A 54,470-nucleotide genomic window follows, 5' to 3' on the forward strand; every position below is an offset into this window, starting at 1 on the left:
AGCCGCTGCGAAAAGCTGGTGCCAAAGACCGACATGTGGATATGCGCGGGCCGCCAGTTGTTGACCCAGTTCCGCCAAGGGTATGCGCCGGGCTTCACCGTGCGGAAGAAGTAATAGCCATTCTCGTCCGTCAGGGTCCGGCCACAGCCGCCGAAATTCGGATCGATCGGCGCCAGATAGGTGTCCTTCTTGTGCCGATAACGGCCGCCTGCGTTGGCCTGCCACGCCTCGACCAGCGTGTTGGGCACCGGGCGGCCGTTTTCGTCCAGCACCCGGCCATGCACGATGATCCGCTCGCCGATGGGGCTTTCGCCCGGCTTGGCGTAGTTGTGGATCAGATCGTTATCGATCGGGTCGATATCGTTGTGGCCGAAAACCGGCCCGGTGACTTCCGACACCGATTGCTGCAACGAGATCAGCGCCTTGCTGGGCGAGCGCGCGACCGAGGTCTTGTAGTCGCGGGTATAGGCCGGCGGGTGCCTTTCCCTGTCGCGCTGGTAATATTCCGCAGGTCCGCTCATACTTGGGTCTCCTCCAGTTCCGCAAAGGTGGCCTTGGCAAGCTTGATCGCATGGTTGGCCTTGGGCACGCCGGCATAGACCGCGACATGCATGAAGGCCTGCATGATATCCTGCTTACTGGCCCCGGTGTTGAGGCTCGCGCGTATATGCATCGGGATTTCCTCGAAATTCCCGGTCGCCGCCAAAAGCGCGAGCGTCAGCATCGAGCGTTCTCGGCGGGAAATCGTGTCATCGGCCCACAGGGTGCCCCAGGCCGTTTCGGTGATCATCTGCTGAAAGGGCTGGTCGAAATCGGTCATCGCCCCGTTGGCCCGGTTCACATGGGCGTCGCCCAGAACCTGGCGGCGCACCTGCATGCCGGTGTCATATCGATCAGTCATCTTGCAATTCCTTCCCGGGTCCGGGCCGACCCGTCAATAGGGCAAACCCACATAGTTTTCGGCCATCGCCTGTTGCGCCGCGCTGTTGTCGCGCAGGAATTCCAGCTCGGCGATCTGCATCTTCAGGTCGAATGCCGTCTGTTCGGGATACCGATGCAGCAGTGACGAGAACCACCACGAGAACCGCTCGGCCTTCCAGATGCGTTTCAATGCCTTTTCGGAATAGCTGTCGATCCCCTGCGCGGAGCCGTCCTCGTAGAATGCCCGCAACCCGTTATACAGGTAATGGATGTCCGACGCCGCGGTGTTCAGCCCCTTGGCTCCGGTGGGCGGCACGATATGCGCGGCGTCCCCGCACAGGAACAACCGGCCCCAGCGCATCGGCTCGGTCACAAAGGACCGCAGCGGCGCGATGGATTTTTCGATCGACGGGCCGGTGACCAGCTTGTCGGCCATATCGGCGGGGATGCGGCGTTTCAACTCGGCCCAGAAATCATCGTCGCTCCAATCGCCGGGCGCGTCGGTCAGCGGGCACTGGATGTAATAGCGGCTGAGGTTTTCGTTGCGCATCGAACACAGCGCGAAGCCGCGCGGCGAATTGGCATAGATCAGCTCGTGATGCACCGGCGGGGTTTCCGACAGCACACCCAGCCAACCAAAGGGATAGACCTTTTCGTATTCGCGGCGCACGGTCTCGGGGATGGTCTTGCGGCTGACTCCGTGAAACCCGTCGCAGCCCGCCACGAAATCGCATTCGATCCGCCGCGCCGCGCCGTCCACGGTATAGCTCACCGCCGGGGCATCGGTATCGGCGCCGTGGATCGTGACATCCTCGACCTGATATTCGATCTTGCCACCGGCCTTTTCGCGCGCGGCATACAGGTCGCGGGTCAGTTCGGTCTGGCCATAGACGATGACCGGCGTTCCGGTCAGCCCGGCGAAATCGACACGAAACATCGTGTCGCCAAAGGACACCATGGTGCCGTCATGCACGTGACCCTCGGCATGCATCCGGTCGGCGCAGCCGGCTTCCTCCATCAGCGCGACCAGACCACGTTCCAGCACGCCCGCGCGGATCCGGCCCAGGACATAGTCCTTTGTCTTGCGCTCCAGCACGACGCTGTCGATCCCGCGCCGGTGCAGAAGCTGCGACAGCAAAAGCCCGGACGGCCCTGCACCGATGATGGCAACCTGCGTTTTCATCGAACCCCTCCCGATCGTTTGACAAGACCATGAATAATCAATTATGGAAAGTAAAATGACTTCTGATTGGATTTGATTTCCAATATGGCAACAAACAAGGCCAAACAGATCAAGATGCGGCACCTGTCGGCCTTCGTGGAATCCACGCGCGCCGGGTCGCTGAAGCTGGCCGCCGAACGTCTGTTCCTGACCCAACCGGCGATTTCCAAGACCCTGAAGGACCTTGAGGAGATCCTGGGCGTCAGCCTGATGGACCGGGGCCGCGGCGGGCTGAGCCTGACGCGCGAGGGCGAGGTTCTGCTGCCCTTCGCCGAACAAAGCCTGGCCGCGCTGGAACACGGGCTGTCCAGCCTGGAAGCGATCAATGCGGGCGATGCCAGCCCGCTGCGCGTGGGGGCGTTGCCGTCGGTCGCGGCGGACCTGCTGCCGGTCGCGGTGGATGTCTTTGCCCGGCTGTCGCCTGCAACCCCCGTCACCGTGGAAGAGGGGCGCATCAGCTCGATGCTGGAACATCTGCGGATGGGCTATCTGGAATTCGTGATCGGCCGCCTGGGCAAGCCCGAGACCATGATCGGCCTGAGCTTTACCCAGCTTTATGCGGAAAACGTCGTCTTTGCGGTGGCGGCGGATCACCCGCTGGCGCAGGGATGCGAGCTTGAGGATATCGCCAACTGGCTGGTGCTGTACCCGCCCGCGACCGCCGCGATCCGGTCCTTTGTCGACCGGTTCATGATCACCAAGGGGATCGGGCGGCTGCCCGACCGGCTGGACACCGTTTCCGGCGCCTTCGGGCGGTCGATGACCCTGGGTCCGCGCAAGGCGATCTGGATCATCTCCGAAGGCGTGGTGTCGCGCGATATCGCGGCCGGGCGCATGGTGGCGCTGCCGCTCGACACCTCGGCGATGGCCGGGCCGATCGGGATCATGGCCCGCTCCGAGGAAGACCCGACGCCGCCCATGCGCCTGTTCCGACAGGCATTGCTGGCCGCCCGCGATCAGACGCGAGGGCTGGCCGAACCCTCAACCGAAACCCCGTAACCACAGGCTGACCTTAATGTCCCAGACCCCCTGCATCATCTGCGTGGCGATCACCGGATCGCTGCCGCAGAAATCCGACAACCCCGCCGTGCCGATCACGGTCGGCGAACAGGTCGAAAGCACGCATGAAGCGTTCGAGGCTGGCGCCGCCATCGTTCACGCCCATGTCCGCAACGACGATGGCACGCCCAGTTCCGACCCCGAGAAATTCGCCCGCCTGAAAGAGGGGCTGGAAAAGCACTGCCCGGGGATGATCATCCAGTTTTCAACCGGCGGGCGCTCTGGCGCGGGACAGACCCGTGGCGGGATGCTGCCGCTGCAACCGGACATGGCCTCGCTTTCCGTAGGGTCGAACAATTTCCCGACCCGCGTCTACGAGAACCCGCCGGATCTGGTGCAATGGCTGGCCAGCGAGATGGTCGAACACGGCGTAAAGCCCGAGATCGAGGCCTTTGACCTGAGCCATATCCTGCAGGCAAAGGCAATGTGGGAACGCGGCGAGATTGCGGAACGCCCCTATGTGCAATTCGTGATGGGGGTCAAGAACGCCATGACCGTCGATCGCGATGTATTCGAATACTATATCCACACGGTCAAGCGGCTGTTCGGCGCGGATGTGCCCTGGTGCGCCGCCGGGATCGGGCGCGAGCAGATCACACTGAACGACTGGGCCGTCAGCAACGGTGGCCATGCCCGCACCGGGCTTGAGGACAACGTGCGCCTGAACAAGACGACGCTGGCGCCGTCGAATGCCGCGCTGGTGCGCCGCGTGGCCGAGATTTGCGACAAATACGAACGCCCCGTGGCCAGCTGGCAGCAGGCGCGTCAGATCCTGGGCCTTTCGCCCGCGGCTTAATCGCCCGCCCTGGCGTCGCCGGGATCGACCAGCGGCGCCCGGCTCAGGTGGTTGCCCGCATCGGCGGCCTTGGTCGCCAGCCGCAGGAATTCCTGCTGCTCCTGCGGGTCCAACCCGCCCAGGATGTCCTGTTGCAGATCCTGTACCAGCGGCATCACCCGGGCCAACAGCGCGCGGCCCGGCTCGGTCAGGGTCGCAACCCGCGCGCGGCGGTCACGCGCGCTGACCTTGCGCGCGACATAGCCCTTTGATTCCAGCCGATCGACCACCCCGCCGATCGTGGCCCGGTCATAGGCGATCAGCCCCGCCAGGCTGGCCTGATCGATCCCGGGATTGACCCGAATCGCGTTCAGCGCCGCAAATTGCACCGGAGTCAGATCGATTCCGTTGGATTTCATCCGGTCCTGAAAGATCGATACCGAGATCTGGTTGAGCCGCCGGATCAGGTGGCCCGCCATATTGTAGATTTCCAGTTTCATAACTTCACTTTACCAGATTTCATCTGAGCGACACCAATCACGGGTGACACGTGACCGGGAATGAGCAAGCTTAGTATGTTGACTCATGTCAATGCTAAGCATACTTACGATATGCGTACATACTAATTGCGTACGGGAGGAAACGCGATGACTTTCAAATCAGCCCTTTTGGGGACCCTGGCCAGCTGCGCCCTTTTCGCCGGATCGGCCAAGGCCGAGGATGTCACGCTGCTGATGCACCATTTCCTGTCGCCGGCCGCCAATGCGCACAAGCTGATGCTGCAAGGCTGGGCCGATGACGTGACCGAGGCCAGCGATGGCCGCATCAAGGTCGAAATCTTCCCCGCCATGTCGATGGGCGGCAAACCGGGCGAGCTGTACAGCCAGGTGCGCGACGGCACCGCCGATATCGTCTGGACGCTGCTGGGCTATACCCCCGGCGTCTTCCCCCGGACCGAGGTTTTCGAGCTGCCGACCGTGCATCGCGGCTCGGCCGCGGCCACGACCCAGGCGCTGAACGCATCGTTCGACCTGCTGGCTGACGATTTCAAGGACATCAAGGTCCTGTTCCTGCACACCCATGACGGCAACCTGATCCATTCGGCCACCAAGCCGGTCGAAACGCTTGATGACGTTGCGGGCATGAAGCTGCGCACGCCGGGCCGCACCGGCGCCTGGGTGATCGAGGGCATGGGCGCCGAACCCGTGGCCATGCCGGTGCCCGCCCTGCCCGAGGCGATGTCCAAAGGCGTCGTCGATGGCGCGCTGACCACATACGAGATCGTGCCCGCGCTGAAGCTGCAGGAGCTGGACAAATACGTGACCGAGCTGCCCGATGGCGACCGGTTCGGTACCGCCGTCTTCATGCTGGCGATGAACAAAGACACCTATGCCGGGCTTGATGACGAGCTGAAGGCGGTGATCGACGCCCATGCGCTGACCAATGTCTCGGCCGAGATCGGCCAGATGTGGGAAGGGTTCGAACAAAGCGGCCTGGACGCGCTGGCCGGCAAGGGGATCACCCCCACCGTTGTCAGTGCCGAGGAAGGCGCCAAGTTCGAGGCCATGAACCAGGCGGTCGTCGACCGCTGGATCGAGGATGTCACCGCACAGGGCATCGACGGCGCCGCGCTGGTCGACGCCGCCCGTGCAGCCGTGAACGCCGCGCAGTAAGCGCCATCGCCGGGGGGGGGGCGAATGTCCCCCGCATCCGAAACTTCTGCCTGAAAGGGCCCCGCATGACCCGCCTGCTGGAGCGGACCGCCGATCTTTTCGCGCTGATCGGTGGCGCCGTTGTCATCTTTATCGTGCTTGTCACGACGCTTAACGCCGGGGCGTTGATCCTGGACCGGATCGCCGGGCTGTTCGGCTCCGATGTCTCGGCCCTGCCCGGGTACGAGGAACTGGTGCGGCTGTCGATTTCCGTCGCGGCGCTGATGTTCTTTCCCTATTGCCAGATGAAACGCGGGCATGTGGCCGTTGACCTGTTCGTGGCGCGCCTGCCGCAGGTGATCAAGACCGCGCTGGAACGGGTCTGGCTGCTGCTGACCGCCGGGATCGCGCTGTTCCTGGCCTGGTGGATGGTGCACGGGCTGTTCGAAAAGCGCGACGACGGCGTGATCACCGGTGTGCTGGGCCTGCCGGAATGGCCGTTCTATGCCCCGGGTATTGCCGCGCTTATCCTGTGGGCCGCCATCGCCCTGACCCAGATCCCGGGGGCGCGCCATCATGCTTGATCCCGAAATCATCGGCCTGATCGGCCTGGCCGTTCTGTTCGGCCTGCTGGCGCTGCGGATGCCGGTTGGGCTGGCGATGATCTTTGTCGGCATCGGCGGCACCTGGGCGCTGAGCCTTGCGGTGTCTCATGTGCGCTTCGTGCCCTACCTGCGGCAATTCAAGTCGCTGCTGTGGGAAAACGTCGCCAGTTACGAGCTGTCGGTGCTGCCGCTGTTCATCCTGATGGGCTTCATCGCCAGCGAGGCACGGTTGAGCCAGGACCTGTTCAAGGGGCTCGAGGCGCTGTTGGCCAGGCGCCGGGGCGGTGTGGCCATGGCCGCCGTCACCGCCTGTGGCGGTTTCGGTGCCGTCTGCGGCTCCAGCCTGGCGACGGCGGCCACCATGGGGCGCGTCGCGCTGCCGGAACTGCTGCGGCTGGGCTATGCGCCGTCGCTTGCCTCGGGCGCGCTGGCGGCTGGCGGCACGCTGGGCATCCTGATCCCGCCCTCGGTCGCGCTGGTGATCTATGCGGTGATCGTCGAAGGCTCGATCCTGCAGATGTTCCAGGCCGCGCTGATCCCCGGGCTGATGGCGGTGGCAACATTTACCATCGTGATCGCGGTCATGGTCCGCGCGCGCCCCGATCTGGCGCCCGAACCCGGCCCGATGCCCGCCGATGAACGCCGCGCCGCGATCCGGCGGCTGGTGCCGGTGATCGTGATCTTCGGCGCGATCATCCTTGGCCTGGGGCTGGGCCTGTTCACCCCCACCCCCGCCGCCAGCATCGGTGTCTTCCTGATCATGGTCTACGGCTTTGCGCTGAAGTGGATCACCGGCGAGGGGTTGAGCTTTGCCGGGCTGATCGACGCGATCCGCCAGACCGCCGTGACCGCCGGCATGATCTATCTGATCCTGTTCGGGGCCGAGGTGCTGAAGGGCTTCTTCACCCGCTCGGGCCTGCCCGCGACCCTGTCGGACTGGGCCATGGCCAGCGGCTTCGATCCCTTCGTGGTGCTGATCATCATGCTGGCGATCTTCATGCTGCTGGGCTGTTTCATGGAAAGCCTGGCGATGATCCTGGTGGTGGTGCCGTTCTTCTGGCCGACCCTCGTGGCGCTGAACGGGGGCGACTATGTCACCGCCGAAACCGCCGCCTATGGCATGGACAACGAAAGCCTGAAGATCTGGTTCGGGATATTGGCCCTGATCGTGGTCGAACTGGGCCTGATCACCCCGCCCGTGGGGCTGAATGTCTTCATCATCTCGTCGCTCAACCGGGACATCGGCATGGGCACCGTATTCAAGGGCGTCACACCGTTTCTGGGCGCCGAACTCGTCCGTGTGGGCATCCTGTTGGCTTTGCCCGCACTTACACTGACCTTGCCGCGATTGCTTGGCGGCTGAGTATCAAAAGGTAGGGACATGACAACTGAACCCATCATAATCGCCGGTGGTGGCATCGGCGGACTGGCTGCGGCTTGCGGTCTGGCCAGGAAAGGACAGCGCAGCATCGTCGTCGAACAGGCGCCGAAACTGGGCGAGATCGGCGCGGGTATCCAGATCGGGCCGAACGCATTTCACTGTTTCGACTATCTGGGCGTCGGCGATCAGGCACGCGCCGTCGCGGTCTATATCGACAAGCTGCGGCTGATGGATGCCCAGACGGGCGAGGATATCACCGCGATCCCGCTGGACGAGCCCTTTCGCGAACGGTTCAAGAACCCCTATGCGGTGGTCCACCGGGCCGATCTGCATGGCGTTCTGCTGGATTACTGCCAGAAATCGGACCTGATCGACCTGCGCACCGATCACAAGGTCACCGGCTATGAACAGGATGGCAGCTCGGTCACCCTGCTGCTGGACGGGCGCGATCCGATCAAGGGCCGCGCGCTGATCGGGGCCGAGGGGCTGCGTTCGCCCATCCGGGCGCAGATGATCGGCGATGGCGAACCGCGGATTTCGGGCCACACCACCTATCGCTCGGTCATTCCGACCGAACAGATGCCCGAGGATTTGCGCTGGAACGCCGCGACGCTTTGGGCCGGGCCGAAATGCCACATCGTGCATTACCCGCTGAAGGGCTGGAAGGTGTTCAACCTGGTCGTCACCTATCACCGCGACGTGCAGGAGGCGATCGCCGGCAAGCCCGTCCCGGTCGAGGAGGTCGCACAAGGGTTCGAACATATCGCCCCCCGCGCGCGCCAGATCATCGAACATGGCGACAACTGGAAACTGTGGGTGCTGTGCGACCGCGAGCCGATTTCCAACTGGGTCGACGGGCGCGTGGCGCTTCTGGGCGATGCGGCGCATCCGATGCTGCAATATTTCGCCCAAGGCGCCTGCATGGCGATGGAGGATGCGGTCTGCCTGGCCCATATCTTCGAGAATTGCGACGACGTGGAACAGGGGCTTCAGGCCTATCAGTCGCAGCGCCGCGTGCGCACCGCGCGGGTGCAGATGAACAGCCGCCTGATCGGCGAATACATCTATCACCCCGATGACGCCAAGGCCGCCGTCCGAAATCACGTGATGCAGGGGATGACCCCTGACGATTGGTACAACCAGCTGTCCTGGCTTTACGGCAGCAATGGATTGGAGAACTGAAGATGAGCTATGTATTCCCCCCCGCCCCCCAGGCCTCGGTCGCCGTTGCCGGGTCCGAGGACCGCTTCCCGGTGCGCCGGATCTTCTGCGTCGGGCGCAACTATGCCGCCCACGCGCGCGAAATGGGCAAGGACCCGACCCGCGACGCGCCGTTCTTTTTCACCAAGCCCGCCGATGCGGTGGTGATGGATGGCGAAACCGTCGCCTATCCGCCCGAGACCGAGAACCTGCATTACGAGGCCGAACTGGTGCTGGCCATCGGCACCGGCGGCGCGAACATCGCCGAGGGTGACAGCCTGTCGCATATCTGGGGCTATGCCATCGGCAATGACCTGACCCGGCGCGACCTGCAACTGGACGCGCGCGAGAAAGGCCGCCCCTGGGACTGGGGCAAGGCGTTCGACCGGTCGGCGGTGATCGGGCCGGTGCATCCGGTGGCGCAGGTCGGCCATATCGACAAGGGCCAGATCAAGCTGACCGTCAACGGCGAAACCAAACAGGACAGCGATGTGATCAAGCTGATCTGGTCGGTGCCCGAGATCGTGTCGATCCTGTCGCATTCCATCACGCTGGCACCGGGCGACCTGATCATGACCGGCACGCCCGAAGGCGTGGGTCCGCTGGTGCCGGGCGATGTCTGCGTCGTGTCCATCGACGGTCTGGGCGCGGTCACCACCACCATCGGCGAACGCGCGTCATGACCCTGACGCTGCACAACTTCTTTCGCTCGTCGACCTCGACCCGGCTGCGGGCGGCGTTGAACCTCAAGGGGCTGTCTTATGACCAGGTCTCTTACGCGTTGCGCAAAAAGGAACATCAGGCGCCGGCCTATCTGGCCAAGAACCCCGCGGGGCTTGTCCCCGCGCTGGAACTGGATGACAGCACGGTTCTGACCCAGTCGCTGGCGATCATGGAGTGGCTGGAGGAAACCTACCCCGACCCGGCCTTGCTGCCGTCCGCTCCGCTGGCGCGGGCCCGGGTGCGGGCGCTGGCCTATATGATCGCGTGCGAGATCCACCCGCTGAACAACCTGCGGGTTCTGGGGCGGCTGGGCGAGCAATTCGGCGCCGATGAAGCGGCGCAGAAAGCCTGGTTCACCCATTGGGTCACCACCACGTTCGACGCGCTGGAAACCACGCTGGCGCGCGATGCCGCAACGGGCGATTTCTGCCACGGCGACACGCCCGGTTTCGCCGATTGCTGCCTGTACGCCCAGGTCTGGAACAACCGCCGCTTCGGCATCCCGCTGGACGGCTGGCCCACCATCGCGGCGATCTTCGACCGGCTGGACGCGCTGCCCGCCTTCCAGGACGCCGCCCCGCCAAACCAACCGGACGCCATCTGACACCGCATCGGAGGAAGACCAAATGATGAACGACATGGATCACGAAACGGTCGAACACGGCATGCAGCCCGAGGACACGCCCGCGCTGCGCGAGCTGTACAAGGGGTTCGAGGCCGCGAACCTGCTGCCGCTCTGGACCCAACTGGGCGATCTGATGCCCATGACGCCCGCGCCCAAGGCGGTGCCGCATGTCTGGAAATGGTCGACCCTGCTGCCGCTGGCCGAAAAATCGGGCGAGCTGGTGCCGGTGGGCCGGGGCGGCGAGCGCCGCGCCATCGGTCTGGCCAATCCCGGGCTGGGCGGCAATGCCTATGTCAGCCCGACGCTCTGGTGCGCGATCCAGTACCTGTGCCCGGGCGAAAACGCCCCCGAACACCGCCATTCACAGAACGCCTTCCGCTTCGTGGTCGAGGGCGAGGGCGTCTGGACTGTCGTCAATGGCGACCCGGTACGGATGAGCCGGGGCGATCTGTTGCTGACGCCGGGCTGGAATTTCCACGGCCACCACAATGTGGCGACCGAACCCATGGCCTGGATCGATGGGCTGGACATCCCGTTCAGCCAGCAGATGGATGTGGGCTTCTTCGAATTCGGCTCGGAACGGGTGACCGACAACGCCACGCCGAACTATTCCCAGGGTGAGCGGCTGTGGTGCCACCCGGGCCTGCGCCCGCTGTCACAGCTGAACGACACCGTCAGCTCGCCCATCGGTGCCTATCGCTGGGAATTCACCGACCGCGCCCTGACCGAACAGCTGCTGCTGGAGGATGAGGGCCAGCCCGCCACCGTCGAACAGGGCCATGCCGCGATCCGCTATGTTAACCCCACCACCGGCGGCGACGTGATGCCCACGATCCGCGCCGAATTCCACCGCCTGCGCGCGGGCGTCGAAACGCCCACACGGCGCGAGGTCGGCTCGACCGTCTTCCAGGTGTTCGAAGGCACGGGTGCTGTGGTGCTGGACGGCAAGACGACCAAGCTGGAAAAGGGCGACATGTTCGTCGTGCCAAGCTGGGTGCCATGGTCGCTACAGGCCGAAACGCAGTTCGACCTGTTCCGCTTCTCGGACGCGCCGATCATGGAACGGCTGCATTTCATGCGCACACAGGTCGAAAGCGCGGACCGATGATCACCATAGACGACGCAGCGCGCGCCGACCTGCGCGCGCGTCAGGGCGCGGGCGCGCGATATGACGCGCCGGGTGCCCCAGCGGCGCAACTGGCCTGGGCGCGGCGGGGCACGGCCTATTTCGCGCGGCTGCTGAATGACCTGTCGCCCGCCGATCTGGACAGGCCAAGCCGGATGCCCGGCTGGTCGCGGCGGCATCTGGTGGCGCATGTCGCCTATAACGGGCGGGCCTTCGCCAATATGGCGGGTGCTGTCCGTGCCGGGGACCCCGCCCCGCTTTACCCGTCGGTTGACATGCGCACGGCGGAAATCACCCGGGGGGCCACCCTGCCCGACCGCGCCTTGCGCCACCTGTTCCAACATGCCGAGGTGCATTTGAACGTCGAATGGCGCGACCTGACGGATGGTGACTGGCAAAAATCCGGCACCGGGCTGGACGGGGCGCCGCTGCCCATCGCTGACACCCCCCTGCTGCGCGCCCGTGAATTGTGGCTGCATGCGCTGGACCTGGATGCCGGGGCGCGGGCGCGCGACGTCCCCCGCGACCTGCTGGCGGCGCTGGCCGCTGATGCGGACACAACGCCCGATGCCTATCTGGCGACGCACGCCATGGGCCGCCGCCCGCTGGGCCAGCCCAGCCCGTCCGACATGCCCGAAGACTGGCCGTTCTGACCCCCTGAAAATAACAAACCCCCGGGCAGGGCCACGGGGGATCGTCATCGGCCGAAACGGCCGGTCATATGTCAGGGATGCTTAGAGCATACCCTCGCGCTGCGCTTTCTTGCGCGCCAGCTTGCGAGCCCGGCGAATCGCCTCGGCCTTTTCGCGTGCTTTTTTCTCAGACGGCTTCTCGAAGTGTTGACGGAGTTTCATCTCACGGAAAACACCCTCACGCTGAAGCTTTTTCTTCAGAGCACGAAGGGCCTGATCGACATTGTTGTCGCGAACGCTAACCTGCATGTGGTTTTCACCACCTTTCTAGTCTGGAGTTTCGGTCAATCGCAGGAAGTGGCCGTATAGCAAAGCGCGGCTAAGTTGTCTAGCATGCGCCCAAGCGAATGGAGCAGCCCATGACCGACCCGACTTCAGAGCCAAAATCCGCGCTGCTGGATGCGGCGCTGACCCATGTGCCCTTTGATGGCTGGACCGAGGCCAGCTTTCGCGCCGCCATCGACGATACCGGGCTGGCCCCGGATCTGGCGCGCAGCCTGTGCCCGCGCGGGGCGCTGGACCTGGCGATCGCCTATCACCAGCGCGGCGATCAGGCGATGGTGGACCGGCTGGCTGAAACCGACCTGTCGGCGCTGCGCTTTCGCGACCGGGTGGCCGCCGCTGTGCGGTACCGGCTGGAAGCGGTCGGCGACAAGGAGCTGGTGCGGCGCGGCGTCACTCTGTTCTCGTTGCCGCAAAACAGCGCCGAAGGCGCGCGCATGATCTGGGGCACCGCCGACCGGATCTGGACCGCCCTGGGCGACACGTCGCAGGACATCAACTGGTATTCGAAACGCGCGACCCTGTCGGGGGTCTATTCGTCGACGGTGCTGTACTGGCTGGGCGATGACAGCCCGGATCACGAACGCAGCTGGGCCTTTCTGGATCGCCGGATCGACAATGTGATGCAGTTCGAAAAGCTGAAATCCCAGGTGCGCGGCAACCCGCTGCTGAAGCCCTTCGTGGCCGGGGCGGATCGCGTGCTGTCCGGGATCCGTGCGCCGGGCGCCCGGCGTGACGACCTGCCCGGCCATTTCGCAGACCCCCAACAGGAGTAACCATGTCCCTGCCCACCACCATGCGCGCCGTCGAGATTTCGGAACCCGGCGGACCCGAGGTCCTGCGCCTGTGCGAACGGCCCGTGCCGACGCCCCAGGCGGGCGAGATTGTGATCCGCGTGGCCTATGCCGGGGTGAACCGGCCCGACGCGCTGCAACGCGCGGGGTCCTATGCCCCGCCCAAGGGCGCCAGCGACCTGCCCGGGCTGGAAGCCGCGGGAGAGGTCGTGGCGGCGGGCCCGGGCGCGGGCTGGTCGGTGGGCGATCAGGTCTGCGCGCTGCTGCCCGGCGGGGGCTATGCCGAATATGTGGCCACGCCCGGCGCCCATGCGCTGCCCATCCCCGATGGCATGGACCTGAAACAGGCTGCCTGCCTGCCGGAAACCTTCTTCACCGTCTGGTCCAACGTCTTCATGCGCGGCGGGTTGCAGGCGGGCGAGCGGTTTTTGGTCCATGGCGGCTCGTCCGGCATCGGCACCACGGCGATCCAGCTGGCCCATGCGTTCGGCGCGCGGGTCTTTGCCACCGCCGGTTCGGATGACAAATGCGCCGCCTGCACCCGGCTGGGGGCGGAACGGGCGATCAATTACCGCGACGAGGATTTCGTCGATATACTGCGCGCCGAGGGCGGCGCGAACCTGATCCTGGACATGGTGGGCGGCGATTACCTGCCGCGCAACGTCAAGGCGCTGGGCGATGACGGGCGGCTGGTGCAGATCGCCTTTCTGCAGGGGCCGAAGGTCGCGCTGAACTTCGCCCATGTGATGATGCGGCGGCTGACGATCACCGGATCGACCCTGCGCCCGCAATCCGACCAGGCCAAGGCCGCGATTACCGAGGCGCTGCGCGACCGCGTCTGGCCGCTGCTGTCGGCGGGACGGATTGCACCGGTGATGGATTCCGAATTCCCGCTGGAAAACGCGGCTGATGCCCATGCGCGCATGGAAAGCTCGGCCCATATCGGCAAGATCGTTCTGGCGGTCTGATCGCCACATGGAGCGAAACAATCCGGCATAACTCAGGTCACTGATTCCCCTGCAAAATCAATCTTGATGGGCGCGCTGTTTTTCGCTGGCGCCCGCCATGTTTTCGCCTTATTCCCCGTCGCAAGAGACACCGTTTACAAGTGGAAGTTTGAACGATGAAGATCTTGCAAAGCGCCGTGCTGGCCGTGGTTGCGGCATGTGTGACCGGGGCGGCTTCGGCAGCAACCGTGTTGCAGACCCAAGGCAAAACCGCCTTTGGCCACCCCAACTGGTCCAGCACCGTCAGCTATAGCCTGTCCGGCGAAACCATGAAGACCCGCGCGGGCCTGATCCGCCTGCAGGACACCGATGGCGCCGCGTTTCTGGCCTGGGCCATCGACCCGTTCCATGCCGTCAATACCAGCGACGACTACAAGGCCACCGATACGCTCAGCACGGCGGCCAAGGCCAATATCGACCGCCTGTACAGCAGCGCCTTTGCGTCGGTGTCGAACGCGACCGACGCAGCCGGGTTCCAGCTGGCCCTGTGGGAAATCGTGACCGACAGCGACACCGGTCTGGACCTGCAAAGCGGCGATTTCAGCATCCGTGGCAAAGCCGCCAAATACCAGAAGGCCGCGACCTATCTGGACGGTCTGGCCGACGCAGAAACCGGACGCTGGAACATCAGCTATTTCAGCGCCAACAGCAGCGGCGCGAACCTGGTCAGCGCCACACCGGTACCGGTGCCCGCAGCGCTGGGGATGCTGGGTCTGGCCCTGGCGGGGCTTTACGGCGCCAGCCGCCGCAAAAGCTAAACCCCTGCGGTAAATGTGAAAATCCGGGCGCGGCATATGGGCCGCCCCCGGGACGTTCAGCGGATATGCTGCAACAGCGCGTCCGGCATCCGGCAATCCCGCACGGTATCCGCGCCACAGATCCGCGGCTCCAGATCCTTGGTCAGGCACAGGCGGACCTCTTGTATCCGACCGGCCTTGCAGGTGACGGTCAGCATATCGGGCTCCAGCCCCGGATTTTCCTTCAAAAACGCCTCTTCCACCACCTTGGCGGGCAGCTTCACGGGCTTTGACAGCTTTCGGAACACATCGGGCCGCACGACCGCGTCAAAGGCCCGGCGCGCGGTGTCGTAATAGTCCTGCGCGCTCAGCCCGGTACAGCGCCCGTGCTTCTTCCACTGATACCAGGCCAGGCCGGAGCTGCCCATGATATCGGCCATCGCGCGGGTCTGTCCGCGTGACGGATCGCGCGCCGGGGTACGGCAGAAGCTGGGCCAGCCGTCCTCGTATTGCGGCCAAAGCCCGTGCAGCACCCAGCCGAAATCGGCATCGGCATCGCATTGCGGCGAGCCCCGGTCGTCACCTTCCAGCGCGCACCAGGTCGGCGACCAGCTGAGCGCCAGAAGGTAATAATCGAAATCGCCCGCACGCTCGCCCTCGGCCCGGGCCAGCCCGACACTCAGCAACAGAACAACAATCCAGCGCATTTCCTCTTTCCTCTGCTTCGCCGGGCGACTATATACCCTGCAATCCCTTCCTGAAATCGACATATCGGCCAGCTGGGCCAGCCGATTTCCCGGCACGGGGAAGATGTATTCGAAGGAGAAATCCAATGGCCAAACCGATCATGGCAAAGGCGACCGCCGTCTGGCTGGTGGACAACACGACGCTGAGCTTCAAGCAGATCGCCGATTTCTGCGAACTGCACGAGCTGGAGGTGCAGGGCATTGCCGATGGCGACGTCGCCGCCGGCGTGAAAGGCTTCGATCCGATTGCCAACAATCAGCTGACCCAGGACGAGATCGACAAGGCCGAGGCCGATCCCCTGCACAAGCTGAAGCTGAAATTCAACGCCGCCGCCGTGGGCGAGGAAAAGCGCCGTGGCCCGCGTTACACCCCGCTGTCCAAACGCCAGGACCGCCCGAATTCGATCCTGTGGCTGGTCAAGTTCCACCCCGAACTGACCGACGGCCAGATCGCCAAGCTGGTGGGCACCACCAAGCCGACGATCCAGTCGATCCGCGAGCGCACGCATTGGAACATCGCCAACATGCAGCCCATCGACCCCGTCGCCCTGGGCCTGTGCAAACAGTCCGAACTGGACGCCGCCGTGCAGAAGGCTGCCTCGAAAAAGGCGGCCGACGGCGTGGTGATGAGCGATGACGAACGCCGCAAGCTGGTCAGCACCGAACAATCGCTGACCATGGAAACCGAGCCGAAGATCCCGACCGCGATTTCGGGGCTTGAAACCTTCTCGCTCAGCGAGCCCGACGAGGACCCGCGCGACAAGGAAGAAGAGATCGACGCCGACAGCTTCTTCAACCTGCCCGGCGACAGCGGCGACGACGAAGACGAACAGCCCTGATCCAGAAAAACCCGGCCCCGCGCCGGGTTTTTTCTTGGCCTGCGGTCAATAGATCTTGGGCACGTACAGCTCATCCGGCAGCACCTGCCGTTCATAATCGGGGTTATAGACCCGTTCCGGCAGCACGACCTTTTCGCTTTCGATCTCGTGATAGGGGATCTTCGACAGGATGTGCTCGATGCAGTTCAGCCGCTCGCGCTTCTTGTCATTGCCCTCGACGATGTACCACGGCGCCTCGGGGATGTTGGTGCGTTTGAACATCGCCTCCTTGGCCTTGGTGTACTGTTCCCACCGAACGCGCGATTCCAGATCCATCGGCGATAGTTTCCACTGTTTCATCGGGTCGTGAATGCGCATCAGGAACCGCATCTGCTGTTCCTCGTCGGTGATCGAAAACCAGTATTTCAACAAGATGATGCCCGACCGCACCAGCATCCGTTCGAATTCCGGAACGTCCTGCATGAACTGTTCGACCTGATCCTCGGTCGCAAAGCCCATCACCCGTTCGACGCCCGCGCGGTTGTACCAGGACCGGTCGAACAACACGATTTCGCCCCCTGCGGGCAGGTGCGGCACGTAGCGCTGGAAATACCACTGGCTTTGTTCCCGCCGGTTCGGCGCGGGCAGCGCCACCACCCGCGCCACACGCGGGTTCAGCCGCTGGGTGATCCGCTTGATCACCCCCCCCTTGCCCGCGCTGTCGCGGCCTTCGAACAGGATACAGACCTTGGCGCCGGTTTCCTGCACCCAGTCCTGTACCTTGATCAGCTCGGCCTGCAGGCGCAGCAGGTTTCGGAAATAGACCCGCCGATCCAGCATGTCGGGATGTTTCTGGCGATAGATCTTGCGGATCTCCATCGACAGGACCGGATCGCTGATTTCCAGCTCGAAATCCTCGTCCAGCGTGTCCTGCAATTCGGCTTCGAGCCAGTCGAGTTTGTCGTCATCGTCAGACATGCAGGGTCCCTTTCGCCTTGATCCGGATGTGCTTAGCAGGCCGGGTTGAAGGATTTATGTCACCCGCCCCGCGCCTAGAGCGGGATCGCCGTGGTCTTGAACACCGTGCGCAGCGCAAAGGACGATTGCATCTGCGCCACCCCGGGCAGCCGCGCCAGAAAGCGGCGGTGGATGCGGGCGAAATCGTCGCCATCCTGCGCCACCACCTTCAACAGGTAATCCGACTTGCCCGCCATCAGGTGGCATTCCAGCACATCGGGGATCAGCGCGACCTGACGTTCGAACGCATCCAGAACCTCGTCCGCCTGCGCCGACAGGGTGATTTCCACGAAAACGGTCGTGGGGCGGCCCATCTTGCGCGGATCGACCAGCGCGACATAATCCCGGATATACCCTTCGGATTCCAGCCGGTGCACCCGCCGGTGACAGGCCGAGGCCGAAAGGTTCACCCGTTCTGAAAGCTCGGCGTTCGAGATGCGGCCGGTTTTCTGCAAGACCGTCAGGATTCGGCGGTCTGTCTCGTCAAGTTGCATGATCACACACGTTTCTTCGAAGTTGGCGCGGGATCGCGCAAGGTTCTTCCGCAACCTGCCCGAATATCCCCGCAGATTCAAAAGCAATTTCAGCCGGTTCTGTCAAAGCTGGGAAAAACAGGAAGGAAACACGCCATGATCATCGGCTGCCCCAAGGAAATCAAACCACAGGAATACCGCGTGGGCCTGACGCCCAATGCCGCGCCCGAGGCGGTGGCCCATGGCCATCAGGTGCTGGTCGAGGCCGGCGCCGGGCTGGGCGCGGGCTTCACGGATGCCGATTACGTTGCCGCCGGGGCGACGCTGGCCGACACCGCCGATGCGGTCTTTGCCGAAGCCGACATGATCGTGAAGGTCAAAGAGCCGCAGGCCGTGGAACTCAAGAAGCTGCGCGACGGGCAGCTTCTGTTCACCTATCTGCATCTGGCGCCCGATCCCGATCAGACCCGCGATCTGCTGGACAGCGGCTGCACCGCCATCGCCTATGAGACCGTGACCGATGCCCAAGGCGGCCTGCCCCTTCTGGCGCCCATGTCCGAGGTCGCGGGACGGCTAGCCCCGCAGGTCGGCGCCTGGACCTTGCAAAAGGCCAATGGCGGGCGCGGTGTCCTGATGGGCGGCGTGCCCGGCGTGGGCCCGGCCAAGGTGGTGGTGATCGGCGGCGGTGTCGTCGGCACCAATGCCGCGCGGGTCGCGGCGGGGATGGGTGCGGATGTGACCGTGCTGGACCGGTCGCTGCCGCGTCTGCGTTACCTGGACGACGTGTTCGGGCAGCAATTCCGCAACCGCTATTCCTCGGCCGGGGCGATGGCCGAGCTGCTGGCCGAGGCCGACATGGTCGTCGGCGCCGTGCTGATCCCGGGGGCCGAGGCGCCCAAGCTGGTCAGCCGCGCCGATCTGGCGCTGATGAAGCCCGGCGCGGCGATCGTCGATGTGGCCATCGACCAGGGCGGGTGTTTCGAAACCTCGCGCGCGACCACGCATCAGGACCCGATTTATGAGGTCGACGGCATCATGCATTACTGCGTGGCCAACATGCCGGGCGCCGTGGCCCGCACATCGACCATCGCGCTTGGCAATGCGACCATGCCGTTCCTGCTGGCGCTGGCGAACAAGGGATGGCAGCGCGCCTGTCAGGACGATCCGCATCTGTTGAACGGGCTGAACGTCAATGCCGGGCAATTGACCAACGCCGCCGTGGGTGCGGCGCTGGGTCTGGACGCGATCACCCCTCAAAGCGCTGTCGGCTCTGCCTGAGCGGCGCCCATGAACAGCGGCCGCAGCCCGCGCAGCCGGTCCACCGTGAAATCGACAAAGGCCCGGATGCGCGGCACATGCCGCAGGTCGGGATGGGTCAGCACCCAGACCGGCACATAGGGAAAATCCGGCAGGCCCGGCACCCGTTGCAGGGCCGGGTCGGTCTCGCCCAGGAAACAGGCCATGCGCGTGGCCCCGATCCCAGCGCGCGCCGCGCCGATGGCGGCCAGCATGTCATCGACCGACAGCCGCACATTCAGGTTGGGGCGGATCGCCTTGATCTCGGCCGGGGGTCCGGGCCAATGGGCGAACCGGATCCAGTCCAGCGGCGCGGCCCCACCGGGATCGCGCGCGATCAGCCCGGGCGTGGCATAGACGGCGGCGCGCTGTTCCAACACCCGCCGCCCGACCAGCGTCGGCGCCGGGCTGTTCGACAGGCGGATGGCCACGTCGGCCTCGCGCCGGGACAGGTTCAGGATGTCATTCGTGGCGGCGATCTTCAGGTCGATATCGGGATGCGCGGCGGTGAAATCGCGCAGCACCGGCGCCAGGATGCGTTCGATCATCAATTGCGGCACGGTCACGGTCAACGGCCCCTTCAGCCCTGCGTCGCGCGCCCCGATCCGGCGGTCCAGCTGCTGCTGGGCGCGCTCGACCTCTTCGGCGGTGCGCACCGCGTCCTGCCCGGCCTCGGTCGGGATGTACCCCGTCGCCAGCCGGTCGAACAGCCGCGCGCCCAACGCGGCTTCGGCGGCGGTGATGCGCCGCGCCACCGTGGCATGGTTCACGCCCAGCGCCCGGGCCGCGCCGCTGATCCCGCCCTGGCGCGCGGTCTCAAGGATAAATCTCAGATCGTTCCAATCCAGCATGTCCCGATTATTATTGCACAAGCAATGCGAGACAATGCGCAATTTTGATCGGGCGCCGTGCGTGCATAGTACGGGCATCCCAATCACGAAGGACAGATCATGACCGCCTATGCCATCGTTACCCTGACCGTCGACGACGCCGAGGGCTTCGCCGAATATCGCGCCAAAGCCGGCCCCGCCATGGCCAAGCACAAGGTCGAACCGGTGCAAGTGTCGAATGCCCCCACCCTGTTGGAGGGCACCGGCACCACGCCCCAGGTCGCCGTCCTGCTCAGCTTTCCCGACCGCGACGCGGCGCTGGCCTGGTACAACGACCCCGAAATCGCCGAGGTCCACGCCAAGCGACGCGACAGCACAAACTCGCAGATCGTGCTGTTCTAAGGTTTCATCGGACGGGCCGGACGGATGTTCCCCCATGACACGGGCCGACCCGGACAAAAGAAATGCCGCCAACCCGTCAGGTTGGCGGCACCCTTAGACGATTGGCTGATCCGTCGGCGCAAAGCGCCCCGATCAGGCCTTTTTCAGCAGATCGCGGATCTCGACCAGAAGCTCTTCCTGGCTCGGGCCCGCGGGTGCCTCTTCGGCGACTTCTTCCTGCTTCACGGCGGCGTCTTTGACCCGGTTCACCATCTTGACCAGGATAAAGACAACCCACGCGATGATCAGGAAGTTGATCAGCGCCATGATGAAGTTGCCATAGGCGAACACGGCGGCTTCTTCGCCCTCGCCCAGCTTGAAGCCCATCCCGGAAAAATCGATCCCGCCCATGAACAGGCTGATGATCGGGTTGATCAGATCGTCAACCAACGAGGTCACGATCGCGGTGAATGCGGCGCCGATAATGATACCGACAGCCATGTCCATCACATTGCCCTTGGCAATGAAGTCTTTGAATTCGTTCAGCATTTGCCCCTCATACTTTTGGATGCGCTCTGTTCAACTGCGCATATGTGCACATGGTTTAACACGTTTAGCATGTGGCGAAGATGTATATTTTCGTGAATTATTCCCCCCAAATCCGCCAACAGGAGCCTTCATGCCAACCCTCACCGACTTTTCGATCGCGTCCCGATGGGCGCCGCGCGACCCGCAGGCGATCCAGCTTTACTCCTTTCCGACCCCGAACGGCGTCAAGGCGTCGATCATGCTCGAGGAAACCGGCCTGCCCTATGACGCGCACAAGATCTCGATCCTGGACGACGACCAGTTCACGCCCGAGTTCCTGCAGATCAGCCCCAACAACAAGATCCCCGCGATCATCGACCCGGACGGCCCCGGCGGCCAGGCCATCCCGATTTTCGAAAGCGGTGCGATCCTGATCTACCTGGCCGAAAAGACGGGCCAGCTCCTGCCCGCTGATCCCGCGAAACGGATGGAAGTGCTGCAATGGCTGATGTTCCAGATGGGCAGCGTCGGCCCGATGTTCGGCCAGCTCGGCTTTTTCTATAAATTCGCCGGCGCCCAGATCGAGGACCCTCGACCGCGCGACCGCTATATCGCCGAGGCCAAGCGCATCCTGGGCGTCATCGACAAGCAGCTCGATGGCCGCGACTGGATCACCGGCGAATACAGCATCGCCGATATCGCGATCTGGCCGTGGATCCGCACCCTGCGCGATTTCTACGAGGCGGGCGCCGTCACCGATTTCGACAGTTTCGCCAATGTGGGCGCCGCGCTGGATCGGTTCCTGGACCGCCCTGCCGTACAACGCGGGCTCTTGCAGCCGCCGCGCGACTAAGGCCACTCATGGCGCGGGAAAACCTCCCGCGCCAGCCATCGTCGGACCGCGGCACTTGCCCCGCCGCATCACGCGGCGTCGGGCAACAGCCCTCGCCCCTTCAACAGCGCGGCCACCCCCGGCATCCGCCCCCGGAACGCGGTATACAACTCCTCTGCCTCGGCCGAACCGCCGGTGGACAGGATGTGACGTTCCAGCTTTGCCGCCATCTCGGGGTCGAATGCCCCGCCGGCCTCCTCGAACGCGGCGAAGGCGTCGGCATCCATCACTTCGGACCACATATAGCTGTAATAACCGCTGGAATAGCCGTCCCCGGCAAAGACATGGGCGAAATGCGGGGTGGCGTGGCGCATGGTGATCGCCTGCGGCATCCCGATCGCGGCCAGAACCTCGGCCTGTTTCGCCATCGGATCGGCAGGCGCGGTGCCCTGATGGAATTCCAGATCCACAATGGCCGAGGCCACGTATTCCACCGTCTGGAATCCCATGTCATAGGTCGCCGCCGCCAGCAATCGGTCCAGCATGTCGCGCGGCATCGGCGCGCCGGTCTCGGCATGGGTGGCGAATTCGGCCAGCACCTCGGGGACCTCCAGCCAATGCTCGTAAAGCTGGCTGGGCAGTTCGACGAAATCACGTGCCACGCTGGTGCCGGAAATCGAACCATAGGTCACATCGCTGAGCATCTGGTGCAGCGCATGGCCGAATTCGTGAAACAGTGTCCGCGCATCGTCATACGAGAGCAGCGCCGGTTCCCCGGCGGGCGGCTTGGCGAAGTTGCAGACATTGTGAACGACGGGCCGCACATCGCCGCCCAGCTTACGCTGCGACCGGCTGGCCGAACACCACGCGCCCGACCGTTTCGAGCCGCGCGCGAAGTAATCCCCGATGAACACCGCCACGTGTTGGCCATCGCGAGTGACTTCCCACGCGCGGGCATCCGGGTGGTAAAGCGGCGCGTCCAGCGGCGCGAATTGCAGGCCAAAGAGCCGCCCGGCACAGGTAAACGCCGCCTCGATCATCCGGTCGAGCTGCAGGTAGGGTTTCAGCTCGGCCTCGTCCAGGTCATGCTCGGCCTTGCGGCGCTTCTCGGAATAATAGCGCCAGTCCCACGGCTCAAGCTGGCCGTTGATCCCGTCCGCATGCATCATCTCTTCCAGAACCTGCGCATCAGCCTCGGCTGCGGATTTGGCCGGGCTCCAGACCTGCATCAGCAGATCGCGCACATTGGCCGGGGTGCCTGCCATCTCCGTCTCCAGCTTGTAACTGGCGAAATCCTTGTACCCCAGAAGCTGCGCCCGTTCTTCGCGCAGCGCCAGGATCTCGGCCGCGATGGCGCGGTTGTCGGTCGCACCGCCGTTCGCACCGCGCGCGACCCAGGCGTTGAACGCCTTTTCACGCAGATCACGGCGGGACGAGAATTGCAGGAACGGCACGATCAGCGACCGCGACAGCGTGACCACCGGACCGCCTGCCCCCTTTTCCGCCCCTGCCGCGCGCGCCGCATCGACGACGAACCCGGGCAGGCCCTCCAGATCGCCCTCGGCCAGTTCCATGAACCAGTCGCGCTCGTCGGCCAGCAGGTTCTGGGTGAATTCCGTGCCAAGCACGGCCAAGCGCGATTTCACCTGCGTCAGCCGGTCACGCGCATCGCCTTCCAGCTGCGCGCCCGACCGGACAAAGGACCGGCGCGTCAGCATCAGCACCCGTGCCTGTTCATCGGTCAGCCCCAACGTCTCGCGCGCCTGCCACAATGCCTCGATGCGCTGAAACAGCGCGGCGTTCAGGGTGATTTCCGAAGAATAGGCCGACAGTTTCGGCGCAAACTCCCGCTGCAACGCGTCGCGTGCGTCGTTGCTTTCGGTTCCGGCCAGCGAATAGAACACGCCTAGAACCCGGTCGAGCACCGTATCGGCCAGCTCCAGCGCCTCGATCGTGTTGGCGAAAGTGGGCGGCTCGGGATTGTCGGCAATCGCCGCAATCCGCGCCCGCGCCTGGTCCATCGCCGCATCGAACGCAGGCGCGAAATCGTCATCGGCAATCGCGGCATAGGGCGGCAATTCAAACGGCGTGTCCCAGTCGGACAGAAGCGGGTTGGTCATGGGCGATCTCCTTTGCGATCAAAGAGTATCTCGGTTTGAGCAGAGGTCCAGATGCCTCTTCTTCTTGGTACAAATACTCACTGGCGCAACCTTCCCAGCCGCGCGCCGGATGGCAAGTGCGGGACGCCTCCGGCGGGAGTATTTTTGCCCAGAAGAAGGCTCAGGTGTGCTTTGCGCAAACCGGGCAATCATCCCGGCGTTTCAGGGCAACCACCCGGTTTTCAGCGTAAAGCGCATCGTAAAGCAGCATCCGCCCGCGCAGGGATTGCCCCGCGCCCGTGATGTGCTTGATCGCCTCCATCGCCATCATTGCGCCCACCACGCCGGGCAGCGCGCCGACGACGCCCGCCTCGGCACAGCTGGGGGCCAGTTCGGGCGCAGGGGCTTCGGGAAAGATGCATTGATAGCAGGGGCCGCCATTGGCCGGGTCATACAGGCTGATCTGGCCTTCCCATTGGGTGATGGCTGCCGCAATCAGCGGGGTTTTCGTGGCGACCGCGGCCTGGTTGACCAGAAACCGCGTGTCGAAATTGTCGGTGCCGTCCAGCACCAGATCATACTCCGCAAACAGCTCCACCGCCGCGGCCGCATCCAGCCGCCGTTGATAGGGGCGTACGGTCACATGCGGGTTCTGGGCGCGCATGGCTTCCTCGGCCGAGAACACCTTGGGCATGCCCAGCCTTGCGTCGGTATGGATGACCTGGCGTTGCAGGTTCGACAGATCGACCACGTCGTCATCCACAACCCCGATCGTGCCAACCCCGGCCGCCGCCAGATAGAGAAGCGCGGGCGAGCCCAGCCCACCGGCGCCGATCACCAGCACGCTTGCATCCTTGAGCCTCTTCTGGCCCGGGCCGCCGACCTCTCGCAAGACGATGTGGCGGGCGTAACGCTCCAGCTCAACGGGCGCGAAGGCGCCGGTCTGGACCGCCGTTTGCGGCGCGTTGGCTTGCGCCCGCGCGCGCAGCCAGCGCAGCCCGCGGCGATAAGCCACGAAGACCACCGCGGCGATGCCCACCAGCACCCATTCGGGGCGCGAGCCGCCGGTCGCCAGGCGCAGCGGGTTATCGGCGGGCAGCAGGAACTGCACCAGCAGCACCGCCAGATAGAGCACCCCGATCATCGTCCAGCGGACCCGGCGCGGGGCCTGCATCATCGCGCCGATGCCCCAAAGCGCGCCCGCCATGACCAGAAACAGGATCATCAGCGCCGCCCGGTCGAGCCGAACCCGCCGTGACCGCGTGCGGTGTCGGACAGGGTTTCGACCACCTCGAAACCCGCCTGAAGGACGGGGGCGATGATCATCTGGGCGATGCGGTCACCGTGATGGAACAGGAAATCATCCGCGCCATAGTTGATCAGCAGAACACCCAGCGGCCCGCGATAATCGCTGTCGATCGTGCCGGGCGTGTTGGGCAGGCTGATCCCGTGTTTCAGCGCCAGACCAGATCGCGGCCTGATCTGCATCTCGAACCCGTGCGGGATCTCGACCCGCAGCCCGGTGGGCACGATGCGCCGTTCCATCCGGCGCAGCAGGAAGCCGCCTTCGCGGATCTCGGGCGGCAGGTTGGCGCGGATATCGGCACCCGCCGCGCCGTGGGTTTCGTAAGCGGGCAAGGGGATGTCGCGGTCGGCCCAATCCTCCCACAGGACGCGGATGACGGGGCTCATGCCAGCGCCTCGGCGATCAGCTGAGCGATCCGGTTGGCGACCTGGTCCTTGCCCATGCGCGGCCAGCTGTCGGCGCCCGCGTCCGAGATCAGGGTTACCGCGTTTTCCGACCCGCCCATGATGCCGGTTTCGGGCGATACATCATTGGCCACGATCCAGTCGCAGCCCTTGCGGTCACGCTTGGCCGTGGCATGGGCGATCACGTCGTCGGTTTCGGCCGCAAAGCCCACCACCAGCCCCGGACGGCCGGTTTCCATCTGGCTGACCGTGGCCAGGATGTCGGGGTTTTCGGCGAATTCCAGCACCGGCAGGCCGGTTTTGGTCTTCTTCATCTTGCTGTCGGCGGCGTTGGCGACACGCCAATCGGCCACGGCGGCGGCGAAAACGGCGGCATCTGCGGGCAGCGCGCCCTGCACGGCCTCCAGCATCTGCCGGGCGGTCTGCACGCGCACGACCTTTACCCCGGCGGGGGGCGGCATATCGGCGGGACCGGTCACAAAGGTCACATGCGCGCCCAGCCCGGCCAGCGCCCGCGCCAGCGCGGTGCCCTGCGCGCCCGACGAGCGGTTGGCGATATAGCGCACCGGGTCGATCGGTTCATGCGTGGGGCCGGATGTGACGATCACATGCCGCCCCTTCAGCGGGCCATCGGCCAGCGCGGCACCCACGGCATCGATGATTTGCGGCACCTCGGCCATGCGACCGGGGCCGAATTCGCCGCAGGCCATCGCGCCCTCGTCCGGGCCGACGACCAGCACGCCGTCCCCGGTCAGCGTGGCCAGATTGCGCTGTGTCGCGGGATGCTCCCACATGCGCACATTCATCGACGGCGCGATCAGCACGCGCTTGTCGGTCGCCATCAACAGGGTCGAGGCCAGGTCGTTGGCATGCCCGCCCGCCATCTTGGCCATCAGATCGGCGGTCGCCGGGGCCACCACCACCAGATCGGCGGCGCGGGACAGTTCGATATGGCCCATCTCGGCCTCGTCCGTCAGGTCGAACAGATCGCGATAAACCTTCTCCGCCGCCAGTGCCGATACCGATAAAGGGGTCACGAATTCCTCGGCCGCCTTAGTCAGAACGGGCGTCACCGTCGCGCCCTGATCGCGCAGCCGCCGGATCAGGTCCAGCGACTTGAAAGCGGCAATCCCGCCGCCGATGATCAACAAGATACGTTTGCCTGCCAGCATGAGCCTGTTTCCCGAACCCGTCGGAACAGTCCTAAGCGCCCTGAGCCTCTGCCGCAAGCGATGCGGCGACCGGGGCGCCACAGAACGGGTCCAGCGCCAGGCTGTAGCGCGTCCATTGACGGGCCAGGAGCCGCGCGCGGCGGACACAGGCGGGTTGTCCGGGATGCAGGTCGATCAGGACATCGCTGGTTTGCAGCACCCGGTCGCCATCGTCGACCGTCACGACGGCGATGCGGTGATTCCAGTCATATCCCGGTTTGTGGACCACATATCTGGCGTTCGCGCGGACGTAATCGACCGAAACGATCATATCGAACCGCACCAGCGCGACCAGCGCCACAACGGACAGCACGATCAGGGTTTTCCATCGGTGCCGGAAACGCGGCGAAACAAACGGGTTAATATCACTGGAACCATACATGCCGCGCAGTCTAGGCGCGGTTTTCGGCCAAATCAGGGCCGCGGCGCGGCAGGGATGGGTCAGTTCGCGCGGAAGGCGGCGCAGGGATCGTCGCGCGGCGTGGGCGCGGTCAGGATCCACAGATCATAGGGCGGCGTCGCTTCGGGCGCGGCTTCCAATTGACCGATGCTGAGCACCGACAAGTCAGGTGCCGCCACCGAAAGAACCGCCGGGATACCCCAATCATGGCGCGCATGGCCGTTTCCGGTAATCACCGCGACCGGCCCGCCGGTTTCGGCCCAGGCCCTTGTGATGGCGCGGGCCAGACCGGCATCGCGCAGCCGCTGGGCATCGACCATGCCGGGCAGCATTTCCTCGGGCAGGGCGTTGCAATGCGCCTCTTGCTGCATCGACTGGCGGGTGGCCTGCTGATCGTCGGGCAAGGGCGCGTCGAGGCCAAAGGCCGCCGCATCGGCGCCAAAGGCCACAGCCGCGCCATCGCCGATGGCCGCACGCACCTGATCGCGCGGCAGCGCGCCGCCATAGACCGGGGCATCGGTTGCGGTGAAAATGGGATGATAAAGCGCGAAATCGGGCCAGCCGGAATCGGCCCAGCCCAGCGCCTGTGCCAAGGCATCCGCATCGCTGCGCAGCGCGGGTGTGACACGCGCGGCCTGATCGGGGTCCAGCATTTCGAACACCAGCGCCGCCGGTGACAACGCCGAAACCGCAGCCGCCTGATGGGCATGATGGGTGGGGTTGTCATGCACCTCGCCCAAAATCACCACATCGGCGGGGGGCAGGGCGTCAAGCGCGGTCGCGTCGATCTGGGCCGCATGGGCGGCAGCCGCGCCGAGGAGCAGAAAGGTCAGACAGGTTCTCATCACACGAAGAACTGTTGAACCTCGTCGCTTTCGTTTTCAAGGCTTTTCCGCATCTTGACGAAAGCCGCCGCCTCGAGCTGGCGCACGCGTTCCTTCGACAGGCCCAGTTCCTGACCCAGGCTTTCCAGCGTGCGTGGCGCTTCGCGCAGTTTGCGTTCCTGCACGATGAACCGCTCGCGGTCGTTCAGCTTCGACATTGCATCGACCAGCCAGTCCCGCAGCCGCGCGGTGTCGTGCCGGCGGCTGACATGTTCCTCGGCCTGGGTGCTGTCATCTTCCAGCGCGTCGATCCACTCGCGCCCCTCATCCTCGGTCGACTGGGTCGCGTTGAGTGAGAAATCCGAGCCCGAAAGCCGACCCTCCATCATCTCGACATCATGCAGGGGGACACCGATTTCCGACGCGATCTGCTGGCGCAGCTGATAACCGTCCAGCTCTTCGCCGCGCCCGCGCGCCTCGCGCTCCAGCTGGGCCTGAACCCGGCGCATGTTGAAGAACAGCGATTTCTGGGAAGAGGTCGAACCGGTGCGCACCATCGACCAGTTGCGCATCACGTAATCCTGGATGCTGGCCTTGATCCACCACACGGCATAGGTCGAAAAGCGCACGCCGCGATCCGGGTCGAACTTGTCCGCGGCCTTCATCAGGCCCAGGCTCGCCTCCTGGATCAGGTCGTTCATCGGCGCGCCATAGCGTTTGTATTTCGCCGCCATCGAGATCGCCAATCGCATATACGCGGTGATCAGGCGGTGCAGGGCGGCCTCGTCCCGGTTATCGCGCCAGGCATAAGCCAGCGTGCGTTCGGTTTCGGCATCCAACAGCTCGGCGCGCATGGCCTGCCGGGACAGTCGTTTATCGGCCAAGTCGTCAAGCGGCATGTCTGCTCCCTTACTCTTTTGCCAGAAAATACAAGTCCAACTTGTGTGTTCTATAACGTCTACGAAAGGGGTGCGGTTCCGGATCACGAAAACGTGCATAATTGCGCTGACCGGATTGCGCCGGAAAACCACAAGATCGGCCCGCGCATACCCGATCTGGTGGGCACGGGCGTGGGCGCCACCAGTCCTGTAAATGCCGGATCTATCAGCAAAGCGAATAGCTGCGCTCAAAATTCGGAATTATGCAGTTTCGCGCACGGTCCGTAAGCTGCGGCCATGACCTATGATCTCTTTATCGGTGACAAAACCTTTTCCAGCTGGTCGCTGCGCGGCTGGCTGATGTTCGAGAAATTCGGCCTTCCGGTGAACACCACGCTGGTGGGCCTGTATGCTGGCACGATGGCCCAGGATCTGGCCGCGCTGGCACCGGCGCGGTTCGTGCCGGTGATGCGCACGCCCGATGGGATCGTGGTGGGCGACACGCTGGCCATGGCCGAAACCCTGGCCGAACGCCACCCCGATGCCGGTCTGTGGCCCGCCGACCCGGCGGCGCGGGCGCTGGCGCGATGGCTGGTGGCGGAAATGCATTCGGGCTTTGGCGCGCTGCGCGGCGAATGCCCGATGCAGCTGTTGCATCAATACGTGGATTTCCCGGTCAGCGACGCGGTGCAGGCCGATCTGGACCGGCTGCAATCGCTTTGGGCGCTGGCACGCGACCGGCACGGCGCCGGCGGTCCGTGGCTGTTTGGCGACTACAGCTTGGCGGATGTGTTCTTTGCGCCGGTTGCGGCACGGATCGCGGGCTATGGCCTGCCGGTATCGGAGGCGGCACAGGTCTATGTCGCGGCGCATCTGGCCGATCCGGCCTTTTGCGCCTGGCGCGCCGACGGGCTGACCAAAAGCTATGATCCGGTGCCCTATGCGATGGACCTGGCAACGACCGATTGGCCGGGCCCGTCTGCCTAGGCGTTTACCATTCCTAAACCTTTTCTGCCGTAGCCGTTAACCATGGTTACGGCAGAGGTCTGAATGGTTGCGCGCGCCTATACGGTTGCTTTCGAGGGGGTCGATGCCCGTCTGGTCGAGGTGCAATGCGCCGTGGCCGCGGGATTGCCCGCCTTTTCCATCGTAGGCCTGCCCGACAAGGCGGTGAGCGAGGCACGCGACCGCGTCCGCGCCGCCCTGACGGCAATGTCCATCGCCCTGCCCCCCAAGCGCATCACCATCAACCTGTCGCCCGCCGACCTGCCGAAGGAAGGATCGCATTTCGACCTGCCCATCGCGCTGGCGCTGCTGGCGGCGATGGATGTGCTGCCCCGCGATGCGGTCGAACAATGCGTCGCCTTGGGCGAGATGTCGCTGGACGGATCGCTGGTGCCGGTGATCGGCGCCCTGCCCGCCGCGATGGCCGCGGCCGAGGCCGACCGCAGCCTGATCTGCCCCCGCGCCTGCGGGTCCGAGGCCGCCTGGGTCGGCGCGACCCCGGTCTTCGCCCCCGCCTCGCTGGCCGCCGCCATCGGGCATTTCACCGGGCAATCGCCGCTGGCCACCGCCGAACCGGGCGAGGTGACGGGCGCGCAGGGCAGCCGCGACCTGCGCGATGTCAAGGGCCAGGAACGCGCCAAGCGGGCGCTGGAAATCGCGGCCGCCGGGCGCCACCACATGCTGATGGTGGGCAGCCCCGGCGCGGGCAAATCCATGCTGGCCGCGCGGATGCCCGGTATCCTGCCGCCGCTCAGCCCGGTCGAGGCGCTGGAAACATCCATGATCCATTCGCTGGCCGGCCTGCTGGACGAGGGCGGGATTTCCCGCGACCGGCCCTTCCGCGAACCGCATCACACCGCCAGCATGGCCGCCATTGTCGGCGGCGGGCGCGGTGCCAAGCCGGGCGAGATCAGCCTGGCCCATAACGGCGTCCTGTTCATGGACGAATTCCCCGAATTTCCACGCATGGTTCTGGAAACCCTGCGCCAGCCCATCGAGACCGGACAGGTCGTCGTGGCCCGTGCCAACGCGCATATGCGCTATCCCTGTCGGTTCCTGCTGATGGCGGCGGCCAACCCCTGCCGCTGCGGGCATCTGGCCGATCCCGCGCAGGCCTGTGCCCGTGCGCCGATTTGTGGCGACGATTACATGGGCAAGATCTCCGGCCCGCTGATGGATCGGTTCGATCTACGGATCGAGGTGCCGCCGGTCGCCTTCACCGATCTGGACCTGCCCGAAAGCGGCGACAGCAGCGCAACGGTGGCCGAACGCGTGACCCGCGCCCGCGCGGTTCAGGCCGCGCGGTTCGACGGGCTGGGCGATATGCGCGTGAACGCCGATGCCGAAGGTCAGGTGCTGGAACAGATCGCCACCCCCGATGCCGAGGGTCGCGCGCTGCTGGCGCAGGTCGCAGAGCGGTTCGGCCTGTCGGCGCGCGGCTATCACCGGGTGATGCGCGTGGCCCGCACCATTGCCGATCTGGATGGATCACAGGATGTGCGCCGCCCGCATGTGGCCGAGGCGGTCAGTTTCCGCATCACCGCGATGCAGCAAGCGGCCTGATCCACGCCGCCACCGCGTCCAGCGTCGCGCCGGCCTGCGGCAGGATGCCATGAAAGAACGGCCAGACATGGGGCAGATCGGTTTCGATGATTTCGGTGACCGGAACCCCGTGGAAGTTCAGATGCGAGGTCATGCGCGTCGTGTCGTCCAGCAGAACCTCGGTATCTGCCGCAGTCAGCCAGACCGGCGGCCCGCCGGTGAAATCGGCGTAAAGCGGCGACACGCGCGGATCCTCGGCATAGGCGCCGGACAGGTACATCTGCGCCATCTCGCCCGCGCGCTCGGCGGGCAGGACCACATCGCTTTCGGCGTTCAGATAGAAGCTGTCGCCCGAAAAGGTCAGATCTGTCAGGGGCGAAAACGCGAAAACACCCAGGGGCTTGGGCAGGCCAAGCCGCAGGATCTCCGCCAGCAGCACCAGCGCCAGCCCACCGCCCGCGCTGTCCCCGCCGATCACGACACCGCCCGGCTGATCGGCCAGCGCGCGATAGGCGGCCAGCGCATCGTCCACCGCGGCGGGAAAGGGATGATCGGGCGCCAGACGGTAATCGGGCAGAAACGCGGGCAGACCACAACGTTTCGACAGATGCGCCACCATCGCGCTGTGGGTGCGGGCCGACCCGAAGACATAACCGCCCCCATGCAGGTACAGGATGCGCGCCGCGCCCTTGGCCCCCGGCCCCCTTACCGACAGACCCGGCACACCGCCCGCAGCGTCCCGGCGGATCCGGCTGAACAGCGGCGGGTGAAAGAAGAGCCGCGACTTGATCGCCAGATTGCGGCGCAGCTCTTCGGGCGTGCCACGGGCCAGCTGGGGCCGCTCGGTGCGGCGCAGCCAGTTGTTCAATGCCGCCTGACGCCAGCTCATCCGCAGCGGCCTTCGATTGCGGTCCAGACCTTTTCGGCCACGTTGATCCCGTCGAAGCGTTCCAGCTCCTGGATCCCGGTGGGCGAGGTCACGTTGATCTCGGTCAGATAGTTGCCGATGACGTCAATGCCCACGAACACCTGGCCCTTTTCGCGCAGAAGCGGCCCGATGCGGGCGCAGATCTCCAGATCGCGGTCGCTCAGGCCGATCTTCTCGGGCCGCCCGCCCACATGCATGTTGCTGCGGGTTTCGCCCTTGGCCGGCACCCGGTTGATCGCGCCGACCGGTTCGCCATCGACCAGGATCACCCTCTTGTCGCCCGCCGACACATCGGGCAGGAATTGCTGCACGATCAGCGGCTCGCGGCTGAACCCGGTGAACAGCTCGTGCAGGGAATTCAGGTTGCGGTCATTGGCGTCCAGCCGGAACACACCCGCGCCGCCATTGCCGTAAAGCGGCTTCAGGATCACGTCGCCATATTTGTCCTTGAACGCCTTGATCGTCGCCAGATCGCGCGCAATCGTGGTGGGCGGGGTCAGGTCGGGGAAATCCAGCACCAGCAGCTTTTCGGGATAGTTCCGAACCCAGAACGGATCATTCACCACCAGCGTATCGGGCGCCAGACGGTCCAGCAGATGGGTCGAGGTGATATAGTGCATGTCGAAGGGCGGGTCCTGGCGCAGCCAGACGACATCGAAATCGGCCAGGTCCACATGGGTTTCCGGCCCAAGCTGCGCATGATCGCCCTGCACCCGCTGCACCGTGAAATCATGGCCGCGCGCGGTGATGCGGCCTTCTTCATAGGCCAGATGATCGGGCGTATAGAAGAACAGCGAATGACCGCGCGCCTGTGCCTCTTCGGCCAGCCGGAACGTGCTGTCGGCATTGATGTCGACGGATTGGATCGGGTCCATCTGAAAGGCGATCTTCAACGGCATGGGCGGCTCTCCTTCACTGCCTGTCCTACATGGCAAGCGATGGGCGCGCTTGCAATCAAGATCGCGTCACCCGGCAATGGCGTTCTCGATGATGGTGATGTTGCCCTGACCATCGACCAGCGCGACATCGATGCGGGTTTCGGTCAGCAGACCGCCGGGCCGCGTAGCCAGGAATTCCTCGGCCGCGGCATAGATGCGCGCGGCCTGGCGGTCGGTCAGATGCAGCGCGGCGGTGCCCGTGTCGCGGCTTTGCTTGACCTCGACAAACACGACCGTGCCGCCCTGTTCCAGGATCAGGTCGACCTCGCCCGCCGTGCCGCGCCAGCGCCGTTCCAGCACCTGCGCGCCGTTGGTTTCATAAAGCCGGGCGACCGCATCCTCGGCCGCAAGCCCCGCGTGATAGGACCGCGCGCCGCTCATTCCGCGCGGCCCAGTTCCAGCGCGCGCTGGTACACCTGGCGGCGCGGCAGGCCCAGCTGTTCGGCGACCTCGGCCGCGGCATCCTTGACCCTGAGCCGACTAAGCGCCTCGCGCAGGGCATCGTCCAGCGTGGCGGCATCGGCCACCGCCTCGGGCGCGCGGTCGATCAGCACCACGATCTCGCCCTTGACGGTGCGGTCGTCGAATTCCGCCGCCAGCTCGGCCAGGGTGCCACGGCAGACTTCCTCGAATCGCTTGGTCAGCTCGCGGCAGACCACGGCGGCGCGGTCGGGGCCGAAAATCTCGGCCAGCTCGGTCAACAGGCGCTGCACCCGCTTCGGCGATTCGTAGAGGATCACCGTCGCCGTCAGGGTCGACAGATCGCGCAGGAACCCTGCGCGCGCGCCCTTGGCCGGGGGCGGAAAGCCCGCGAACAGGAACCGGTCGGATGGCAGGCCCGACACCGTCAACGCGGTCAGCACAGCCGATGGTCCGGGCGCCGCAATGACCGGCAGGCCCGCCGCGATGGCGGCACGCGCCAACTGGAACCCGGGATCGGCCACCAGCGGCGTTCCCGCCTCGCTGGCATAGGCGACAGAGCGTCCGGCGGCGATCTCGGCCACCAGCTTGTCGCGTTGCGCAGGCCCCGAATGTTCGTGATAGGCCACCACCCGCCGGTCGCCCAGCGCCACGCCGTGGATCTGCATCAGGTGCTTCAGCGTGCGCGTATCCTCGGCCGCCAGGATGTCGGCGCTGGCCAGCACGTCGAGCGCCCTGAGCGTGATGTCGCGCGCAGCCCCGATCGGGGTGGACACGAAATAAAGGCCGGGCGCCAGGGGGGTGGTGTCGATCTGCAAGAAAGCTCCGGCCAGTGGTCTGCGACATTTACTTGCCGGTCGGGAATGCGTACTGTCCGACACAAACCCGACCCGGTGTGAGGAGTGCCCATGTTCGCCGTTTTCCGCAAGCCCCGCAAGTCATTGACCGCCATTGCCGCCGCCGTGATGGGGTTGGCGCTGGCGGCCTGTCAGCCCGTCGCCCTGGGCGGCGGCAGCGGTCCCAGCATCAACACCCGCGCCCCGGTGCCGGTGGCGCTTCTGGTGCCCAGCGGTTCGGGCCAGGCGGGCGATACGCTGGTGGCGCAGGGGCTGGAAAACGCCGCAAGGCTGGCGATTTCCGATCTGGACGGCGTCGATATCGACCTGCGCGTCTACAGCACCGCCGGCAGCGCTGGCGGGGCCAGTTCCGCCGCGAGCCAGGCGGTGAATGACGGCGCCAAGATCATCCTGGGCCCGCTTTATGCCCAAGCGGCCAATGCCGCGGGCGTGGCCGCCGCCAGCCGCAACGTGAACGTGCTGAGCTTTTCCAACAACACCGCGATCGCGGGCGGCAATGTCTTTGTCCTGGGCAACACGTTTCAGAACACCGCAAACCGGCTGGTCAGCTATGCCAAGCGTCAGGGCAAGGACAAGATCATGGTCGTCCATGACCGCACCGTCGCGGGCGAGGTCGGGCGCGACGCGATCGTGCAGGCGATCTCCAACAGCGGATCGTCACCGGCGGCCATCGCATCCTATGAGTTCTCGCAGAATGGCGTGGTTCAGGCCGTGCCGGCCATCGCATCGCAGGCGCGCAGTTCGGGCGCGAACGCGCTGTTCATGACCGCCGACACCGCCGGCGCGCTGCCGCTGCTGGCGCAGCTTCTGCCGGAAAATCGCGTCGATCCGTCGGTGATCAAGTTCATCGGCCTGACCCGCTGGGACATCCCCAACAGCACGCTGGCCCTGCCCGGCGTTCAGGGCGGGTGGTTTGCCCTGCCCGATCCGGGCCTCAGCGCGCAATTCGCCAGCCGCTATCAGGCGGCCTATGGCCAGGCGGCGCATCCGCTGGCGGGGCTGGCCTATGACGGGATCTCGGCCATCGGCGCGCTGGTCAAGCGGGGCAAATCCGACGCCCTGACCACCGCCGCGCTGACACAGAATGCCGGGTTCTCGGGCGTCAATGGCGTCTTCCGGCTGCGCGCCGACGGCACCAACGAACGCGGCTTGGCCGTTGCTGAAATCAAGAATAATCAGGTGGTTGTGATTGACCCTGCCCCAAGAAGCTTCGGCGGTTTCGGGTTCTGACCCCGACGGCCCCGTTTTGACCGTTCCCACCGCGCCGGGCCCGCTGATCTGCCCGGCGCAAGACATCTTCGACACCGACGCCTTCTTCGCCGACCTGGCAAACGCGCTGACCGACGACCGGGATGCGCGCGTGGTCCGGCAAGAGGCGGTGCGGCTGTTGCTGGCCGCGCGCAAGACCGGCAACGACCGGATCGCCGAGGCCTTTACCGCCCAACCGCTGGCCGCGCGCGAGGTGACGCGGTCCTATGCGCATCTGACCGATTGCATCGTGCGTGCGGCGCACCGGATCGCCACCGAATGGTTGCATCCGCTGCCCACCCCGACCGAGGCCGAAAAGATCGCCCTGCTGGCGGTGGGGGGCTATGGCCGCGCGGAAATGGCGCCGCATTCCGATGTCGATCTGCTGTTCCTGACGCCCTACAAGATCACCCCATGGGCCGAAAGCGTGATCGAATCCATGCTGTATATCCTGTGGGATCTGCGGCTGAAGGTCGGCCATTCCAGCCGCACGATCCGCGACTGCCTGCGCCTGGGGCGCGAGGATTACACGATCCGCACCGCGCTGCTGGAACACCGGTTCCTGGATGGCGATGCCGACCTGGCCGAACAGCTGCACATGCGGCTGTGGAAGGACCTGTTCAGCACCACCGCATCCGATTTTGTCGAGGCCAAGCTGGCCGAACGCGCCGAGCGCCACAAGAAACAGGGCGGCCAGCGCTATATGCTGGAGCCCAACGTCAAGGAAGGCAAAGGCGGGCTGCGCGACCTGCAATCGCTGTACTGGATCGCGAAATACGTGCACGGGGTCGAAGATGTCGGCGCGCTGGTAGGTCTGGGTGTCTTTACCCAGGACGAATATGACACCTTCGTCGACGCCGAAAGCTTCCTGTGGGCGGTGCGCTGTCATCTGCACCTGCTGTCGGGCCGGGCGATGGACCAGCTGACCTTCGACATGCAGATCGAGGTCGCCGCGCGGCTGGGCTATACCGATCATGGCGGGCGCCGGGCTGTCGAACATTTCATGCAGGATTATTTCCGGCACGCGACGCGGGTGGGCGAGCTGACGCGGATCTTCCTGACCGCGCTCGAAGCGGCCCATGTCAAGACGGCCCCCAGCCTGACGCGGTTCCTGCGCCGCCGCCGCCGGGTGAAGCCGATCTATCACATCGTGCATAACCGGCTGGCCCTGGCGGACGAGACCGCGTTCTTCGCCGACAAGCTGAACATCCTGCGGCTCTTCGAAGAGGCGCTGCGCACCGGCATGCTGATCCACCCCGACGCGATGCGCGCGGTGTCGGCCAACCTGGACCTGATCGACGACGAGATGCGCGCCAACAAAGAGGCGCAGCGGATTTTCCTGGACCTGCTGCTGAAACACGGCAATCCCGAACGGTCGCTTCGGCGGATGAACGAGCTGGGCGTGCTGGCCGCCTTCATCCCCGATTTCGAACCGATCGTGGCGATGATGCAGTTCAACGTCTATCACCACTATACCGTCGATGAGCATACGATTCAGTGCATCTCGACCCTGGCGCAGATCGAACGCGAAGAGCTGGTCGAGGAATTGCCGGTGGCCAGCCGGATCCTGAAGAAGGGGATCGACCGGCGCGTGCTTTACGTGGCGCTGCTGCTGCATGACATCGGCAAGGGCCGCCCCGAGGATCATTCGATCCTGGGCGCACAGATCGCGCGGCGCGTGGCGCCGATGCTGGGCCTGAAGGCCGAGGCCTGCGAAACCGTCGAATGGCTGGTGCGCTATCACCTGCTGATGTCGGATTTCGCCCAGAAACGCGATCTGTCGGATCCGCGCACGGTCCGCGATTTCGCCAAGCTGGTGCGCAACCGCAAGCGGCTGGACCTGCTGACGGTGCTGACCGTCTGCGACATTCGCGGCGTGGGCCCCGGCACCTGGAACAACTGGAAGGCGCAGCTGTTGCGGACGCTTTACCGCGAGACCGCCGATGCGCTGGAAAACGGGCTGGAAGCCATCAACACCGAAAAGCGCGAGGCCGAGGCCAAGCGCGCCCTGCGCGAGGCGCTGGACGACTGGGACAAAAAGGACCTGCGGGTCGAGGTCGGCCGCCATTACGGCCCCTATTGGCAGGGGTTGCCCACCAGCACCCAGGCGGTCTTTGCCAACCTGCTGCGGGACATCACCGATGACGCAATCCGGATCGACCTGACCCCGGACGAGGATCGCGACGCCACCCGCGCCTGTTTCGCGCTGGCCGATCACCCCGGCATCTTTGCCCGGCTGACCGGCGCGCTGGCCCTATCGGGCGCCAACATCGTCGACGCACGGACCTATACGTCCAAGGATGGCTATGCCACCGCCGTGTTCTGGATCCAGGATGGCGAGGGGCACCCGTTCGAAGCCAGCCGCCTGCCGCGCCTGCGCAAGATGATCGAAAAGACCCTGGCGGGCGAGGTCATGCCGCGCGAGAAACTGGCCGACAAGGACAAGCTGAAGAAACGCGAGATGGGCTTTCAGTTCCCGACCTCGATCAGTTTCGACAACGAAGGCTCCGAAATCTATACCATCATCGAGGTCGACACCCGCGACCGCCCCGGCCTGCTGTTCGACCTGTCGCGCGCGCTGGCCGATGCCAATATTTATATCGCCAGCGCGGTGATCGCGACCTATGGCGCGCAGGTGGTCGATACGTTCTATGTCAAGGACATGTTCGGGCTGAAGCTGCATGCGGCTTCGAAACAGCAATCGCTGGACCAGAAGCTGCGCCGCGCGATCGAACGCGGCGCGGAACGGGCGCGCGGCTGATGAATCCGATCCGGCTGATTTCGGGCTTCGTGACCGTCGGCGCCTGGACATTGATGAGCCGCATCCTAGGGTTCGTCCGTGACATCCTGATCGCGGCGTGGCTGGGCACCGGCCCCGCGCATCAGGCCTTTGTCATCGCGTTTTCTCTGCCCAACCTGTTCCGCCGGTTCTTTGCCGAAGGCGCGTTCAACATGGCCTTTGTGCCGATGTTTTCCAAACGCGCCGAAAGCGGGCAGGACCCGCTGGGCTTTGCCCGCGATGCGATGTCGGCGCTTCTGGGCATTCTGGTGGTGCTGACGCTGCTGGCGCAGGTCGCCATGCCGTGGCTGGTGCTGGCGATGGCGTCGGGGTTTCGCAACAGCGCGACCTTTGACCTGACGGTGTTTTATGGGCGCATCGCCTTTCCCTATGTGATGTTCATCTCGATCGCGGCGCTTCTGTCGGGGGTGCTGAACGCGCTTGGCCGGTTTGCCACCGCCGCCGCCGCGCCGGTGCTGCTGAACGTGATCTTCATCGCCGCGATCACCGCTGCCGCCCTGACCGATAGCGATGTCGCGCTGGCACTGATCTGGGCCGTCCCGGTCGCGGGCGTGGCGCAGATGGCGCTGGTCTGGTGGGCGGCGAAACAGGCAGGCTTCCGCCTGTTGCCGCATTGGCCGCATATGACACCCGAGCTGAAGCGCCTGGCCATTATCGCCGCGCCCGCCGCGCTGGCGGGGGGCGTGGTGCAGGTGAACCTGCTGATCGGGCGGCAGGTCGCATCCTATTTCGACAGCGCGGTGTCCTGGCTTTACAACGCCGACCGGCTGTATCAGCTGCCGCTGGGGGTGGTGGCCATCGCCATCGGCGTGGTGCTGCTGCCCGATCTGTCGCGCCGGTTGCAGGCGGGCGATGCCGATGGCGGGCGGCATTCGTTCAGCCGGGCCGCCGAATTCGCGCTGGCGCTGACACTGCCCGCGGCGGTGGCGCTGGTGGTGATCCCGGTGCCGCTGATCTCGACCCTGTTCGAGCGCGGCGCCTTCACCGCCGCTGACACGATCCCCACCGCGCTGGCGGTGGCGGTCTATGGCGCGGGCCTGCCGGCCTTTGTGCTGCAAAAGGTGCTGCAACCGCTTTACTTCGCGCGCGAAGATACGCGGCGCCCGTTCTATTACGCGCTGGTATCGATGCTGGTGAATGCCGCGCTGGCCCTTGGCCTGGCGCCGGTCATCGGCTTCATCGCGGCGGCCTGGGGCACGACGCTGGCCGCCTGGGCGATGGTGGTCCAGCTGTGGCTGGGCGCGCGCGGGATGGGCGAGGCCGCGCGTTTCGACGACCGGTTCTGGCACCGCCTGCCGCGCATCGCCGCGGCCTCGGCCCTGATGGGGGGCGTGCTGTGGGGCGGCCATATGTTGCTGGCAGAGTGGTTCGTCCACGGGCCGCAACGCTATCTTGCGCTGCTGATCCTGTTGCTGGCGGGGATGGTCAGCTATTTCGGATCGGGGCACGTTCTGGGCGCGTTCCGGCTGGCCGATTTCAAGAACGCGATGCGGCGCGGCTGATCAGCGGTGCCGCAACTGGGCGCGCAGCCGGGCAAACCCGCCGGGGCTGACGCCAAAAGACATCACGAACCCGGTGACGAACCCGGCGATATCGGCCACCCAATCGTTGCTGGACCCGAACAGCAGCCCGAACAACAGCTGGATGCCCAGCAAGAACCCGATCAGTGAAAAGGCGCGCAGTTGGCTTTCGCCGGTCTGCCCCGCCCGCACCCACAGCAGATAGGTGAACGCCCCGATCAGCCCATAGACCGCCGGATAGCCCCCCACCAGCGGGCGCGGGTCGCCCAGCAACCCGCCATAGGCCACGGCCCCCATGATCGCGGCGCCAAAGAACACCGCCAGCACGGCCCAGGTGCGGAACACCTCGCCCACCATCTTGCCCAGCGCCAGGATGAACACGATCACGAAAAGCGCATGGGTGAAATTCACATGCACGAAGGGATAGGTCACGAAGCGGATCAGAAAATCGAACGGGTATTCGCCGGTGGCCATCATCCAGTCGAAGATCTGGCCCGAAAAGCCGTAATCGGTTTCCGCCGACAGCCGCCAGCCCACCGCCGCCGGGCCGCCCACGATGCCGCGCGCCCCCACGTTGAAGGCCAGCTCGATCAGCGCGATCGGCACCACCAGAAACCACACGACCGGCGGCAAGGGGTTCAGCGGCGAGGTATCGTTATGTTGGCGCATTCTGGGAGCTCCGGTTGACGGCTTGCCCCCGCATGGGTAAGCGAGCGGAACACGAATTTCCAGACGGAGAATAGATATGGCCGAGGTGGTCCACACACCGCGCGTCTTTTCCGGGATCCAGCCCTCGGGCGGGCTGACCCTGGGCAATTACCTGGGCGCGATGAAGCGTTTCGTCACCACGCAGGATGCCGGTGACATGGAAACGATCTATTGCATGGTCGACCAGCACGCGATCACCGTCTGGCAGGACCCCGACAAGCTGCGCCATGCCACGCGCGAGCTCTGCGCGGGCTTCATCGCCGCCGGGATCGACCCGGAGAAATCCATCCTGTTCAACCAAAGCCAAGTGCCGGAACACGCGCAGCTTGGCTGGATCTTCAACTGTGTCGCCCGGATGGGCTGGATGCAGCGGATGACGCAGTGGAAGGACAAGGCGGGCAAGAACACGCAGAACGCCTCGCTGGGGCTCTTCGCGTATCCCGCGCTGATGGCCGCCGATATTCTGATTTACCACGCGACCCATGTGCCGGTGGGCGAGGATCAGAAACAGCATGTCGAACTGACCCGCGATATCGCGATCAAGTTCAACAACGACTATGGCGTCGATTTCTTCCCGGTGACCGAGCCGGTGATCGAGGGCGCGGCGACGCGGGTCATGAGCCTGCGCGACGGGTCCAAGAAGATGTCGAAATCCGATCCGTCCGACATGAGCCGGATCAACCTGACCGACAGCGCCGACGACATCGCCAAGAAGATCCGCAAGGCCAAGACCGACCCCGAGCCCCTGCCCGACACGGTCGAGGGTCTGGCCGACCGCCCCGAGGCGCGCAACCTGGTGAACATCTATGCCGGGCTGGCCGACCTGACGCCGGAACAGGTGATCGCCGATCACGCGGGCCAGCAATTCGGCACTTTCAAGCCCTCGCTCGCCGATCTGGCGGTGGCCAAGTTGGAGCCGATCTCGGCCGAGATGTCGCGGCTGATGCAGGACCCGGCCGAGATCGACCGCATCCTGGCACGTGGGGCGGAACGGGCGCGCACCATCGCCACGCCGATCCTGAAACGGACCTATCAGATCGTGGGCATGGTCGGCGCGTAACCGGCCAGCACAGCAAAAACGCACCAAACCCCTGCGCAAGAAGGGGTTTTTTGTTTTTTCCGCACATATATCTTGGCCTCGAGTTTTTCGGAGGTTCCAATGACCACACCTGTTCATCCCAAGGCCCGCATCGGGCATGTCCACCTGAAGGTCGCCGATCTGGATCGCGCCATCGCGTTCTATTCCGGCGTTCTGGGGTTCGAGCTGCAGCAGAAATACGGCACACAGGCCGCGTTTCTGGCCGCTGGCGGCTATCACCACCACATCGGCCTGAACACCTGGGAAAGCAAGGGCGGCACGCCCCCGCCCCCGGGCCATACCGGGCTTTATCACACCGCGTTCCTGTATCCCGACCGGGCCAGCCTGGCGGATGCGCTGCAACGGGTGATCGACGCGGGGATTGCGCTGGACGGTGCCGCCGATCATGGCGTGAGCGAGGCGATCTATCTGCGCGATCCCGATGGCAATGGCGTCGAGCTGTACCGCGACCGGCCGGAACAGGAATGGCCCCGCGATGCGCATGGCCAGCTGGCGATGATGAACGCCCCGCTGGACCTGCAGGCGCTTCTGGCGGAACTGACGGTATCTTCATAAAACCGATTCAGAACCGTCACCCTGTGGATTCGCAGGCTTCCTAGCCTGCACCTGCTTTGCCGGGGTCGTTCCCAACATCCCCAAGAACGATGCGATCCTGCCCGATCCCATCCCGGCACAAAGCGGCGCCGGACGTCCCGCCTGCCCCGCTGCCAGCCCCCAGCACGCCCCGCTGGGGGCTTTTTATGTCTGGACGTCTGACCTAAGCCGGCGTTAGGTTTCGCAGGTCCGAAAAAGGGGCTGCACCATGGCAACCGGCACGAATATCCGCACCTATTTCAACGGCACCTGGCACGATGGCGACATCGCCGTAATGCGGGCCGCCGATCACGGCAGCTGGCTGGGCACCACGGTGTTCGACGGCGCGCGTTACTTCGAAGGTATCGCGCCGGATCTGGATGCCCATTGCGCCCGCGTCAACCGCTCGGCCAGCGCGCTGATGATCACGCCCACCGTTACCGCCGAAGACATGGTCGCCATCGTCCGCGAGGGGCTGTCGCACTATGCCAAGGACAGCGCCGTCTATATCCGCCCGATGTACTGGGCGCTGGAAGGCGGCGATCTGGGCATCGTGCCGAAACAGGGCGCGACCGGCTTCGCGATCAGCCTTGAGGAGATCCCCATGGCCCCTGCGACCAGCGCCACGACGCTGACCACAACGCGGTTCCGCCGCCCGGTGCTGGAAGACGCGGTGGTGAACGCCAAGGCCGGGTGCCTTTACCCCAACAACGCCCGCATGCTGGCCGAGGCCCGCGCCAAGGGTTTCGGCAACGCGCTGGTGGCCGATGCGTTGGGCAATGTGGCCGAAACCGCCACAGCGAATGTATTCATGGTCCGCGACGGGGTGGTCTTCACCCCCGTGGCCAACGGCACCTTCCTGTCGGGAATCACCCGCGCGCGCCACATCGACAACCTGCGCCGCGACGGGGTCGAGGTGCGCGAAACCGTGCTGGGATTTGACGATTTCCATGCCGCGGACGAGGTTTTTCTGTCTGGCAACATGATGAAGGTCACGCCGGTTTCGGAATTCGACGGCACCCATTATCAATCCGGCCCGGTCACAAAGCGCGTGCGCGAGCTGTACTGGGATTGGGCGCATTCGGGCGGCTGATCAGTCCTGCGCCAGGTTGCGCACCAGGAACTGTTCGGCCCGGATCCAGCTTTCATCGGTATCGCCGCGAAAGTTCAGGTCGCGCTGCTGCACGATCTGGCCGGTCTGCACATCCACGATCTGCACATAGATCCGCATGATCAGGCTGGAGGTCTTGATGACCGACGGCAACAGCACCAGATCCGCCCCCGCCCGTTCCGCCAGTTGCAGCAGGCAATCGGCATCCGTCCCCGGACAGTCCCGTTGCAGATCGCCCGGCGCGATTTCGAAGATGGCATCATATCGGCCCGCCAGATCGCGGGTCAGATCCGCCGCCATCTGTGTCATGCGCGCCTGATGGGCGGCGCGCTGGTCCGCAACCTCGCCCGATGTGTCCAGCATCCGCACCGGCAACACCGCCAGATCGCGCGCCGGGGCGGGACCGGCCAACAGCCCCGTCAGGGCGGCGGCAATCATGGGTATGGACCTGCGCATGATTGCCTCTCCCTCTGGCCGCATGCTCGGAAACCTGCCCATATCGTAGCGCAAACCGCCCCAAATTTCGCGCAGAAAACCGCAGGTGCTTGCAAGCCCCCGTCCGCCCCGCCATGATCGCGGCCGGAGGATTGGCCCATGCGTAAGTTCCTGGTCGTGCTCGATGACAGCCGTGAATGCCTGAACGCGATGCGTTTCGCCGCGATGCGCGCGGCCAAGACGCAGGGCGGCGTGCAGATCCTGTCGATCATCCCGCCCGACGAATTCAACCACTGGATCGGGGTCGGCGATATCATGCGCGAAGAAGCCCGCGAGCGCATCGTCGCGCATTTCGAGGTGTTCGCGAAATGGATGCGCGACAAGCAGAATGTCGATCCCGAGCTGATCATACGCGAGGGCGAACCCCTGCCCGAAATCCTGAGCCAGGTGCGCGAGGATGACGAGATCGGCGTCCTGGTGCTGGGCGCTGGCACAGGCAAGGGCGGCCCCGGCCCGCTGGTCACACAGCTAAGCCGGAATGCCGGGACGCTGCCGGTCCCGATCACCATCGTGCCGGGCGAAATGTCCAAGGAACGGCTCGAAGCGATCTGCTGATCAGCCCTTGCCACGGGCGCGATGCGCCGCGACCTTGGCCCGGTTGCCGCAGACCGACATCGAACACCACCGGCGCCGGTTGTTCCGGCTGACATCGCGAAACCACATCGTACAGCTGGGATTGGCGCATTCGCGCACGCGGTCCGCTTCCTGCCGCGCGATCAGATCGGCAATGGCAATGGCAACCGGCACCAGAAGCTGGCCGGGCTGGGTAAAGCGCAACCTTCGCGTCATCCGGTGGGGCGGCGTGGGCTCCAGCACCCAAAAGCCACTTTCACGCTGCAGCACCCAGTTCAGATGTTCGAAAATCCCCGTCGTCCCCGTCTGCAACCAGGCCCGGAACTCGTCCCTCAGATGCCGCGCCTCGGCCGCGGCGATGTCGGTTTCGGCGTCCTGGGGGAAATCGTCGAACTCTGACGGCTGGACCAGACCGGCCTGTAACAGCCACGCCTTCAGGTCGTCGCCGGTCTCGATCCATTCGATCATCTCGCCGTGGGGGGCGCCGATCGTGTTCAGGAAATCCAGTGCCGGATCGTCGGCAATGATCATCGCGGGTGGGCGCATGGGGCCTCTCATTCCAAAGGTGACAACAATGTAACCACTTATTCGTGATTTGAGAAGTTACCAAAACGTGAGTAACCCTCTAACCACATTTTAAACGGTTTACAGAATGGAGAGACCCATGACCGATCTTCTTTACATCGCCGGATCGCCACGCGGTGCGGCCTCGAAATCCGCAGCCTTGGCAGAGGCTTACATTGCCAAGGCCCAGGTCGCCGATGGCAGCATGTCCGTTTCCCGGATCGACCTGTGGGCCGAAGACCTGCCCGCGTTCGACGGTGATTTCGCCGCAGCAAAGATGACCTTTTTCGGCGATGGCGCGATGGATGCCGCGAAACAGCACGCCTGGGATCGCGTGACCGAAATCACCCAGCGCTTCGTCGCCGCCGACCATTATGTCATCAGCGTTCCGATGTGGAATGGCGGCATCCCTTATCGGCTGAAACAATATATCGACATCATCACCCAGCCCGGCCTGCTGTTCGGTTTTGCCCCCGATACCGGCTATTCCGGTCTGCTGTCGGGCAAGAAGGCGACGCTGGTCGTCAGCAGCGGCGTTTGGCAGCCGGGCGCGGATGCGCGCTATGGCCAGGATTTCCACACCAGCTATCTGGAATGGTGGCTGGGCATGATCGGTGTCACCGATATCGACGTGATTCGCTTCCAGCCCTCGCTGCTGACCGCCGACCCGCAGGCCGGGTTCGATGCGGCGCGGGAACGGGCGCTGGAGCTGGCCTGAACGGGCTTGCGACACGGTCCGCTGCCCCGGCGGACCGTGTTTTAGAACAATTCTAAACATTGACAGAACGGCCCGATAAGCGCATATCCCTAGTTCATTGGGAGATGCGCGCATGTTCATTCAGACCGAATCCACACCGAACCCGGCAACGCTGAAATTCCTGCCCGGCCAGACCGTCCTGGAAACCGGCACCGCCGACTTCCCCAGCCCCGATGCGGCGGGGCCGTCGCCGCTGGCGCAACGGATCTTCGCGGTTTCCGGTGTCACGGGCGTGTTCTTCGGCATGGATTTCGTCACCGTCACCAAGGACGAAGCGGTGGAATGGGACCACGTGAAGCCCGCGATCCTGGGCGCGATCATGGAACATTTCCAGTCCGGCCAGCCGGTTATGCAGGGCGCGGCCCAGGCCCCGGCAGGTCACGCCGACCATGACGGACCGGACGCCGAGATCGTGAACCAGATCAAGGATCTGCTGGACACACGCGTGCGGCCCGCCGTGGCGCAGGATGGCGGCGACATCACCTTCCACGGTTTCGATCGCGGCATCGTCTATCTGCACATGCAGGGCGCCTGCGCTGGTTGCCCGTCCTCGACCCTGACGCTGAAGATGGGGATCGAGAACCTGCTGCGCCACTATATCCCCGAGGTTATCGAAGTCCGCCCCGTCGCCGCCTGATGCAGCCCAAGGGCGGGTTCGACCCGAATATCCTGGCCTTTGACACCAGCCTGCCGCAGATCTCGGCGGCGGTGATGTCCGACGTGATCCTTGCCGAACGGGACGAGGCGATGCAGCGCGGACAGGCCGAGCGGCTGATGCCGCTTCTGGATGAATTGCTGAAAGAAGCCGGCGGCAGCCTGCGTGACCTGGACCTGATCGCCGTGGGCATCGGGCCGGGCAACTTCACCGGCATCCGGATTTCGGTTTCCGCCGCGCGCGGGCTGGCATTGGCGCTGGGTATCCCCGCCATCGGCGTGTCGATGTTCGAGGCGCTGCTGGATTGGGACGGCCCGCTGGCGCAACCGGCCCAAGTGTTGAGTATCGAGGCGCCGCGCGGCAACGCCTATGTCCAGCCGTTCCGCTATGGCAAGCCGCAATCGCCCCCGCGGCTGATCGACCCAGCCGATCCCCCCGCCGATCTGGAACGGCCGGTCAACATGACCGTGCGCGGCTTTCGCGCCGACGAGATCGCCAAACCCTTTCACGCCGAACACGCGCTGATCGGTCCGTCCCGCGTGGCCGCCCACATGGCCCGGATCGCCGAAATCCGTTGGCGCGACGCAGGGTTCGATCCCGCCGCGCGGCCCGCGCCGCTTTATGTGCGCCCCGCCGATGCCGCACCGCCCTCTGACCCGCCGCCGGTGATCCTGGATGACGCCTGAGGCGCTGGCCGATCTGCATGTGCTGTGTTTCACCAGCCCCCGCCCCTGGACCGCGACAGAGTTTCGCGACCTGCTGCGCGCGCCCGGTACGTTTCTGGCGACGGTCGCGGACGGGTTCGTCCTAGGCCGGGTCATCGCGGACGAGGCCGAATTGCTGACGATCGCCGTTCATCCCGACGCCCGCCGCGCGGGTCACGGTGCGCGGCTGTTGCGCGCATTCATCGACGGGGCCCGTGCGCGCGGCGCGACCCGCGCGTTCCTTGAGGTCGCCGCCGACAACGCCGCCGCGCGGGGTCTTTATGCCGCGCAGGGCTTCACCGAATGCGGGCAACGTCCCGGCTATTATCGCGGGCCGGATGGCCGGGCGACGGATGCGCTGGTGCTGGAACGCGCGCTGACTGACCCGGCGTCATGGCAAAACCCGGGGACGTGATTGGCGAAAAACCGGTTGACCGCCCCCCATGGCTGCGGCCTTAATTGCGGTTAATCCGTCCCATACGCATCGTTTCGGTCCGTATCGGCGCCACGGACAAAACCAATGGCAACCGGGAGCTTAACCATGACCATCTTTCAGAAATTCTTGGGCGCGACCGCTGCGCTGGCGCTGAGCGCGGGCGCGGCCCTTGCCGATCCGGCCCTGATCTTCGATCTGGGCGGCAAGTTCGACAAGTCTTTCAACGAGGCGGCCTTTAACGGTGCCGAACGCTGGGCCAAGGAAACCGGCGGCACATATCTGGATATCGAGATGCAGTCCGAAGCCCAGCGCGAACAGGCGCTGCGCCGCTTCGCCGAGGCTGGCGCGAACCCGATCATCACCACCGGTTTCGCAATGGCAGACCCGGTGGCCGAGGTCGCCCCGGATTACCCCGAGATCACCTTCGTCAATATCGACGGCTTCCTGGCCGAGATCCCCGACAACGTGCTGATGATCGCGTTCGAGGAACATCAGGGCTCTTACCTTGTCGGCATCCTGGCCGCGATGGCCAGCAAGACCGGCACGGTCGGTTTCGTGGGTGGCATGGATGTGCCGCTGATCCGTCACTTCGCCTGCGGCTATGCCCAGGGCGCGAAATCGGTCAATCCCGACATCAAGATCGTCGCCAACATGACCGGCACGACCCCGGCGGCGTGGAACGACCCGGTGAAGGGCGGCGAGCTGGCCAAGGCGCAATACAGCCAGGGCGCGGATGTGATCTATGCCGCGGCGGGCGGCACCGGCGTGGGCGTGTTGCAGGCCGCGGCGGACGAAGGGATCTATTCCATCGGCGTCGACAGCAACCAGAACCACCTGCATCCCGGTTCGGTCCTGACCTCAATGCTGAAGCGCGTGGATGTCGCGGTCTATGACGTGCTGAAATCCGGCGCAGACACACAGACGGGCCAGATGCGCCTGGGCCTGGCCGAAGAGGGCGTTGGCTATGCCGTCGACGACAACAACGCGGCGCTGATCACCGACGAGATGAAAGCCGCCGCCGAGGACGCGAAAGCCAAGATCATCGCGGGCGAGCTGAATGTCGTCAGCTATTACGAAAACGACAGCTGCCCGGCGCTGAGCTTCTGATCGGCCCGATAACCTGAATACCGGCAGGGGCGGGTTGCCGCCCCTGTCATTTCCAAACGACCGGGCCCCGTCATGACCACCGCTGCCGCCATTGAACTCAAGGGTATTTCCAAGGCCTTTGGCCCCGTTCAGGCCAACAAGGATATCAGCATCCGCGTGATGCCCGGCACGATCCACGGGATCATCGGCGAAAACGGCGCCGGGAAATCCACGCTGATGTCGATCCTCTTCGGGTTCTACAAGGCCGACGCGGGCGAGATCTTCATCAACGGCACCAAGGCCAACATCACCGACAGCCAGACCGCGATCCGCGCGGGCATCGGCATGGTGTTTCAGCATTTCAAGCTGGTGCAGAATTTCAGCGTGCTGGAAAACGTGATCCTGGGGGCCGAGGATGGCGCGCTGCTGCGCCCGTCGCTGGCCAAGGCGCGCGGCGAGCTGAAGCGCCTGGCCGAGGAATACGAATTGCATGTCGACCCCGACGCGCTGATCGAGGATCTGTCCGTGGGCCACCAGCAGCGGGTCGAGATCCTGAAGGCGCTGTACCGGCAGGCCGACATCCTGATCCTGGACGAGCCCACCGGCGTTCTGACCCCGGCCGAGGCCGACCAGCTGTTTCGCATCCTGGAACGGCTGCGCGAAGAGGGGAAGACGATCATCCTGATCACCCACAAGCTGCGCGAGATCATGCATATCACCGACACGGTCAGCGTGATGCGGCGCGGCCAGATGACGGCGACCGTCAAGACATCGGAAACAAGCCCCGAGCAACTGGCCGAGCTGATGGTGGGCCGCAAGGTTCTGCTGCGCGTCGACAAGAAACCCGCCACCCCCGGCGCCCCGGTGCTGGAGGTCGAGAACCTGCGCGTGATCGACGAACACGGGGTGGAACGGCTGAAAGGCGTGTCGCTGAACGTGCGCGCGGGCGAGATCCTGGGCATCGCGGGTGTCGCGGGCAACGGCCAGTCCGCCCTGCTGGAGGTTCTGGGCGGTATGATCCCCGCCACCGGCACCGTGCGTATGAACGGTCAGGAACTTGACCTGACCGGCACCGCATCCGACGGGCAATCGCGGCGCGCGCGTGGCATCGCCCATGTGCCCGAAGACCGCCAGCATGACGGGCTGATCATGGATTTCAGCGCGTGGGAGAACACGGTTTTCGGCTATCACAACGATCCCGCGATCCAGTCCAACGCGCTGCTGATGGACAACGCCGCGATCCGCGCCGACACGGCGGCCAAGATGGAACGCTTCGACGTGCGCCCGCCCGACCCCTTCCTGCCCGCCAAAAGCTTTTCCGGCGGCAACCAGCAGAAGATCGTTCTGGCGCGCGAGATCGAGCGCAACCCCGACCTGTTGCTGATCGGCCAGCCCACGCGCGGCGTCGATATCGGTGCGATCGAGTTTATCCACCAGCGCGTTGTCGAACTGCGCGATGCAGGCAAGGCGATCCTGCTGGTCAGCGTCGAGCTGGACGAGATCATGTCGCTGTCCGACCGGATCGCGGTGATGTTCGACGGCCGGATCATGGGCGAACGCCTGCCGGAACAGACCAACGAAACCGAACTGGGCCTGTTGATGGCCGGCGTCAACGAGGAGGCCGCCTGAGATGGAGATCCTGCCGAAATGGGCCGATGCGGTTCTGGTCCCGATCTTCAGCCTGCTGATCGCCTTTGCCCTGTCGGCGCTGGTCATCATCGCCATCGGCGAAGATCCGGTCGCCGCGGTCAAGATGATGGTGACGGGCGCCGTGGGGTCGACCTATGGCTGGGGCTATACGCTCTATTACGCCACCAACTTCATGTTCACCGGGCTGGCCTTTGCCGTGGCCTTTCACGCCGCGATGTTCAACATCGGAGCCGAGGGGCAGGCGACGCTGGGCGGTCTGGGCGTGGCGCTGGTCTGTCTGGCGGTGCCGTGGCCGCATTGGGCGCTGGCCCTGCCCGCCGCGATGGTGGGCGGCGCGCTGTTCGGGGCGGCCTTTGCGGCGATCCCGGCCTGGCTTCAGGCCAAGCGCGGCAGCCATATCGTGATCACCACGATCATGTTCAATTTCATCAGCGCGTCGATCCTGAACTTCCTGCTGGTGAACATGCTGCGGCCCAAGGGGTCGATGGACCCCGCCACCGCCAAGTTTCCCGCCGGCACCAACCTGCCCACGCTGCATGATATCCTGGGCGTGTTCGGCATTCCGTTTTCCCGTGCCGCACCGGCCAATATCGCGTTCTTCATCGCGCTGCTGGCCTGTGTTCTGGTCTGGCTGCTGATCTGGCGCACGCGGATCGGGTACCAGATCCGCGCCTTCGGCAAATCGGAATCCGCCGCCGTTTATGCCGGGATCTCTCCGGTCAAGATCATCATGGTGGCGATGCTGATTTCCGGCGCGCTGGCCGGGCTGATGGCGATCAACAATGTGATGGGCGAGGCCGAGCGGCTGGTCCTGAATTCGGTCGAGGGGGCGGGCTTCATCGGCATCGCCGTGGCGCTGATGGGCCGCAACCACCCGTTCGGCATCTTCCTGGCAGCGATCCTGTTCGGGTTCTTGTACCAGGGCGGCGCCGAGCTGGCATTGTGGACGAACATCCCGCGCGAGCTGATCGTGGTGATCCAGGCGCTGGTGATCCTGTTCACCGGCGCGCTGGACAACATGGTGCGCATGCCGCTGGAGCGGATCTTCCTGGCATTCCGGCGGGGGAAAGCGTGATGGATTTCGCAACCGTCCTGCAAGTGCTGGATTCCACCGTGCGGCTGGCCACGCCGCTGCTGCTGGCTTGTCTGGCGGGGCTGTTTTCAGAACGCTCGGGCATTTTCGACATCGGGCTCGAGGGCAAGATGCTGGCCGCGGCCTTTTTGTCGGCGGCAGTCGCGGCGGTGACCGGCAGCGTCTGGTGGGGGCTGCTGGCGGGGATCGGCGCGTCGATGTTCCTGTCGGTGATCCACGGGCTGGCCTCGATCACCTTTCGCGGCAACCAGCTGATTTCCGGCGTCGCGATCAACTTTCTGGCCGCCGGGCTGACGGTGGTGATCGCGCAGGACTGGTTCGATCAGGGTGGCCGCACGCCGTCGCTGGGCGGGGATGCGCGGTTCGGGCCGATCACCCTGCCGCTGGCCGATACGCTGCGCGATGTGCCGGTCTTCGGGCCGATCTATCACGACCTGATCTCGGGCCATACGCTTCTGGTCTATTTCGCGCTAGCGATGGTGCCGCTGACATGGTGGCTGCTCTATCGCACGCGCTTTGGCCTGCGGCTGCGTGCGGTGGGCGAAAACCCCGCGGCGGTCGATACCGCCGGCGTTTCGGTCATCGGGCTGCGCTTTGCCGCCGTGGCGATCTGTGGCGTGCTGTGCGGCATCGCGGGCGCCTATCTGGCCACGGCGTTGCAGGCGGGCTTCGTCAAGGACATGACGGCCGGGCGCGGCTATATCGCGCTGGCGGCGCTGATCTTTGCAAAGTGGCGGCCGTGGTACGCGCTGTCGGCCACGTTGCTCTTCGGGTTCCTGCAGGCGGTCGCGCTGCGCTATCAGAATATCGACCTGGGCGGTTTCGTCGTTCCGGTGCAGTTCATGGACGCCCTGCCCTATATCCTGACCGTCATCATCCTGGCCGGTTTCGTGGGCAAGGCCATCCCGCCGCGCGCCGGGGGCGAGCCTTACGTCAAAGAACGCTAGACCCCGGCACGTTGCCGGTGCAGAATTTCCACAGGCCCGATCCGCCCGCCGGATCGTTTCAGACCGACCGTAACCGCCAGGGAGCGTCATGCAGATCTACCTCCCCATTGCCGAAGTGTCCGTGAACGCATTCGTGCTGTTGGGGCTGGGCGGGTTGGTCGGCATCCTGTCGGGGATGTTCGGCGTGGGCGGCGGGTTCCTGATCACGCCGCTGCTGTTCTTCATCGGCATCCCCCCGACCGTCGCGGTGGCCACATCCGCCAATCAGATCGTCGCCTCGTCCTTTTCCGGCGTGCTGGCCCATTTCAGGCGCAAGACCGTCGATTTGCGCATGGGGGTCGTGCTGCTTGTGGGCGGCCTGATCGGGGCGGCGCTTGGGGTGATCCTGTTCAACTATCTGCGGCAGCTGGGGCAGGTCGATCTGCTGGTGCGGCTTTGCTATGTGGTCTTTCTGGGGGTGATCGGCGGGCTGATGTTCATCGAAAGTCTGCGGGCGATGCGCCGCTCCCGGCGGGCGGGTGGCGCACCCAAACGCCGTCAGCACAACTGGATCCACGGGCTGCCGTTCAAGATGAAATTCCGCACCTCGGGGCTTTATATCTCGGTCATTCCGCCGGTGCTGGTGGGGGTTCTGGTCGGGGTTCTGGCCGCCGTGATGGGTGTGGGCGGCGGGTTCATCATGGTGCCCGCGATGATCTATATCCTGGGCATGCCGACCAAGGTCGTGATCGGCACGTCGCTTTTTCAGATCATCTTCGTGACCGCCTTTACCACGCTGCTGCACGCCACCACCAACTATACCGTCGACATGGCGCTGGCGGTGCTGCTGCTGGTGGGTGGGGTGATCGGCGCACAGGTCGGCACCCAGATCGGCCTGAAGCTCAAGGCCGAACAGCTGCGCGTTCTGCTGGCCGGGCTTGTGCTGCTGGTCTGCGGCAAGCTGGCGCTGGATCTGCTGCTGCAACCGTCCGAGCTGTATTCGCTGGGCGATGGGAGCGGTCAGTGATGCTGTGGCGGTTGTGCCTTTGCCTGACCCTGCTGGCGCTGCCGCTGCGCGCGGAAGAGGTCGTCGCCGGCCTCAGCCAGGCGCGGGTGTCGATCACCGCCAATTTTGCCGGATCGGAAATCCTGGTCTTCGGCGCGATCAAGCGCGAGGCGCCCATCGACGAGGTGCCGCTGAACGTGATCATCGCGGTCTCTGGCCCCGCGACGCCGGTGGTCGTGCGCCGCAAGGCCCGCCAGTTCGGCATCTGGGTCAACAGCGACGCGGTCGAGGTCGACGCCGCGCCCAGCTTCTATGCCGTGGCCAGCACCGCCCCCCTGTCCCAGATCCTGTCGAACACCGAGGATCTGCGCCACCGCATTTCGACCCCACGCGCGATCCGGGCAGTGGGCGTGACCGATACCGTCGCCGATACCGAGAATTTCACCCAGGCCCTGATGCGCATCCGCAGCCGGCAGGGCCTGTATCAGACCGACCCCGAAGCGGTCGTGCTGCGCGAACAGACGCTGTTTCGCGGCTCTATCGCCCTGCCCGCGAACCTGACCGAGGGGCTTTACACCACCCGGATCTTCCTGACCCGCGAAGGGCGGGTGATCGACGCCTATCAGACCGCGATCGAGGTGCAGAAGGTCGGGCTGGAACGCTGGATCTTTCGGCTGGCCCATGATCATCCGCTGATCTATGGGCTTTTGTCCTTGGCCATCGCCATCGCGGCGGGCTGGGGGGCCTCGTCCTTCTTCCGGTATGTGCGCAGCTGAGCGATACGCTCTTCCAGCTGCGCATCGACCAGCGCCCCAAGCAGCACCAGAAAAGCCGAAATATAGAGCCACATCAGCAGCGCGATCACCGCCCCGATCGAGCCATAGATCTGGTTGTAATTCCCGAAATTCGCCAGATAGATCGAAAACCCCGCC

At 65.0% G+C, this 54,470-nt stretch carries 61 protein-coding genes (2 of these 61 running past the window's edge); 36 read left to right on the top strand and 25 right to left on the bottom strand.

Translation table 11 applies throughout. From position 1 onward, the window contains the following. The 3 genes in view from pcaH to pobA are tightly spaced (at most 33 nt apart) and all read right to left on the bottom strand, a layout consistent with a single transcriptional unit that may run on beyond the window. On the bottom strand, positions 1-521 hold the 5' portion of the coding sequence (gene pcaH / locus CLM60_RS12545) for a protocatechuate 3,4-dioxygenase subunit beta (protein ID WP_095589483.1). The gene continues 208 nt to the left of window position 1, outside the view; 521 of the gene's 729 nt are visible here — the first part of the coding sequence; its start codon is at positions 519-521; the stop codon falls past the left edge of the window. Then, positions 518-901, bottom strand: a complete 384-nt coding sequence (pcaC, locus tag CLM60_RS12550) for a 4-carboxymuconolactone decarboxylase (protein WP_095589484.1) — start codon at positions 899-901, stop codon at positions 518-520. Before pcaC ends, pcaH begins: the two co-directional genes overlap by 4 nt. A gap of 33 nt (positions 902-934) precedes the next feature. Continuing rightward, entirely contained in the window at positions 935-2,104 is a 1,170-nt protein-coding gene (gene pobA, locus CLM60_RS12555; RefSeq protein WP_095589485.1) for a 4-hydroxybenzoate 3-monooxygenase, read from the bottom strand. A gap of 84 nt (positions 2,105-2,188) precedes the next feature. On the opposite strand from pobA, the gene pcaQ reads away from it, so the two are divergent. Then, complete coding sequence (gene pcaQ, locus CLM60_RS12560) at positions 2,189-3,142, top strand: pca operon transcription factor PcaQ (RefSeq protein WP_095589486.1); 954 nt, start codon at positions 2,189-2,191, stop codon at positions 3,140-3,142. A gap of 16 nt (positions 3,143-3,158) precedes the next feature. Further along, positions 3,159-3,998 carry a 3-oxoadipate:acetyl-CoA acetyltransferase gene (locus CLM60_RS12565; protein WP_095589487.1) on the top strand — a complete coding sequence of 280 codons (840 nt, stop codon included), beginning with the start codon at positions 3,159-3,161 and terminating at the stop codon, positions 3,996-3,998. Here the strand turns inward: CLM60_RS12565 and CLM60_RS12570 are convergent. Continuing rightward, positions 3,995-4,477, bottom strand: a complete 483-nt coding sequence (locus CLM60_RS12570; protein WP_095589488.1) for a MarR family winged helix-turn-helix transcriptional regulator — start codon at positions 4,475-4,477, stop codon at positions 3,995-3,997. The genes CLM60_RS12565 and CLM60_RS12570 overlap by 4 nt on opposite strands. Positions 4,478-4,624: 147 nt before the next feature. On the opposite strand from CLM60_RS12570, the gene CLM60_RS12575 reads away from it, so the two are divergent. The 8 genes from CLM60_RS12575 to CLM60_RS12610 all read left to right on the top strand — a co-directional run bounded on the left by CLM60_RS12575 (position 4,625) and on the right by CLM60_RS12610 (position 11,942). Further along, positions 4,625-5,650 carry a TRAP transporter substrate-binding protein gene (locus CLM60_RS12575; RefSeq protein WP_095589489.1) on the top strand — a complete coding sequence of 342 codons (1,026 nt, stop codon included), beginning with the start codon at positions 4,625-4,627 and terminating at the stop codon, positions 5,648-5,650. 65 nt (positions 5,651-5,715) lie between these two features. Beyond that, on the top strand, positions 5,716-6,213 hold the full coding sequence (locus CLM60_RS12580) for a TRAP transporter small permease (RefSeq protein WP_095589490.1): 498 nt from the start codon (positions 5,716-5,718) through the stop codon (positions 6,211-6,213). Further along, positions 6,206-7,597, top strand: coding sequence for a TRAP transporter large permease (locus tag CLM60_RS12585; RefSeq protein ID WP_095589491.1), 1,392 nt, complete (start codon positions 6,206-6,208; stop codon positions 7,595-7,597). The genes CLM60_RS12580 and CLM60_RS12585 overlap by 8 nt, the downstream gene beginning before the upstream one ends. Positions 7,598-7,615: 18 nt before the next feature. Beyond that, positions 7,616-8,797: a 3-hydroxybenzoate 6-monooxygenase gene (locus tag CLM60_RS12590; protein ID WP_095589492.1), complete on the top strand. Its 1,182-nt coding sequence runs from the start codon at positions 7,616-7,618 to the stop codon at positions 8,795-8,797. Positions 8,798-8,799: 2 nt separating this feature from the next. Continuing rightward, positions 8,800-9,498 (top strand): fumarylacetoacetate hydrolase family protein, encoded by a 699-nt coding sequence (locus CLM60_RS12595; protein WP_095589493.1) that lies wholly within the window; start codon positions 8,800-8,802, stop codon positions 9,496-9,498. Next, entirely contained in the window at positions 9,495-10,142 is a 648-nt protein-coding gene (gene maiA, locus CLM60_RS12600; protein WP_095589494.1) for a maleylacetoacetate isomerase, read from the top strand. Before CLM60_RS12595 ends, maiA begins: the two co-directional genes overlap by 4 nt. A gap of 22 nt (positions 10,143-10,164) precedes the next feature. Continuing rightward, a complete protein-coding gene (locus CLM60_RS12605) occupies positions 10,165-11,271 on the top strand; it encodes a cupin domain-containing protein (protein ID WP_095589495.1) in 1,107 nt (368 codons plus the stop codon). Continuing rightward, positions 11,268-11,942 (top strand): maleylpyruvate isomerase N-terminal domain-containing protein, encoded by a 675-nt coding sequence (locus CLM60_RS12610; RefSeq protein ID WP_217983292.1) that lies wholly within the window; start codon positions 11,268-11,270, stop codon positions 11,940-11,942. The genes CLM60_RS12605 and CLM60_RS12610 overlap by 4 nt, the downstream gene beginning before the upstream one ends. 81 nt (positions 11,943-12,023) lie before the next feature. Here CLM60_RS12610 and rpsU read toward each other — a convergent pair whose 3' ends face one another. Further along, positions 12,024-12,230, bottom strand: a complete 207-nt coding sequence (rpsU, locus tag CLM60_RS12615) for a 30S ribosomal protein S21 (protein ID WP_036556662.1) — start codon at positions 12,228-12,230, stop codon at positions 12,024-12,026. Positions 12,231-12,340: 110 nt separating this feature from the next. On the opposite strand from rpsU, the gene CLM60_RS12620 reads away from it, so the two are divergent. The 3 genes from CLM60_RS12620 (at position 12,341) to CLM60_RS12630 (ending at position 14,822) form a co-directional block, all read left to right on the top strand. Next, positions 12,341-13,039, top strand: a complete 699-nt coding sequence (locus CLM60_RS12620) for a COQ9 family protein (protein ID WP_095589546.1) — start codon at positions 12,341-12,343, stop codon at positions 13,037-13,039. 8 nt (positions 13,040-13,047) lie between these two features. Further along, complete coding sequence (locus CLM60_RS12625) at positions 13,048-14,025, top strand: NAD(P)H-quinone oxidoreductase (RefSeq protein ID WP_095589547.1); 978 nt, start codon at positions 13,048-13,050, stop codon at positions 14,023-14,025. 155 nt (positions 14,026-14,180) lie between these two features. After that, positions 14,181-14,822 (top strand): PEP-CTERM sorting domain-containing protein, encoded by a 642-nt coding sequence (locus CLM60_RS12630; RefSeq protein ID WP_095589496.1) that lies wholly within the window; start codon positions 14,181-14,183, stop codon positions 14,820-14,822. 56 nt (positions 14,823-14,878) lie between these two features. Here the strand turns inward: CLM60_RS12630 and CLM60_RS12635 are convergent, their stop codons facing one another. Then, entirely contained in the window at positions 14,879-15,508 is a 630-nt protein-coding gene (locus tag CLM60_RS12635; RefSeq protein ID WP_095589497.1) for a ribonuclease T2 family protein, read from the bottom strand. 125 nt (positions 15,509-15,633) lie between these two features. On the opposite strand from CLM60_RS12635, the gene CLM60_RS12640 reads away from it, so the two are divergent. Next, the gene (locus CLM60_RS12640; protein ID WP_095589498.1) at positions 15,634-16,386 is read left to right on the top strand and encodes a DUF1013 domain-containing protein; all 753 of its coding nucleotides are present in this window, start codon (positions 15,634-15,636) and stop codon (positions 16,384-16,386) included. Between the two features lie 45 nt (positions 16,387-16,431). Here the strand turns inward: CLM60_RS12640 and ppk2 are convergent, their stop codons facing one another. After that, the gene (gene ppk2, locus CLM60_RS12645; RefSeq protein WP_095589499.1) at positions 16,432-17,343 is read right to left on the bottom strand and encodes a polyphosphate kinase 2; all 912 of its coding nucleotides are present in this window, start codon (positions 17,341-17,343) and stop codon (positions 16,432-16,434) included. A 74-nt stretch (positions 17,344-17,417) separates the two neighbouring features. Further along, entirely contained in the window at positions 17,418-17,876 is a 459-nt protein-coding gene (locus CLM60_RS12650; protein ID WP_095589548.1) for an Lrp/AsnC family transcriptional regulator, read from the bottom strand. Between the two features lie 135 nt (positions 17,877-18,011). On the opposite strand from CLM60_RS12650, the gene ald reads away from it, so the two are divergent. Next, positions 18,012-19,133, top strand: a complete 1,122-nt coding sequence (gene ald, locus CLM60_RS12655; RefSeq protein WP_095589500.1) for an alanine dehydrogenase — start codon at positions 18,012-18,014, stop codon at positions 19,131-19,133. Here ald and CLM60_RS12660 read toward each other — a convergent pair. Further along, positions 19,109-20,002 (bottom strand): LysR family transcriptional regulator, encoded by an 894-nt coding sequence (locus tag CLM60_RS12660; RefSeq protein WP_176473868.1) that lies wholly within the window; start codon positions 20,000-20,002, stop codon positions 19,109-19,111. The two genes, ald and CLM60_RS12660, sit on opposite strands and share 25 nt — an antisense overlap. 99 nt (positions 20,003-20,101) lie before the next feature. On the opposite strand from CLM60_RS12660, the gene CLM60_RS12665 reads away from it, so the two are divergent. Further along, positions 20,102-20,383, top strand: coding sequence for a DUF1330 domain-containing protein (locus CLM60_RS12665; RefSeq protein ID WP_095589502.1), 282 nt, complete (start codon positions 20,102-20,104; stop codon positions 20,381-20,383). Positions 20,384-20,515: 132 nt separating this feature from the next. Here CLM60_RS12665 and mscL read toward each other — a convergent pair whose 3' ends face one another. Continuing rightward, a complete protein-coding gene (gene mscL, locus CLM60_RS12670) occupies positions 20,516-20,911 on the bottom strand; it encodes a large-conductance mechanosensitive channel protein MscL (RefSeq protein ID WP_095589503.1) in 396 nt (131 codons plus the stop codon). Positions 20,912-21,041: 130 nt separating this feature from the next. Between mscL and CLM60_RS12675 the strand changes: the two genes are divergently transcribed. Then, positions 21,042-21,743, top strand: a complete 702-nt coding sequence (locus CLM60_RS12675; protein ID WP_095589504.1) for a glutathione S-transferase N-terminal domain-containing protein — start codon at positions 21,042-21,044, stop codon at positions 21,741-21,743. A gap of 68 nt (positions 21,744-21,811) precedes the next feature. Here CLM60_RS12675 and CLM60_RS12680 read toward each other — a convergent pair whose 3' ends face one another. The 7 genes from CLM60_RS12680 to CLM60_RS12710 form a co-directional block, all read right to left on the bottom strand. Beyond that, complete coding sequence (locus CLM60_RS12680) at positions 21,812-23,842, bottom strand: M3 family metallopeptidase (RefSeq protein ID WP_095589505.1); 2,031 nt, start codon at positions 23,840-23,842, stop codon at positions 21,812-21,814. Positions 23,843-24,002: 160 nt separating this feature from the next. Continuing rightward, positions 24,003-25,046, bottom strand: coding sequence for a HesA/MoeB/ThiF family protein (locus CLM60_RS12685; protein WP_095589506.1), 1,044 nt, complete (start codon positions 25,044-25,046; stop codon positions 24,003-24,005). Then, entirely contained in the window at positions 25,046-25,513 is a 468-nt protein-coding gene (dut, locus tag CLM60_RS12690; RefSeq protein WP_095589507.1) for a dUTP diphosphatase, read from the bottom strand. Before dut ends, CLM60_RS12685 begins: the two co-directional genes overlap by 1 nt. Next, positions 25,510-26,703 carry a bifunctional phosphopantothenoylcysteine decarboxylase/phosphopantothenate--cysteine ligase CoaBC gene (coaBC, locus tag CLM60_RS12695; RefSeq protein ID WP_095589508.1) on the bottom strand — a complete coding sequence of 398 codons (1,194 nt, stop codon included), beginning with the start codon at positions 26,701-26,703 and terminating at the stop codon, positions 25,510-25,512. The genes dut and coaBC overlap by 4 nt, the downstream gene beginning before the upstream one ends. A gap of 31 nt (positions 26,704-26,734) precedes the next feature. Next, on the bottom strand, positions 26,735-27,055 hold the full coding sequence (locus CLM60_RS12700; protein ID WP_141246506.1) for a hypothetical protein: 321 nt from the start codon (positions 27,053-27,055) through the stop codon (positions 26,735-26,737). A gap of 128 nt (positions 27,056-27,183) precedes the next feature. After that, positions 27,184-27,987, bottom strand: coding sequence for a ChaN family lipoprotein (locus CLM60_RS12705; RefSeq protein WP_095589510.1), 804 nt, complete (start codon positions 27,985-27,987; stop codon positions 27,184-27,186). Continuing rightward, positions 27,987-28,865 carry an RNA polymerase factor sigma-32 gene (locus tag CLM60_RS12710; protein ID WP_095589511.1) on the bottom strand — a complete coding sequence of 293 codons (879 nt, stop codon included), beginning with the start codon at positions 28,863-28,865 and terminating at the stop codon, positions 27,987-27,989. The genes CLM60_RS12705 and CLM60_RS12710 overlap by 1 nt, the downstream gene beginning before the upstream one ends. Positions 28,866-29,141: 276 nt before the next feature. Here CLM60_RS12710 and CLM60_RS12715 point away from each other — a divergent pair, with 276 nt between their 5' ends. Together CLM60_RS12715 and CLM60_RS12720 are read left to right on the top strand one after the other, a co-directional pair. Beyond that, entirely contained in the window at positions 29,142-29,831 is a 690-nt protein-coding gene (locus CLM60_RS12715; protein WP_095589512.1) for a glutathione S-transferase, read from the top strand. 63 nt (positions 29,832-29,894) lie between these two features. Continuing rightward, positions 29,895-31,412, top strand: coding sequence for a YifB family Mg chelatase-like AAA ATPase (locus tag CLM60_RS12720; protein ID WP_095589513.1), 1,518 nt, complete (start codon positions 29,895-29,897; stop codon positions 31,410-31,412). On the opposite strand, the gene CLM60_RS12725 is transcribed toward CLM60_RS12720, so the two are convergent. The 4 genes from CLM60_RS12725 to rsmI form a co-directional block, all read right to left on the bottom strand. Beyond that, on the bottom strand, positions 31,387-32,280 hold the full coding sequence (locus CLM60_RS12725) for an alpha/beta hydrolase (protein WP_095589514.1): 894 nt from the start codon (positions 32,278-32,280) through the stop codon (positions 31,387-31,389). The two genes, CLM60_RS12720 and CLM60_RS12725, sit on opposite strands and share 26 nt — an antisense overlap. Then, entirely contained in the window at positions 32,277-33,212 is a 936-nt protein-coding gene (gene gshB, locus CLM60_RS12730; protein ID WP_095589549.1) for a glutathione synthase, read from the bottom strand. Before gshB ends, CLM60_RS12725 begins: the two co-directional genes overlap by 4 nt. A gap of 72 nt (positions 33,213-33,284) precedes the next feature. Next, a complete protein-coding gene (locus CLM60_RS12735) occupies positions 33,285-33,638 on the bottom strand; it encodes a YraN family protein (RefSeq protein ID WP_095589515.1) in 354 nt (117 codons plus the stop codon). Next, positions 33,635-34,495, bottom strand: coding sequence for a 16S rRNA (cytidine(1402)-2'-O)-methyltransferase (rsmI, locus tag CLM60_RS12740; RefSeq protein ID WP_095589516.1), 861 nt, complete (start codon positions 34,493-34,495; stop codon positions 33,635-33,637). Before rsmI ends, CLM60_RS12735 begins: the two co-directional genes overlap by 4 nt. Positions 34,496-34,585: 90 nt before the next feature. On the opposite strand from rsmI, the gene CLM60_RS12745 reads away from it, so the two are divergent. Genes CLM60_RS12745 through murJ form a run of 3 tightly spaced genes read left to right on the top strand, consistent with a single transcriptional unit; the run spans position 34,586 to position 40,084 of the window. Continuing rightward, positions 34,586-35,764, top strand: coding sequence for a penicillin-binding protein activator (locus CLM60_RS12745; RefSeq protein ID WP_095589517.1), 1,179 nt, complete (start codon positions 34,586-34,588; stop codon positions 35,762-35,764). Positions 35,765-35,780: 16 nt separating this feature from the next. Further along, positions 35,781-38,543 carry a [protein-PII] uridylyltransferase gene (locus CLM60_RS12750; RefSeq protein WP_245848407.1) on the top strand — a complete coding sequence of 921 codons (2,763 nt, stop codon included), beginning with the start codon at positions 35,781-35,783 and terminating at the stop codon, positions 38,541-38,543. After that, positions 38,543-40,084, top strand: coding sequence for a murein biosynthesis integral membrane protein MurJ (gene murJ, locus CLM60_RS12755; protein ID WP_095589519.1), 1,542 nt, complete (start codon positions 38,543-38,545; stop codon positions 40,082-40,084). Before CLM60_RS12750 ends, murJ begins: the two co-directional genes overlap by 1 nt. Here the strand turns inward: murJ and CLM60_RS12760 are convergent, their stop codons facing one another. Then, positions 40,085-40,771: a rhomboid family intramembrane serine protease gene (locus CLM60_RS12760; protein WP_095589520.1), complete on the bottom strand. Its 687-nt coding sequence runs from the start codon at positions 40,769-40,771 to the stop codon at positions 40,085-40,087. Positions 40,772-40,847: 76 nt separating this feature from the next. Between CLM60_RS12760 and trpS the strand changes: the two genes are divergently transcribed. The 3 genes from trpS to CLM60_RS12775 all read left to right on the top strand — a co-directional run bounded on the left by trpS (position 40,848) and on the right by CLM60_RS12775 (position 43,575). Then, on the top strand, positions 40,848-41,870 hold the full coding sequence (gene trpS / locus CLM60_RS12765; RefSeq protein WP_095589521.1) for a tryptophan--tRNA ligase: 1,023 nt from the start codon (positions 40,848-40,850) through the stop codon (positions 41,868-41,870). Between the two features lie 99 nt (positions 41,871-41,969). Next, positions 41,970-42,464, top strand: a complete 495-nt coding sequence (locus CLM60_RS12770; RefSeq protein ID WP_095589522.1) for a VOC family protein — start codon at positions 41,970-41,972, stop codon at positions 42,462-42,464. Positions 42,465-42,711: 247 nt separating this feature from the next. Continuing rightward, positions 42,712-43,575, top strand: coding sequence for a branched-chain amino acid aminotransferase (locus CLM60_RS12775; RefSeq protein ID WP_095589523.1), 864 nt, complete (start codon positions 42,712-42,714; stop codon positions 43,573-43,575). Here CLM60_RS12775 and CLM60_RS12780 read toward each other — a convergent pair whose 3' ends face one another. After that, on the bottom strand, positions 43,576-44,049 hold the full coding sequence (locus tag CLM60_RS12780; protein WP_217983293.1) for a DUF2380 domain-containing protein: 474 nt from the start codon (positions 44,047-44,049) through the stop codon (positions 43,576-43,578). Between the two features lie 138 nt (positions 44,050-44,187). On the opposite strand from CLM60_RS12780, the gene CLM60_RS12785 reads away from it, so the two are divergent. Continuing rightward, positions 44,188-44,643 (top strand): universal stress protein, encoded by a 456-nt coding sequence (locus tag CLM60_RS12785; RefSeq protein WP_095589524.1) that lies wholly within the window; start codon positions 44,188-44,190, stop codon positions 44,641-44,643. Here the strand turns inward: CLM60_RS12785 and CLM60_RS12790 are convergent, their stop codons facing one another. Then, positions 44,644-45,207, bottom strand: coding sequence for a CGNR zinc finger domain-containing protein (locus CLM60_RS12790; protein WP_176473869.1), 564 nt, complete (start codon positions 45,205-45,207; stop codon positions 44,644-44,646). A gap of 118 nt (positions 45,208-45,325) precedes the next feature. Between CLM60_RS12790 and CLM60_RS12795 the strand changes: the two genes are divergently transcribed. From CLM60_RS12795 to CLM60_RS12840, 10 genes are all read left to right on the top strand, one after another. Then, entirely contained in the window at positions 45,326-45,943 is a 618-nt protein-coding gene (locus CLM60_RS12795; protein ID WP_095589526.1) for an FMN-dependent NADH-azoreductase, read from the top strand. Positions 45,944-46,055: 112 nt separating this feature from the next. Further along, positions 46,056-46,619, top strand: coding sequence for a NifU family protein (locus CLM60_RS12800; protein ID WP_095589527.1), 564 nt, complete (start codon positions 46,056-46,058; stop codon positions 46,617-46,619). After that, complete coding sequence (gene tsaB, locus CLM60_RS12805; protein ID WP_095589528.1) at positions 46,619-47,323, top strand: tRNA (adenosine(37)-N6)-threonylcarbamoyltransferase complex dimerization subunit type 1 TsaB; 705 nt, start codon at positions 46,619-46,621, stop codon at positions 47,321-47,323. The genes CLM60_RS12800 and tsaB overlap by 1 nt, the downstream gene beginning before the upstream one ends. Beyond that, positions 47,313-47,756 (top strand): GNAT family N-acetyltransferase, encoded by a 444-nt coding sequence (locus tag CLM60_RS12810; protein ID WP_095589529.1) that lies wholly within the window; start codon positions 47,313-47,315, stop codon positions 47,754-47,756. The genes tsaB and CLM60_RS12810 overlap by 11 nt, the downstream gene beginning before the upstream one ends. A gap of 126 nt (positions 47,757-47,882) precedes the next feature. Beyond that, positions 47,883-48,884, top strand: a complete 1,002-nt coding sequence (locus tag CLM60_RS12815; protein ID WP_095589530.1) for a BMP family lipoprotein — start codon at positions 47,883-47,885, stop codon at positions 48,882-48,884. 72 nt (positions 48,885-48,956) lie between these two features. Continuing rightward, a complete protein-coding gene (locus tag CLM60_RS12820) occupies positions 48,957-50,492 on the top strand; it encodes an ABC transporter ATP-binding protein (RefSeq protein ID WP_095589531.1) in 1,536 nt (511 codons plus the stop codon). Between the two features lies 1 nt (position 50,493). Next, entirely contained in the window at positions 50,494-51,588 is a 1,095-nt protein-coding gene (locus CLM60_RS12825) for an ABC transporter permease (RefSeq protein WP_095589532.1), read from the top strand. Then, positions 51,588-52,553: an ABC transporter permease gene (locus CLM60_RS12830; protein WP_095589533.1), complete on the top strand. Its 966-nt coding sequence runs from the start codon at positions 51,588-51,590 to the stop codon at positions 52,551-52,553. Before CLM60_RS12825 ends, CLM60_RS12830 begins: the two co-directional genes overlap by 1 nt. Before the next feature lie 88 nt (positions 52,554-52,641). Next, on the top strand, positions 52,642-53,559 hold the full coding sequence (locus tag CLM60_RS12835) for a sulfite exporter TauE/SafE family protein (protein WP_095589534.1): 918 nt from the start codon (positions 52,642-52,644) through the stop codon (positions 53,557-53,559). Further along, positions 53,559-54,314, top strand: a complete 756-nt coding sequence (locus CLM60_RS12840; protein WP_095589535.1) for a TIGR02186 family protein — start codon at positions 53,559-53,561, stop codon at positions 54,312-54,314. The genes CLM60_RS12835 and CLM60_RS12840 overlap by 1 nt, the downstream gene beginning before the upstream one ends. Here the strand turns inward: CLM60_RS12840 and CLM60_RS12845 are convergent. After that, on the bottom strand, positions 54,236-54,470 hold the 3' end of the coding sequence (locus CLM60_RS12845) for a YihY/virulence factor BrkB family protein (RefSeq protein WP_245848405.1). It continues 671 nt past the right edge of the window; 235 of the gene's 906 nt are visible here — the last part of the coding sequence; the start codon falls outside the window, past its right edge; it ends in the stop codon at positions 54,236-54,238. The genes CLM60_RS12840 and CLM60_RS12845 overlap by 79 nt on opposite strands.

This window comes from Actibacterium ureilyticum (genome assembly GCF_002285435.1).
Classification (GTDB): domain Bacteria; phylum Pseudomonadota; class Alphaproteobacteria; order Rhodobacterales; family Rhodobacteraceae; genus Actibacterium_C; species Actibacterium_C ureilyticum.

Bases quoted from the DNA above. Each gene is read 5' to 3' on its own strand.
- CLM60_RS12815 (WP_095589530.1), top strand. From the start codon at position 47,883: ATGACCATCTTTCAGAAATTCTTGGGCGCGACCGCTGCGCTGGCGCTG.
- CLM60_RS12795 (WP_095589526.1), top strand. From the start codon at position 45,326: ATGACCGATCTTCTTTACATCGCCGGATCGCCACGCGGTGCGGCCTCG.
- CLM60_RS12760 (WP_095589520.1), bottom strand. From the start codon at position 40,771: ATGCGCCAACATAACGATACCTCGCCGCTGAACCCCTTGCCGCCGGTC.
- mscL (WP_095589503.1), bottom strand. From the start codon at position 20,911: ATGCTGAACGAATTCAAAGACTTCATTGCCAAGGGCAATGTGATGGAC.
- rpsU (WP_036556662.1), bottom strand. From the start codon at position 12,230: ATGCAGGTTAGCGTTCGCGACAACAATGTCGATCAGGCCCTTCGTGCT.
- CLM60_RS12770 (WP_095589522.1), top strand. From the start codon at position 41,970: ATGACCACACCTGTTCATCCCAAGGCCCGCATCGGGCATGTCCACCTG.
- CLM60_RS12640 (WP_095589498.1), top strand. From the start codon at position 15,634: ATGGCCAAACCGATCATGGCAAAGGCGACCGCCGTCTGGCTGGTGGAC.
- CLM60_RS12610 (WP_217983292.1), top strand. From the start codon at position 11,268: ATGATCACCATAGACGACGCAGCGCGCGCCGACCTGCGCGCGCGTCAG.
- CLM60_RS12570 (WP_095589488.1), bottom strand. From the start codon at position 4,477: ATGAAACTGGAAATCTACAATATGGCGGGCCACCTGATCCGGCGGCTC.
- murJ (WP_095589519.1), top strand. From the start codon at position 38,543: ATGAATCCGATCCGGCTGATTTCGGGCTTCGTGACCGTCGGCGCCTGG.
- tsaB (WP_095589528.1), top strand. From the start codon at position 46,619: ATGCAGCCCAAGGGCGGGTTCGACCCGAATATCCTGGCCTTTGACACC.
- CLM60_RS12830 (WP_095589533.1), top strand. From the start codon at position 51,588: ATGGATTTCGCAACCGTCCTGCAAGTGCTGGATTCCACCGTGCGGCTG.
- CLM60_RS12675 (WP_095589504.1), top strand. From the start codon at position 21,042: ATGCCAACCCTCACCGACTTTTCGATCGCGTCCCGATGGGCGCCGCGC.
- CLM60_RS12745 (WP_095589517.1), top strand. From the start codon at position 34,586: ATGTTCGCCGTTTTCCGCAAGCCCCGCAAGTCATTGACCGCCATTGCC.
- CLM60_RS12785 (WP_095589524.1), top strand. From the start codon at position 44,188: ATGCGTAAGTTCCTGGTCGTGCTCGATGACAGCCGTGAATGCCTGAAC.
- CLM60_RS12775 (WP_095589523.1), top strand. From the start codon at position 42,712: ATGGCAACCGGCACGAATATCCGCACCTATTTCAACGGCACCTGGCAC.
- CLM60_RS12825 (WP_095589532.1), top strand. From the start codon at position 50,494: ATGGAGATCCTGCCGAAATGGGCCGATGCGGTTCTGGTCCCGATCTTC.
- CLM60_RS12705 (WP_095589510.1), bottom strand. From the start codon at position 27,987: ATGAGAACCTGTCTGACCTTTCTGCTCCTCGGCGCGGCTGCCGCCCAT.
- CLM60_RS12605 (WP_095589495.1), top strand. From the start codon at position 10,165: ATGATGAACGACATGGATCACGAAACGGTCGAACACGGCATGCAGCCC.
- maiA (WP_095589494.1), top strand. From the start codon at position 9,495: ATGACCCTGACGCTGCACAACTTCTTTCGCTCGTCGACCTCGACCCGG.
- CLM60_RS12660 (WP_176473868.1), bottom strand. From the start codon at position 20,002: ATGCTGGATTGGAACGATCTGAGATTTATCCTTGAGACCGCGCGCCAG.
- CLM60_RS12715 (WP_095589512.1), top strand. From the start codon at position 29,142: ATGACCTATGATCTCTTTATCGGTGACAAAACCTTTTCCAGCTGGTCG.
- CLM60_RS12565 (WP_095589487.1), top strand. From the start codon at position 3,159: ATGTCCCAGACCCCCTGCATCATCTGCGTGGCGATCACCGGATCGCTG.
- CLM60_RS12780 (WP_217983293.1), bottom strand. From the start codon at position 44,049: ATGCGCAGGTCCATACCCATGATTGCCGCCGCCCTGACGGGGCTGTTG.
- ppk2 (WP_095589499.1), bottom strand. From the start codon at position 17,343: ATGTCTGACGATGACGACAAACTCGACTGGCTCGAAGCCGAATTGCAG.
- CLM60_RS12665 (WP_095589502.1), top strand. From the start codon at position 20,102: ATGACCGCCTATGCCATCGTTACCCTGACCGTCGACGACGCCGAGGGC.
- coaBC (WP_095589508.1), bottom strand. From the start codon at position 26,703: ATGCTGGCAGGCAAACGTATCTTGTTGATCATCGGCGGCGGGATTGCC.
- CLM60_RS12580 (WP_095589490.1), top strand. From the start codon at position 5,716: ATGACCCGCCTGCTGGAGCGGACCGCCGATCTTTTCGCGCTGATCGGT.
- CLM60_RS12635 (WP_095589497.1), bottom strand. From the start codon at position 15,508: ATGCGCTGGATTGTTGTTCTGTTGCTGAGTGTCGGGCTGGCCCGGGCC.
- CLM60_RS12630 (WP_095589496.1), top strand. From the start codon at position 14,181: ATGAAGATCTTGCAAAGCGCCGTGCTGGCCGTGGTTGCGGCATGTGTG.
- CLM60_RS12595 (WP_095589493.1), top strand. From the start codon at position 8,800: ATGAGCTATGTATTCCCCCCCGCCCCCCAGGCCTCGGTCGCCGTTGCC.
- CLM60_RS12835 (WP_095589534.1), top strand. From the start codon at position 52,642: ATGCAGATCTACCTCCCCATTGCCGAAGTGTCCGTGAACGCATTCGTG.
- pcaC (WP_095589484.1), bottom strand. From the start codon at position 901: ATGACTGATCGATATGACACCGGCATGCAGGTGCGCCGCCAGGTTCTG.
- trpS (WP_095589521.1), top strand. From the start codon at position 40,848: ATGGCCGAGGTGGTCCACACACCGCGCGTCTTTTCCGGGATCCAGCCC.
- CLM60_RS12735 (WP_095589515.1), bottom strand. From the start codon at position 33,638: ATGAGCGGCGCGCGGTCCTATCACGCGGGGCTTGCGGCCGAGGATGCG.
- CLM60_RS12720 (WP_095589513.1), top strand. From the start codon at position 29,895: ATGGTTGCGCGCGCCTATACGGTTGCTTTCGAGGGGGTCGATGCCCGT.
- ald (WP_095589500.1), top strand. From the start codon at position 18,012: ATGATCATCGGCTGCCCCAAGGAAATCAAACCACAGGAATACCGCGTG.
- pcaQ (WP_095589486.1), top strand. From the start codon at position 2,189: ATGGCAACAAACAAGGCCAAACAGATCAAGATGCGGCACCTGTCGGCC.
- CLM60_RS12710 (WP_095589511.1), bottom strand. From the start codon at position 28,865: ATGCCGCTTGACGACTTGGCCGATAAACGACTGTCCCGGCAGGCCATG.
- CLM60_RS12680 (WP_095589505.1), bottom strand. From the start codon at position 23,842: ATGACCAACCCGCTTCTGTCCGACTGGGACACGCCGTTTGAATTGCCG.
- CLM60_RS12590 (WP_095589492.1), top strand. From the start codon at position 7,616: ATGACAACTGAACCCATCATAATCGCCGGTGGTGGCATCGGCGGACTG.
- CLM60_RS12650 (WP_095589548.1), bottom strand. From the start codon at position 17,876: ATGCAACTTGACGAGACAGACCGCCGAATCCTGACGGTCTTGCAGAAA.
- CLM60_RS12620 (WP_095589546.1), top strand. From the start codon at position 12,341: ATGACCGACCCGACTTCAGAGCCAAAATCCGCGCTGCTGGATGCGGCG.
- CLM60_RS12575 (WP_095589489.1), top strand. From the start codon at position 4,625: ATGACTTTCAAATCAGCCCTTTTGGGGACCCTGGCCAGCTGCGCCCTT.
- CLM60_RS12820 (WP_095589531.1), top strand. From the start codon at position 48,957: ATGACCACCGCTGCCGCCATTGAACTCAAGGGTATTTCCAAGGCCTTT.
- CLM60_RS12840 (WP_095589535.1), top strand. From the start codon at position 53,559: ATGCTGTGGCGGTTGTGCCTTTGCCTGACCCTGCTGGCGCTGCCGCTG.
- CLM60_RS12810 (WP_095589529.1), top strand. From the start codon at position 47,313: ATGACGCCTGAGGCGCTGGCCGATCTGCATGTGCTGTGTTTCACCAGC.
- CLM60_RS12790 (WP_176473869.1), bottom strand. From the start codon at position 45,207: ATGCGCCCACCCGCGATGATCATTGCCGACGATCCGGCACTGGATTTC.
- pobA (WP_095589485.1), bottom strand. From the start codon at position 2,104: ATGAAAACGCAGGTTGCCATCATCGGTGCAGGGCCGTCCGGGCTTTTG.
- CLM60_RS12585 (WP_095589491.1), top strand. From the start codon at position 6,206: ATGCTTGATCCCGAAATCATCGGCCTGATCGGCCTGGCCGTTCTGTTC.
- CLM60_RS12725 (WP_095589514.1), bottom strand. From the start codon at position 32,280: ATGAGCTGGCGTCAGGCGGCATTGAACAACTGGCTGCGCCGCACCGAG.
- CLM60_RS12685 (WP_095589506.1), bottom strand. From the start codon at position 25,046: ATGATCCTGTTTCTGGTCATGGCGGGCGCGCTTTGGGGCATCGGCGCG.
- CLM60_RS12800 (WP_095589527.1), top strand. From the start codon at position 46,056: ATGTTCATTCAGACCGAATCCACACCGAACCCGGCAACGCTGAAATTC.
- dut (WP_095589507.1), bottom strand. From the start codon at position 25,513: ATGAGCCCCGTCATCCGCGTCCTGTGGGAGGATTGGGCCGACCGCGAC.